This is a genomic window from Sphingobium sp. TKS (genome assembly GCF_001563265.1).
Taxonomy (GTDB): Bacteria; Pseudomonadota; Alphaproteobacteria; order Sphingomonadales; family Sphingomonadaceae; genus Sphingobium.
The window spans coordinates 3,789,084-3,844,259 of record NZ_CP005083.1; the positions used below are offsets into that span (position 1 = coordinate 3,789,084).

General features: G+C 63.6%; 67 protein-coding genes (2 of these 67 running past the window's edge). 59 read left to right on the top strand and 8 right to left on the bottom strand.

From position 1 onward, the window contains the following. Nucleotides 1–1,081: the start of a Ti-type conjugative transfer relaxase TraA gene (gene traA, locus K426_RS18740; protein WP_066560408.1), read on the bottom strand. 1,916 nt of this gene lie to the left of the window's left edge; only the first 1,081 of its 2,997 coding nucleotides appear in the window; the start codon lies at nt 1,079–1,081; its stop codon lies beyond the left edge, outside the window. A 171-nt stretch (nt 1,082–1,252) separates the two neighbouring features. On the opposite strand from traA, the gene traD reads away from it, so the two are divergent. Next, nucleotides 1,253–1,558 carry a conjugal transfer protein TraD gene (traD, locus tag K426_RS18745; protein ID WP_066562018.1) on the top strand — a complete coding sequence of 102 codons (306 nt, stop codon included), beginning with the start codon at nt 1,253–1,255 and terminating at the stop codon, nt 1,556–1,558. 37 nt (nt 1,559–1,595) lie between these two features. After that, complete coding sequence (locus tag K426_RS18750; RefSeq protein ID WP_066560417.1) at nt 1,596–1,841, top strand: conjugal transfer protein TraD; 246 nt, start codon at nt 1,596–1,598, stop codon at nt 1,839–1,841. Here the strand turns inward: K426_RS18750 and K426_RS18755 are convergent. Together K426_RS18755 and K426_RS18760 are read right to left on the bottom strand one after the other, a co-directional pair. Next, the gene (locus K426_RS18755) at nt 1,832–2,152 is read right to left on the bottom strand and encodes an XRE family transcriptional regulator (RefSeq protein WP_066560426.1); all 321 of its coding nucleotides are present in this window, start codon (nt 2,150–2,152) and stop codon (nt 1,832–1,834) included. The two genes, K426_RS18750 and K426_RS18755, sit on opposite strands and share 10 nt — an antisense overlap. Before the next feature lie 2 nt (nt 2,153–2,154). Further along, nucleotides 2,155–2,517, bottom strand: a complete 363-nt coding sequence (locus tag K426_RS18760; RefSeq protein WP_066560434.1) for a type II toxin-antitoxin system RelE/ParE family toxin — start codon at nt 2,515–2,517, stop codon at nt 2,155–2,157. A gap of 551 nt (nt 2,518–3,068) precedes the next feature. Here K426_RS18760 and K426_RS18765 point away from each other — a divergent pair. Next, nucleotides 3,069–3,272, top strand: coding sequence for a helix-turn-helix transcriptional regulator (locus K426_RS18765; RefSeq protein ID WP_066560436.1), 204 nt, complete (start codon nt 3,069–3,071; stop codon nt 3,270–3,272). A gap of 12 nt (nt 3,273–3,284) precedes the next feature. Here K426_RS18765 and K426_RS18770 read toward each other — a convergent pair whose 3' ends face one another. Then, complete coding sequence (locus K426_RS18770) at nt 3,285–4,517, bottom strand: tyrosine-type recombinase/integrase (protein WP_066560438.1); 1,233 nt, start codon at nt 4,515–4,517, stop codon at nt 3,285–3,287. 525 nt (nt 4,518–5,042) lie between these two features. On the opposite strand from K426_RS18770, the gene K426_RS31830 reads away from it, so the two are divergent. The 44 genes from K426_RS31830 (at nt 5,043) to K426_RS18980 (ending at nt 38,133) form a co-directional block, all read left to right on the top strand. After that, on the top strand, nt 5,043–5,633 hold the full coding sequence (locus K426_RS31830; protein ID WP_051585559.1) for a hypothetical protein: 591 nt from the start codon (nt 5,043–5,045) through the stop codon (nt 5,631–5,633). Nucleotides 5,634–5,817: 184 nt separating this feature from the next. After that, on the top strand, nt 5,818–6,798 hold the full coding sequence (locus tag K426_RS18780) for a DUF7146 domain-containing protein (protein ID WP_021688198.1): 981 nt from the start codon (nt 5,818–5,820) through the stop codon (nt 6,796–6,798). Between the two features lie 36 nt (nt 6,799–6,834). Next, the gene (locus K426_RS18785; RefSeq protein ID WP_021688197.1) at nt 6,835–8,472 is read left to right on the top strand and encodes a PRTRC system ParB family protein; all 1,638 of its coding nucleotides are present in this window, start codon (nt 6,835–6,837) and stop codon (nt 8,470–8,472) included. A 37-nt stretch (nt 8,473–8,509) separates the two neighbouring features. Then, entirely contained in the window at nt 8,510–8,947 is a 438-nt protein-coding gene (locus K426_RS18790) for a PRTRC system protein E (RefSeq protein WP_013846913.1), read from the top strand. A 49-nt stretch (nt 8,948–8,996) separates the two neighbouring features. Beyond that, a complete protein-coding gene (locus K426_RS18795; protein ID WP_013846912.1) occupies nt 8,997–9,203 on the top strand; it encodes a PRTRC system protein C in 207 nt (68 codons plus the stop codon). A 399-nt stretch (nt 9,204–9,602) separates the two neighbouring features. Next, entirely contained in the window at nt 9,603–10,370 is a 768-nt protein-coding gene (locus K426_RS18800; protein WP_235589404.1) for a hypothetical protein, read from the top strand. 8 nt (nt 10,371–10,378) lie between these two features. Next, nucleotides 10,379–11,209, top strand: coding sequence for a PRTRC system protein B (locus K426_RS18805; RefSeq protein ID WP_021688195.1), 831 nt, complete (start codon nt 10,379–10,381; stop codon nt 11,207–11,209). After that, a complete protein-coding gene (locus K426_RS18810) occupies nt 11,206–11,865 on the top strand; it encodes a PRTRC system protein A (RefSeq protein WP_021688194.1) in 660 nt (219 codons plus the stop codon). Before K426_RS18805 ends, K426_RS18810 begins: the two co-directional genes overlap by 4 nt. Further along, entirely contained in the window at nt 11,855–12,613 is a 759-nt protein-coding gene (locus tag K426_RS18815; RefSeq protein WP_021688193.1) for a PRTRC system ThiF family protein, read from the top strand. The genes K426_RS18810 and K426_RS18815 overlap by 11 nt, the downstream gene beginning before the upstream one ends. 112 nt (nt 12,614–12,725) lie before the next feature. Further along, the gene (locus K426_RS18820) at nt 12,726–13,001 is read left to right on the top strand and encodes a hypothetical protein (protein WP_013846907.1); all 276 of its coding nucleotides are present in this window, start codon (nt 12,726–12,728) and stop codon (nt 12,999–13,001) included. Continuing rightward, the gene (locus K426_RS18825; RefSeq protein WP_021688191.1) at nt 12,998–13,282 is read left to right on the top strand and encodes a hypothetical protein; all 285 of its coding nucleotides are present in this window, start codon (nt 12,998–13,000) and stop codon (nt 13,280–13,282) included. The genes K426_RS18820 and K426_RS18825 overlap by 4 nt, the downstream gene beginning before the upstream one ends. A gap of 60 nt (nt 13,283–13,342) precedes the next feature. Next, on the top strand, nt 13,343–13,834 hold the full coding sequence (locus K426_RS18830; RefSeq protein ID WP_021688190.1) for a hypothetical protein: 492 nt from the start codon (nt 13,343–13,345) through the stop codon (nt 13,832–13,834). Then, nucleotides 13,831–15,069: a hypothetical protein gene (locus K426_RS18835; RefSeq protein ID WP_021688189.1), complete on the top strand. Its 1,239-nt coding sequence runs from the start codon at nt 13,831–13,833 to the stop codon at nt 15,067–15,069. The genes K426_RS18830 and K426_RS18835 overlap by 4 nt, the downstream gene beginning before the upstream one ends. Before the next feature lie 120 nt (nt 15,070–15,189). Then, on the top strand, nt 15,190–20,361 hold the full coding sequence (locus K426_RS18840; protein ID WP_030090518.1) for a lactate dehydrogenase: 5,172 nt from the start codon (nt 15,190–15,192) through the stop codon (nt 20,359–20,361). Nucleotides 20,362–20,621: 260 nt separating this feature from the next. Continuing rightward, nucleotides 20,622–20,867: a type II toxin-antitoxin system TacA family antitoxin gene (locus K426_RS18845; RefSeq protein WP_021688187.1), complete on the top strand. Its 246-nt coding sequence runs from the start codon at nt 20,622–20,624 to the stop codon at nt 20,865–20,867. Next, complete coding sequence (locus tag K426_RS18850; RefSeq protein ID WP_030090520.1) at nt 20,864–21,391, top strand: hypothetical protein; 528 nt, start codon at nt 20,864–20,866, stop codon at nt 21,389–21,391. The genes K426_RS18845 and K426_RS18850 overlap by 4 nt, the downstream gene beginning before the upstream one ends. Nucleotides 21,392–21,726: 335 nt before the next feature. Continuing rightward, nucleotides 21,727–22,068, top strand: a complete 342-nt coding sequence (locus K426_RS18855; RefSeq protein ID WP_021688185.1) for a sigma factor-like helix-turn-helix DNA-binding protein — start codon at nt 21,727–21,729, stop codon at nt 22,066–22,068. 427 nt (nt 22,069–22,495) lie between these two features. Continuing rightward, complete coding sequence (locus K426_RS18860; protein ID WP_021688184.1) at nt 22,496–23,716, top strand: hypothetical protein; 1,221 nt, start codon at nt 22,496–22,498, stop codon at nt 23,714–23,716. A gap of 9 nt (nt 23,717–23,725) precedes the next feature. Then, on the top strand, nt 23,726–23,866 hold the full coding sequence (locus K426_RS31835; protein ID WP_157034366.1) for a DUF5983 family protein: 141 nt from the start codon (nt 23,726–23,728) through the stop codon (nt 23,864–23,866). Between the two features lie 73 nt (nt 23,867–23,939). Then, nucleotides 23,940–24,587, top strand: coding sequence for a hypothetical protein (locus K426_RS18865; protein ID WP_021688183.1), 648 nt, complete (start codon nt 23,940–23,942; stop codon nt 24,585–24,587). Nucleotides 24,588–24,598: 11 nt separating this feature from the next. Further along, on the top strand, nt 24,599–25,060 hold the full coding sequence (locus tag K426_RS18870) for a hypothetical protein (RefSeq protein ID WP_021688182.1): 462 nt from the start codon (nt 24,599–24,601) through the stop codon (nt 25,058–25,060). 43 nt (nt 25,061–25,103) lie between these two features. Beyond that, nucleotides 25,104–25,859, top strand: a complete 756-nt coding sequence (locus tag K426_RS18875) for a hypothetical protein (RefSeq protein ID WP_021688181.1) — start codon at nt 25,104–25,106, stop codon at nt 25,857–25,859. Between the two features lie 5 nt (nt 25,860–25,864). Continuing rightward, nucleotides 25,865–26,344: a hypothetical protein gene (locus K426_RS18880; RefSeq protein ID WP_021688180.1), complete on the top strand. Its 480-nt coding sequence runs from the start codon at nt 25,865–25,867 to the stop codon at nt 26,342–26,344. A 108-nt stretch (nt 26,345–26,452) separates the two neighbouring features. Beyond that, entirely contained in the window at nt 26,453–26,854 is a 402-nt protein-coding gene (locus K426_RS18885) for a hypothetical protein (protein WP_021688179.1), read from the top strand. A gap of 140 nt (nt 26,855–26,994) precedes the next feature. Beyond that, entirely contained in the window at nt 26,995–27,189 is a 195-nt protein-coding gene (locus K426_RS18890; protein ID WP_021688178.1) for a hypothetical protein, read from the top strand. A gap of 132 nt (nt 27,190–27,321) precedes the next feature. Further along, nucleotides 27,322–28,806, top strand: a complete 1,485-nt coding sequence (locus K426_RS18895) for a DUF3560 domain-containing protein (RefSeq protein ID WP_021688177.1) — start codon at nt 27,322–27,324, stop codon at nt 28,804–28,806. Then, nucleotides 28,803–29,309 (top strand): hypothetical protein, encoded by a 507-nt coding sequence (locus tag K426_RS32175; protein ID WP_021688176.1) that lies wholly within the window; start codon nt 28,803–28,805, stop codon nt 29,307–29,309. The genes K426_RS18895 and K426_RS32175 overlap by 4 nt, the downstream gene beginning before the upstream one ends. 2 nt (nt 29,310–29,311) lie before the next feature. After that, on the top strand, nt 29,312–29,752 hold the full coding sequence (locus K426_RS18905) for a hypothetical protein (protein ID WP_021688175.1): 441 nt from the start codon (nt 29,312–29,314) through the stop codon (nt 29,750–29,752). Nucleotides 29,753–29,899: 147 nt separating this feature from the next. Continuing rightward, nucleotides 29,900–31,600: an ATP-binding protein gene (locus K426_RS18910; RefSeq protein ID WP_021688174.1), complete on the top strand. Its 1,701-nt coding sequence runs from the start codon at nt 29,900–29,902 to the stop codon at nt 31,598–31,600. A 72-nt stretch (nt 31,601–31,672) separates the two neighbouring features. Beyond that, nucleotides 31,673–32,263 (top strand): DUF1419 domain-containing protein, encoded by a 591-nt coding sequence (locus K426_RS18915; protein WP_021688173.1) that lies wholly within the window; start codon nt 31,673–31,675, stop codon nt 32,261–32,263. Nucleotides 32,264–32,307: 44 nt separating this feature from the next. Then, entirely contained in the window at nt 32,308–32,667 is a 360-nt protein-coding gene (locus K426_RS18920) for a hypothetical protein (protein ID WP_040714537.1), read from the top strand. Further along, entirely contained in the window at nt 32,660–32,794 is a 135-nt protein-coding gene (locus K426_RS32865) for a hypothetical protein (protein ID WP_257721801.1), read from the top strand. The genes K426_RS18920 and K426_RS32865 overlap by 8 nt, the downstream gene beginning before the upstream one ends. 138 nt (nt 32,795–32,932) lie before the next feature. Continuing rightward, complete coding sequence (locus K426_RS18925; RefSeq protein ID WP_021688171.1) at nt 32,933–33,472, top strand: hypothetical protein; 540 nt, start codon at nt 32,933–32,935, stop codon at nt 33,470–33,472. Continuing rightward, nucleotides 33,469–33,834, top strand: a complete 366-nt coding sequence (locus tag K426_RS18930; RefSeq protein ID WP_021688170.1) for a DUF6283 family protein — start codon at nt 33,469–33,471, stop codon at nt 33,832–33,834. Before K426_RS18925 ends, K426_RS18930 begins: the two co-directional genes overlap by 4 nt. 83 nt (nt 33,835–33,917) lie before the next feature. Next, nucleotides 33,918–34,340: a hypothetical protein gene (locus tag K426_RS18935; protein WP_021688169.1), complete on the top strand. Its 423-nt coding sequence runs from the start codon at nt 33,918–33,920 to the stop codon at nt 34,338–34,340. Then, a complete protein-coding gene (locus K426_RS18940; protein ID WP_021688168.1) occupies nt 34,337–34,537 on the top strand; it encodes a hypothetical protein in 201 nt (66 codons plus the stop codon). Before K426_RS18935 ends, K426_RS18940 begins: the two co-directional genes overlap by 4 nt. Nucleotides 34,538–34,601: 64 nt before the next feature. After that, the gene (locus K426_RS18945) at nt 34,602–34,790 is read left to right on the top strand and encodes a hypothetical protein (RefSeq protein WP_021688167.1); all 189 of its coding nucleotides are present in this window, start codon (nt 34,602–34,604) and stop codon (nt 34,788–34,790) included. Between the two features lie 28 nt (nt 34,791–34,818). After that, nucleotides 34,819–35,013, top strand: a complete 195-nt coding sequence (locus K426_RS18950; RefSeq protein ID WP_021688166.1) for a hypothetical protein — start codon at nt 34,819–34,821, stop codon at nt 35,011–35,013. Then, a complete protein-coding gene (locus tag K426_RS18955; protein ID WP_021688165.1) occupies nt 35,010–35,558 on the top strand; it encodes a hypothetical protein in 549 nt (182 codons plus the stop codon). The genes K426_RS18950 and K426_RS18955 overlap by 4 nt, the downstream gene beginning before the upstream one ends. A gap of 75 nt (nt 35,559–35,633) precedes the next feature. Beyond that, nucleotides 35,634–36,149: a hypothetical protein gene (locus tag K426_RS18960; RefSeq protein ID WP_021688164.1), complete on the top strand. Its 516-nt coding sequence runs from the start codon at nt 35,634–35,636 to the stop codon at nt 36,147–36,149. Nucleotides 36,150–36,227: 78 nt separating this feature from the next. After that, nucleotides 36,228–36,629 carry a hypothetical protein gene (locus K426_RS18965; RefSeq protein ID WP_021688163.1) on the top strand — a complete coding sequence of 134 codons (402 nt, stop codon included), beginning with the start codon at nt 36,228–36,230 and terminating at the stop codon, nt 36,627–36,629. A gap of 270 nt (nt 36,630–36,899) precedes the next feature. Further along, nucleotides 36,900–37,352 carry a hypothetical protein gene (locus tag K426_RS32180; RefSeq protein ID WP_021688162.1) on the top strand — a complete coding sequence of 151 codons (453 nt, stop codon included), beginning with the start codon at nt 36,900–36,902 and terminating at the stop codon, nt 37,350–37,352. Between the two features lie 117 nt (nt 37,353–37,469). Further along, nucleotides 37,470–37,721 (top strand): type II toxin-antitoxin system prevent-host-death family antitoxin, encoded by a 252-nt coding sequence (locus K426_RS18975; protein ID WP_030090526.1) that lies wholly within the window; start codon nt 37,470–37,472, stop codon nt 37,719–37,721. Then, nucleotides 37,711–38,133, top strand: a complete 423-nt coding sequence (locus K426_RS18980) for a putative toxin-antitoxin system toxin component, PIN family (RefSeq protein ID WP_021688160.1) — start codon at nt 37,711–37,713, stop codon at nt 38,131–38,133. The genes K426_RS18975 and K426_RS18980 overlap by 11 nt, the downstream gene beginning before the upstream one ends. Before the next feature lie 26 nt (nt 38,134–38,159). On the opposite strand, the gene K426_RS32185 is transcribed toward K426_RS18980, so the two are convergent. Both K426_RS32185 and K426_RS18985 read right to left on the bottom strand, forming a co-directional pair. Then, nucleotides 38,160–38,309: a hypothetical protein gene (locus tag K426_RS32185; RefSeq protein ID WP_021688159.1), complete on the bottom strand. Its 150-nt coding sequence runs from the start codon at nt 38,307–38,309 to the stop codon at nt 38,160–38,162. A gap of 292 nt (nt 38,310–38,601) precedes the next feature. After that, complete coding sequence (locus K426_RS18985; protein ID WP_021688158.1) at nt 38,602–38,997, bottom strand: hypothetical protein; 396 nt, start codon at nt 38,995–38,997, stop codon at nt 38,602–38,604. Nucleotides 38,998–39,083: 86 nt separating this feature from the next. Here K426_RS18985 and K426_RS18990 point away from each other — a divergent pair, with 86 nt between their 5' ends. From K426_RS18990 to K426_RS19000, 3 genes are all read left to right on the top strand, one after another. Further along, nucleotides 39,084–39,338 carry a DUF5818 domain-containing protein gene (locus tag K426_RS18990; protein ID WP_030090527.1) on the top strand — a complete coding sequence of 85 codons (255 nt, stop codon included), beginning with the start codon at nt 39,084–39,086 and terminating at the stop codon, nt 39,336–39,338. 574 nt (nt 39,339–39,912) lie between these two features. After that, entirely contained in the window at nt 39,913–40,392 is a 480-nt protein-coding gene (locus K426_RS18995) for a DUF736 domain-containing protein (RefSeq protein WP_021688156.1), read from the top strand. 81 nt (nt 40,393–40,473) lie between these two features. Then, entirely contained in the window at nt 40,474–41,499 is a 1,026-nt protein-coding gene (locus K426_RS19000) for a DUF2493 domain-containing protein (protein ID WP_021688155.1), read from the top strand. A 164-nt stretch (nt 41,500–41,663) separates the two neighbouring features. Here the strand turns inward: K426_RS19000 and K426_RS19005 are convergent, their stop codons facing one another. Continuing rightward, a complete protein-coding gene (locus tag K426_RS19005; RefSeq protein WP_021688154.1) occupies nt 41,664–41,987 on the bottom strand; it encodes a hypothetical protein in 324 nt (107 codons plus the stop codon). 465 nt (nt 41,988–42,452) lie between these two features. Between K426_RS19005 and K426_RS19010 the strand changes: the two genes are divergently transcribed. From K426_RS19010 to K426_RS19030, 5 genes are all read left to right on the top strand, one after another. Then, the gene (locus K426_RS19010; RefSeq protein ID WP_013846862.1) at nt 42,453–42,752 is read left to right on the top strand and encodes a CopG family transcriptional regulator; all 300 of its coding nucleotides are present in this window, start codon (nt 42,453–42,455) and stop codon (nt 42,750–42,752) included. A gap of 172 nt (nt 42,753–42,924) precedes the next feature. Continuing rightward, nucleotides 42,925–45,075: a type IV secretion system DNA-binding domain-containing protein gene (locus K426_RS19015; protein WP_021243122.1), complete on the top strand. Its 2,151-nt coding sequence runs from the start codon at nt 42,925–42,927 to the stop codon at nt 45,073–45,075. Next, on the top strand, nt 45,072–48,065 hold the full coding sequence (gene mobF, locus K426_RS19020) for a MobF family relaxase (RefSeq protein ID WP_021243121.1): 2,994 nt from the start codon (nt 45,072–45,074) through the stop codon (nt 48,063–48,065). The genes K426_RS19015 and mobF overlap by 4 nt, the downstream gene beginning before the upstream one ends. A 9-nt stretch (nt 48,066–48,074) precedes the next feature. Continuing rightward, complete coding sequence (locus K426_RS19025) at nt 48,075–48,665, top strand: restriction endonuclease (RefSeq protein WP_021688151.1); 591 nt, start codon at nt 48,075–48,077, stop codon at nt 48,663–48,665. Continuing rightward, on the top strand, nt 48,662–49,219 hold the full coding sequence (locus tag K426_RS19030) for a lytic transglycosylase domain-containing protein (RefSeq protein ID WP_021688150.1): 558 nt from the start codon (nt 48,662–48,664) through the stop codon (nt 49,217–49,219). Before K426_RS19025 ends, K426_RS19030 begins: the two co-directional genes overlap by 4 nt. A gap of 244 nt (nt 49,220–49,463) precedes the next feature. Here K426_RS19030 and K426_RS33115 read toward each other — a convergent pair whose 3' ends face one another. Then, nucleotides 49,464–50,027: a GTP-binding protein gene (locus tag K426_RS33115; RefSeq protein WP_171905943.1), complete on the bottom strand. Its 564-nt coding sequence runs from the start codon at nt 50,025–50,027 to the stop codon at nt 49,464–49,466. Between K426_RS33115 and K426_RS33120 the strand changes: the two genes are divergently transcribed. The 4 genes from K426_RS33120 to K426_RS19050 form a co-directional block, all read left to right on the top strand. Further along, complete coding sequence (locus tag K426_RS33120; RefSeq protein WP_373280335.1) at nt 49,968–50,537, top strand: superoxide dismutase family protein; 570 nt, start codon at nt 49,968–49,970, stop codon at nt 50,535–50,537. The two genes, K426_RS33115 and K426_RS33120, sit on opposite strands and share 60 nt — an antisense overlap. 226 nt (nt 50,538–50,763) lie before the next feature. Beyond that, the gene (locus K426_RS19040; protein ID WP_021243116.1) at nt 50,764–51,492 is read left to right on the top strand and encodes a helix-turn-helix transcriptional regulator; all 729 of its coding nucleotides are present in this window, start codon (nt 50,764–50,766) and stop codon (nt 51,490–51,492) included. 684 nt (nt 51,493–52,176) lie between these two features. Further along, nucleotides 52,177–55,029: an AAA family ATPase gene (locus tag K426_RS19045; protein WP_021688147.1), complete on the top strand. Its 2,853-nt coding sequence runs from the start codon at nt 52,177–52,179 to the stop codon at nt 55,027–55,029. Beyond that, nucleotides 55,026–55,176 carry the start of an McrC family protein gene (locus K426_RS19050; RefSeq protein WP_082748709.1) on the top strand. Its footprint extends 1,157 nt past the window's final position, so 151 of the gene's 1,308 nt are visible here — the first part of the coding sequence; the start codon lies at nt 55,026–55,028; its stop codon lies off the right edge, out of view. The genes K426_RS19045 and K426_RS19050 overlap by 4 nt, the downstream gene beginning before the upstream one ends.

The following is a 55,176-nucleotide window of genomic DNA, read 5'->3' on the forward strand; positions in this document are numbered from 1 at the left end:
CGCCCGTCACATGCTCGAACGCTGCGCGCTGCTCGCCTGACAACTCCAACCCGCGCCTCTCCGCGCCGGTCAAAGCCGCCTCGCGGGCCTGCTCGTCGGTGCGGTGCCGCTCGCTTGTCGCAAGCAGTTCCGAAGCGCGCTGCAACCGCTGTTCGGTTTCGATCATCTCGCGGCTGGTGAATCTGTCATCGCCGCGCCCGTCCTTGCCGAGTGCGATCAAATCGGGCGAGCCGCGAACGGCGCTCATCGCCCGGTCGAACTGCTCCTTGCCGTCGCTGTGCCGGTGGACGAACATCGCAAGGTCGCGGGTGGTGAACGTCGCCTGATGATGGGTGATCGCGTCGAGCGCGATACGCGGTTCCGCGATGATACGTTCGCCGTTGCGCTGCGCGGTGGCGCGGTGATCCTCGATCCGCTCGGACTCAAGGCCGCGCTCATCCATGCGCGAAGCTGCGGGGCCGATCTTGTCTTGCGGTTCTAGGTCGATGCCCTGCGCTTCAAGGCTGCGGTGGTCGATGCGGGCGTCAATGTCGAGTTCGGCAAGGCGGGTGTTGACGTGATCCGCCCAACGCTCGCGCCATTGCTCGACAAGCTCGGTGCGGTTCCAGTCGCGTTCCTTCGCGCCGAACCCCTGTTCGTTCGCCGCGCGCATGGTGAGCATGACATGGGCATGGGGTTTGGGCCGGCCGTCCGCGCCGATATCCCAATGCACATTGAGGTCGGCAATCATGCCGCGCGCGACAAACTCCGCTTGCACAAAGTCGCGGGCAAGCTCGATGCCCTGCGCCTTATCCATCTCGCGCGGAATGGAAAACTCGACCTCGCGCGCTAGCTGTGCGTCCTTGCGCTTCTCGCCTGCCTCGACCTCGTTCCAGAGGGTTTCCCGATCCGACAAGCGTTCGGGCGCACCTTCGGGCAGCATGATCTCGCTATGCTCGACGCCCGACTTGGCGCGGAAATCATGGTCGCGGTCGAGGCGCTCGTCATGCAGGCGTTCCGCCGCGCGATAGGCCGCCGCCGCAACGGCGCTGCGACCTTGGCCGCGCCCGATGACCTGAACAGAGAAATGGTAGATCGCCATAGCGACATACCATCTACTGCCTCAAGCGCACGTCGGCACGACGTATAAGCGCGCCCTCCTCGAATAAAATCCGAGCAGGGACTAGGCGGTTCCAGAACGTCCCGGCGACTCTACAGCAATACGCAAAGCAATACTCTAGAATCACTCCATCCGCAAAGAATGGAGACTGTGATGCGTAAACCGCGTGACTTTGATTCGGAACTCAAGGCGCTGGCCGACAAGGCGAAGGCGCTCAAGGAACGCCGCGTGCGCCAGCTTGGCGAACTGGTCGCGGCAACCGGGGCCGATGCGCTCGATGCCGATCTGCTGGCGGGTGCGCTACTCGATGCCGTCGCCAGCAAGGACAGCGCGACAAGGGAGGGCTGGCGCAAGGCGGGCGCGGCCTTTTTTCGCAGCAAACAACGCAAGCCTGCGCCGCGATCTGAACAACAGCCGGAAGGCGCTCTACCGCTCCAAGACGGCGCGGCATCACATTGAGGCAGCAAAGGCGCGAACGGACACGCGGGAATGGGTGATGAGGCGACGGGAACGGACACGACACTTGATCGAATTGGGCGGGTTGGTCGTCAAGGCGGGGCTGGTCGATTTGACCGACGATGATCGCGCTACGCTGTTCGGTGCCTTCCTCACGGTCGCGGGCAAGCTGCAAGGCGAGGAACGAGCCAACGCGCTTGCCCTATGGCAGCGCAAGGGCAAGCGCGCGTTCGAGGCGGAAGCGGAAGCCAAGGCCGGGACGGAAAGTGCGACGGGTCAGGCGTGAAGATCGCCAACACCCGTCAGATGCAGGACGCCTTTGCCGGGCAATTCGACGCGAAGTTCCAGCTTGCCGCCCGCTGCCTCAACGAAGCGGCGAAGCGTCGAAAGGTAAAGGTCCGTCTGTCGCTCGATCTTGTGAACGGAAGGCTGCTTCACGCCCAAGGTTTCCGCGATCTGTTCTTGGCTGCGCTCGGCAAGCTGGCGTAACGCTTTTAGTCCCTCGACCTCCGCAACCAATTCCTGCGCGCGCGCCTCGATGCGGCGGCGGCGATCTTCGGGCAGGGCGGCCATGATCTCACTGCGCGAACGTCCCATCGTCATTTCTCCTTCGCGGCCAGCGCCGCCAGATGCTCGTCAAACCGCTTGTCGGCCTTGGCAATCAACGTCTTGTAAAACCGCTTCTGCGCCACGCCTGCCTTGTCGCCCGCAACCAGCAGGATCGCTTGCCGCTCCGGGTCGAACGCAAAAGCCACGCGCCATACACCGCCATCGGCATTGAAGCGCAATTCCTTCATGTTCGCGTGCCGCGATCCGCCAAGCGTATCGGCATGGGGGCGACCAAGCCGGGGACCGTAAAGTTCCAATAGGCCGGTTGCCGCCAAAAGTTCGTCCTGCACCGCATCGGGCATCGCGTCATATTCAGCGTCGAAGGCATCATGGTTGCGAACCGTCCACGGCATAAGGCTATATATCCTCTAAGCTATATTTTGTCCATAGCCTTGAAGCTATGATTGAAGGGGGCGGCCTGCATCTTCCGATTTGTCCGTCTCCCGACCAAATCGGACAAAATCGCCAGTTTTAGAACTAATTTTGCACCTGTCGGCAGTGAAGTGCCTACCCCCCTTGCGTCGCGGAATGAACTGATACAGCATGAGTTCGTGGCGATGGCGGGCCACCGAGAAAGGCTCCGCCATGTCGTGCGAATCAGAACTACGCCAAGTCCATCGGGTCGCATATCCTGCCAGCAAGTCGCGTGATCTCGTGGCTTATTTGTCACGGTTTGGAAAGAAACGTGCAAGCATAGGTCGTAAATCACCGCCTATTGCCGCCGTCCACCGCCATACGCCACCGTTTCCCGTAGTTCGCCGCCGTTTCCCGCCGTTCGATACACTTAGACCGCCGTGAGCCGCATCTTGGTCTTGTCTAGGCCGGGGCGCTCTTGCGCTGTGAATCCGTGCCGCCAATTCTGTTCGTAGGGGGATATGCCAACGTCAAAAACGGAAGTTATGCAATGCCTAACAAGGAAAAGATTATCCGCCTCAAGACGGTGCTGACCCGCACCGGCCTTTCGCGCTCCACTTTGTATAGAAAAATCGCGGAAGGCAGCTTCCCCCGGCAAATCACAATCAGCGTCCACGGCACCGGCTGGCACGAGTCCGCCGTGGATCGCTGGATCGCCAACCCCGCCGCCTACCGCGAGGATCGCGCCGAGTGACGCAAGGCCGGGCTATTGCCCGGCCTTGGCCTTGCGGAACGTGCCTTTGATGACCTTCGCGCCATCGCGGAGGAAATCGAGATGGTCGGACCAGTGCTGCATCATGCGAACGCGCTCATCCCAATACTCGCCGCGCGTATAGGCCCGGCGAACGGCGTTGTTGTCGCAATGGGCAAGCTGACGCTCGATGGCGTCGGGATGCCATAGCCCCATCTCGTTCAAGAGCGTTGCCGCCATCGCCCGGAAGCCGTGGCCGGTCATTTCGTCCTGGGCGAACCCCAAGCGCCGCAATGCCGCGTTGATGGTGTTTTCCGACATGGGCCGATCAACCGACCGCAGGGACGGGAACAGGTAGCTGCTATACTCCGCGTCATGCTCGATGGTTTCTAGGATCGCCAGCGCCTGCCGGGACAGGGGAATGCTGTGGATGCGCCGCATCTTGGTCTTGTGCTTCGGGATGACCCAAAGCGCCTTGTCGAAATCGAAGTCCGCCCACTCGGCATAGCGCAGTTCGCCCGGACGCACGAACACATGGGGGAGAAGTTGCAACGCGGCCTTGGTGTTAGGGTGTCCCTCGAACGTCTCGATGGCGCGGAGCAAACCGCCCGCCTCGTTGCCGCTGGTGATCGCCGCGCGGTGGACGGGCTGGGGCGCAATCAGTGCGCCGCGAAGGTCCGCCGCCACGTCGCGTTCTGCGCGGGCCGTGGCGATGGCGTAGCGGAATATTTGGCTGGCAGTGCTGCGAAGGCGCTTGGCCGTCTCATAGCGGCCTTTGCTCTCCATCTTGCGGAGCATTACCAAAAGCTCCTGTGCGGAAATGGAGGCGATAGGGCGCTTGCCGATGGACTCGTTGATGAAGTCCAGCAGCCAGCGCAATTTCTTCATGGTGACGGCGGAGCGGCCTTCAAGCTTGACCTTCACCAGCCATTCGTCGGCAACCGCCTTGAAGCTGTTGGACGCTGCCACGGCCGCCGCGATCTTTTCCAGCTTGATCTGCTCGGCCGGATCGTTGCCGCGCGCCAGAACCTTCCGCGCTGCGTCCCGCTGCTCGCGGGCTTCGGCAAGGCCGGTGTCGGGATAGACGCCAAAGGCAAGCGTCTTTTGCTTCCCCAAGTGGCGGTAGTTCATGCGCCAGTAGCGGCCACCGTTGGGGGTGACATACAGAAACAGCCCGTCGCCATCGGTGAGTTTGTAGGGCTTTGCGCGGCCTTTGGCCTTGTTAACTGCAACAGCGGTAAGCGCCATGATGGTATCTCCTTTTGGGGGAGGGCCGCGCTACCATCAGATATACCATCAACATGGTGGTATCCGGTGGCACGAAGCCGCTCCGTATGGGATACCTATACCACGAAAAACCCGCAGAAATCAGCCACTTGTGGCATCTTCTGGAACCCTCTGGGAGAGGATTTTGGTGACCCCTACGGGAATCGAACCGGGCCTTCGGGGTAATACAGGGTAACGCAGGGGAAGCAAGCCCTTGATTTGCGGTGCGCCAATTGCCCTCCACTCCCCTCCATTACCCTAAATGTGCCACGAAATGTGCCACGGTAATGCTGCTGGATGGGTTCCTCACGCTTCTTGCCTTTCAGGCGCAGACCGCACGCTAATGTGTCGACTTTGGCTTCGCGTTCGCTTCACGATCCGCCAGTTGCCCGCGCGTCGATGCTGGGCAGGCAATGTGGGAATATCCCGCAATGTTAACCAATTCGGTATCGAAATTCCCCTCCAAAAGGCACCTTGCCGGACAGGAGGATTCGAGCATCATGCCTGTTGGACTACTTTGTTCAGGATAGCGGGGGGCAACCAGACGTTGGGGCATCGGCACGGTTCGCCATGATGCTACCCAAATGGGATGGAGAGCAAATGCCCATGCGACACGATGCCCGAATTGACCCCATGCTGGACGACACAGGCCGTCCGGCTGTTTTCGCACCTCTATGCAGGTCGATCATTAGCGCAAGAGCGGCGTCGGCCACCATGTTCGGCTCTCTCTGCGCCGACCCAGGATGCGAAATGTTGCTCGATCTCTACTGGCGCGACAGCCAGGGATTGAAGACTTCTCTGACCAGCTTCTGCCTCGCGTCGAAAGCATCGGAGATGACCGGTCGGCGATGCCTTGGCGAGATGGAGGCGCAAGGCATAGTCGAGCGCTTCCCTGATCCCTTCGATAAACGCCGGATATATGTCCAGCTGACCGCCGCCGGGCGGGATAAGATGGATGCGTGTTTCCAGACCTTGCTGTCCGGATATGCGCAAACCTGTCACGACTGCGCCCGCAAATGCGGCGACGTTCCAGACGGGACCCGGCAGGAAGTCCCGTTCTGCATTGCGATAGACGGCGTCCGGCGGTTCCGACGGTAGAAGTTCAGCGTCGGTATCAGTGGTCAGCAAATAGGCCAGCGTAGCGTGCAGCACTGCGCCGGTGAAACGGGGACGCGCTGCCCGTTGATCCGACCTGAGATCACATTGGCAGCGAGCGTCGGCCGCGGCCTGAAGAGAAGGAGGAGTGGGGCGAGGGAGTTTTCCCTATGCTGGAGTTCCTCCCATGGCCCTGTCGCGCACGAGCGCCGATCCTCGTCTCCATGCCGCTGCCGCCAGCATCGTCAAATCACTCGGTGGAACATGGAAGCCATCGGGCGCGATGTGCCGTTGCCCGGCGCATGACGACCATCGCCCGAGCCTTTCGGTCCGGGTCGGCGAGCATAGCATATTGTTCAAATGCTTTGCCGGCTGTTCCACGATCGATGTCATTCGCGCGCTGCGCAGCGACAGGCGCCCTATACCGACGGCCGATGCTGAAACGGAATTCGCACGCGCGGATGGCAGCGAGCGACGGTTGGCCGGCCGGATCCGTTCGCTCTGGAAGGAAGCGCGTGCCGTTACCGATACGCCGGCGGGCGTCTATATGGCGACGCGTGGTTTCAACGAGCCGCATCCGGCGCTGCGCTACCATGATCATGTGCCGCTCGGCCGGGGCGCCGACGTCCGTTTCCGTCCGGCGCTGCTCGCCGCCGTTGAAGCCGACACCGGCGTCATAGCACTCGAACGGCTGTTCCTCGACCCCCGGACCGGATTGCCGGCCACTGATCTCGATCCGCCCAAACTGATGCTGGGTCGCCCGCACGGTGGCACCGTCCGTTTCGGGGCCGCCACCGATGTGCTGGGGCTGGCTGAGGGCTGGGAGACCGCCTGGTCCGCTCATTTGCTGCTCGGCATCCCTGTCTGGGCCGCGCTTGGTGCCGACCGCTTCCCCCTGGTCACTGTGCCTGAGCGGGTCGAACGCCTCTTCCTCCTTCACGACAACGACCTTTCCGGTCGGCGCGGCGCGGCGCGGGCGAAACAGGCGCATGCGCGAGACGGCCGGTCGATCGAGCCGCTGCCTCCACCGCCGGGCTTCAATGACTGGAACGACCTCTACCGGGCGAGGGGAAGGGGGAGGGAGATGGTTGCGGAATGCAGACTGATGATCAGCCGCGTCCCGCACATTCCGACACGCGCAGCGGCATGGGCGTCCAGCCAACCCTGAACGCGAGCCTGCTACAATCCACACAGGAGACGAGCCTTGACCTCGCTACAACCGAGCTATCCCTCCACGCTGCCGCTCGCCAGTATCGTGAAGGGCGACAATCCCCGCCGGTATTTCGACCGGAAGAAGCACGAGGAGATGGTGGCTTCCATCCGGCAGCGCGGCATACTCCAGCCCATATTGCTCCGGCCGAAGGACGACGTCTATGCCATCGTCGCCGGCGAGCGCCGGTACAGGGCAGGGCTGGAAGTCTATGGGCTCGACGGCGAAGTGCCGGTCATCATCCGCGTGATGACGGACCAGGAAGCGCTCGATGCCGCGATCGCCGAGAATGACGACCGTGACGATCCGTCGGAGACCGAGCAGGCCGATGCCGCCGTCCGCTACCTCGCGGCATGCAACGGCGACCGCGCCGAGGCCGCACGGCGACTGGCCTGGTCCCGCGCCAAGCTTGATCGCCGCCTGGCGCTCGCTGAACTCACCGACGCCGCTAAGACCGCCCTCGATGAGCGCCGGATCAAGGTTGGTCACGCCGAACTGCTCGCCGTCATCCCCAAGGACAAGCAGGACACGGCCCTCGACACGATCCTGCGCCTGAATCTTGACGTGAACGATACGCGCAAGGAACTGATGCGCATCACGCATAGCCTCGCGAGCGCCTGTTTCGACAAGACCGAGTGCGCCACCTGTCCGTTCAACTCGGCGGCGCAGCAAGTCCTTTTCGAAACCCATGTCGATGATGGCCATTGCACCAATCCGGGATGCTTCAAGCTCAAGACCGAAGCCGCCGAGGTGATCCGTTTCGAGGAAAAGGAGCGCGCCGCGAAGGCGGCCAGGAGAGCGATGCCTCCTGCTGCCGATGATGCCGACGCTGATGCGCAGGACGATGTCACCGTCGAACCCGCGCCATCGATGGATCTCCAGCCGCAGCCGGAACGCGGCGCCATATCATCCAGTGCTGTCGAAAACCGCGAGCCTCCCCCGCCACGCACTGCCGAGACCGTGCCGGCCGCGTCGACGGCGCATAAGCCGACCGTCACGGCCAGGTCGATCGCGACCCGAACCGCCGAGCTTCGCGAGGCGACATGGCGAACCGCGCTTGCCCGTGCGCTCGCGGGCAATGCTGTCCACGCCCGGACCACGATCCTTGTGGCGGCGATGTCGGGCACGCTTTCGCAGATCAAGCCCGACACGCTGACGTCCCGCGCTGGCATCCTCGTCGGCGCCTCGTTCCCGGACCTCGACTTCAAGGGCAAGATCGCGGAAATCCGGGCGCTTGCCGATGCGCGGGCCGCCAATGTGCTGGCCGTCATCGGCGGCGCTTACGCCAAGGATGTGCTCAGCTTCGATCATGTCGCGGACCTTGCGAGAGTGTTCGAGGTCGACTTGCGCGAGACGTGGCAGGTCGATCAGACCTTTCTCGAGCGCTACACAAAGGAAGAGCTCAAGTTCATCGCCCAGGAATGCGGCCTGATCGCGCATGTCGGCGAGAAACGGTTCGCCAAGCTGCTCGCATCGAAAAAGACCGAGCTTGTCACCAGCATGCTCAATCGCATCGGGTTCGATTGGGCGGGACGTCTGCCGGGCTGCATGACGCTCGATGGCGCCTATGGACCGCCCCCGGATCGTGCTGCCCAGCCGGCCGACGCTCCCATCTCGCAAATCGCCGCCTGACCGACACCCTCACCCTTCCAGACAAGGACCAACGCCCATGTTGATTGCCAACCTGCTGCCGCTTCTCGCCAACTATTCGCTCGGTTTCGATCTTGTCGCCGGCCCCGACGATACCGTCACGCTGACCGTCATTCCCCGCAAGGCGGAAGGCGCGAAGCACGGTCTCGAATCCGGCGAGACCCGCCCGATCTCGATCACCGCAACCGCCGTGGAGATCGATGCGGAACTTGGCCGTGGATCGGACGGCGCACTCGGCCAGCTCATCGCTACGCGCAAGACCCTTGCCGACCAGATCGCCGATCAGCGCCAGGCGGCCGAGGACGCAAGGATCGCCGCAGCGGAGGCCGCGAAGGCCAAGGCCGCCACGAAGGCCGCGACAGCAAAGACGACGGTGCCTGTGAGTCCTCCGAAGCTCCAGCACGCGGTCACCCCGCCGGTCGACGCCAAACCGGACCAACCCGCCACCTTGTTCTGACCGGACTCCGCTCAAATCTCGCCACGACCCAAGCCGGGAGTTTTACCTCATGCAGATCAACCATCTCACCCGCGCGTACCGCTATGACGGCATCGACCTTCCGGTTCCGCCGCATCTCGCCAACGATCCCGACGGTCTGCGTGCCTACCATGCCACGCTCTACCCCGCGGTTCTCAACGCCGAGATGGTCGACGCCGGCGTGTCGGGCGGCGCTCACGTCACCGAATACCGGCGCGCCGTCGGCACCAAGGGCTGACCGTGGCGCGCGGCAGCAGCGCGGCGATCCCGTCCGCAGTTCGTAAAACGCTCATCGAATGGATCGAGCCCGGCAATGGCGACACATCCGAATTCACCCAGCCAATCTGCAGCGAGCAAACCCAGGCGCTCCACGCGTGCATCCTTCTCGCGTCCGGGGACGGCGGGAGCAAGGCTCCCAGGCCGCTCCCGCCGCCACCGGGCCTGCGCCTTCCACCCCTTGGCTGACCTTGCGGGGCGGGCCGTTGCACTGTCCGGCGACATTCCCGCCCTCTTCGATGCTCCACTGGCGTCCCATCACAAGCTGATAGGCCGCTGGGCCACGTCTCGGGAAACGACGGCTAAACGCTATACTCGCGACCAGGCGCGCCAGCGCATCGAACGACTGTTCGACAAGGCGGTGCTCGACATTCTGGGCTCCGTCGAATTCGCGGACTTCAGGGTCGCGGTTCTTCACGGGAACGAAGGTTATCCGCCGGCTATCGCGGTGATCTGCGACAGCATGGGGCAACTCGACCTCGGATGGATCGAAGACAGCGATGCGCCCATTCCCTGGCGCGCCGCAGCCTACAAGGCCCTCGACGATATGCTGGGCCGCGCCCTTCCGATCTTCGGCTACCAGGACCTCTTCGATGAAATCTCTATGTACTATTGGGACGGCGCGACCGATGATGAAACCGCGCGGCAGTGGATCGTCGAATATCAGGGCATGGATCCTGACGATATCGAGGAACTCACTCTGCCATCCAACATGGAGTCTCGCCGGCCCGATTGGATGATCGCGGCAAACGCGGGGGCATCGGCGGAACTTCCGAACGGCTTACACCGGAAACTGGAGGAACTCCGCAAGGCGTACGCCGCTCTCGGGAAACTCCGACCGGAGCGCAGCGCCTGGCAATTCGATATCGAGATTGCCCAAGAGTATCTCCCCGGCATCGAGGAATGCTCGACATTGCCCCCGCTGACGCTCGTTCCGGTCGAGCAGTTCGCACGCGAGGTCGATGACGTCGGACGCCACGGGATGGAATACGGCTTCATGGACATCGCCGGCTTCTGCCCTTTGCCAGATTCAGTCCCGATCGACGACTGGTTCGCGTCCTTGCGTGTCGGCGCGCGGTTCCTGCTCGCCGCGCAGGACCTGATCCAGCTCGATCCAGCCAACCTTTGAGGTTCCTTATGTCCGACCACCGCACCCAGTTCGAAGCGACCGCCGGCGGCCTCGCGCTGACCAACGCCATTCTCCTTTACCGCAGCCAGCCGATCCGCAACGCCAGTCCCTATGCCACCGCTCGCGCGGGCGCCGCCGCATTCGCCAGCATCCATGCGATCGAGCATGACGATGAGGGAAAGCCGATCATCGGCGCGGGCACATCGCTGTCGCGCGCGCATCTGCGTCAATGGACCGAGGCCCTGGGCCGGACCGTTCTTCCCGAATTCCTGCCTGACAATGTGCTGGTCGCTCATCCCGACATGCTCGCATGGTGGATCCCGACCCAGGTTCGCCCGGCCTATTTCGCTCTCACGGATCCGCCCGCCGGCCTGCAGGTGCTCGCCGCGCGAACCACTATGCCGGTCCCGTATCCGCCGCATCTGTTCATCGCGACCCGATCGGGGTTCGGCGTTTACGCCTTGCCGGCAAACGAACGCCCCGGCATCGATACCCCGGTGCTGCACTCGCCGGTGCTCAATGTCTATCTCGACGGGCAACTTTGCTGGGGCAACATTCCGAAGCCAAAAACGCTGACGACAGCCTCCATCCCGGAATTCGAGCGCGGGGTGTTCGATAGCTGGTCCACCCACCCCAATCCCGGACAGGAACTGACCATCACCGGCAAAGGTGGTCTGGTTCGGCTCTGGGACGACCTCGCCGCGCGCAAGGCGAAGCGCTTTCCGGTCAGGCGTCTCAGGCCATTCGATCCCGGTCGGACACGACAGGCCTCCCGGCGAGCAACCCGGACCGATCAGATGACTCTCGGAAAGCTCCTTGCGAGAGGGGCGAACCAATGACCGTGCTTGCTGACGATCCCACTGCGGCCGCGGTCCTTGCCGCCGTGCCCTGTTATCCGGTCCCGCCACAGGGACGCTCGCCCGCCCTCGCTATGCTGCGCGCCGCCCGCGCCGGACGCGGCCTTGCGATCGGGATAGACGGCGTCATGCTCATCCTGCGCCGGCCCTGGCTGGAACTGGATTTCCCGATCACGCCGCCGCTTTCCCTCCATATGCCCTATGGCAGCACGGGCGCCTGTCGCGCCGAACTGCGCTGCGGGCTCATTCCACGCGAGCATCTCGATCATATTCTCGATCATTTTCGCGCAGCCTTGCCCAATGAAGCCGCGGCGTTCGTCCTCTGGAACGAAGCGACCCGGGAATTCGCGGTGGACCTTCCTGTCATCGACGAAGCCACACCCTCGCGCCTCGTCTATCGCACGCCGATTCCGCAGCCCGATTGGCATGTTGTCTGCGATTTTCACAGCCACGGGGTCGGTCCCGCCTTCTTCAGCACCACCGACGATGCCGATGACGCCCATGCGACGAAGATCGCGATCGTCGTCGGCCGGCTCGACGATCCCTGTGGTCCGGCGATGCTCGCGCGCCTTTGCGCCGACGGCATGTTCCTGCCGTTACCACGGAGCCCGTTTTCAGGAGACCGTCATGCCGACTGACCTCACGGATCGTCATTATCTGCCCGCCGGGTTCGATAATCGCACGATCAACATCCTGCTGGTCGGTTGCGGCGGAAACGGCGGGCAGATGCTGATGGGACTCGCCTCGCTCGACACCGCGCTGCGCGCGATCTCCTCGCGATCGCTGCATGTCGTCGTGATTGACGACGACATCGTGACCGAAGCCAATCTCGGCAGGCAGCCATATTACCGGGGCGACGTCGGCAGTTCCAAGGCCCGCACGCTCACCGAACGGATCAACCTCGCACACGGCCTGGCCTGGCAGGCAGTGCACGGCCGCGCCCCTGAAGCCATTAGTATGGATGGCGCCGACATCGTCATCACCTGTGTCGACACGGCATCGGCCCGCCGCGCGATCGGTGCCGCGCTCGCCGAATGCGGGACCGTTCCCGCCTATTGGATGGATCTCGGCAATCGCGCGAGCGACGGGCAATATCTCATAGGCTCCCCGGAGCACTGTTCCAACAAGCACCGCCATCGCCTGCCGACCGTGCTTGAATATTTCCCCGAACTCGCCGACGAAAACCTGCCCGACGACGATGCCCCTTCCTGCTCGGTCGCCGAAGCGCTCGAACGCCAGTCGCTGTTCGTCAACCGCGTCGTTGCGAGCCATGCCCTGGCGTTGTTGTTCGACCTTCTCGGACGCGGCTCCATCGGTCACGCCGGCGCATTCCTCAACCTCGCCAGCGGTCAGGCCGTCCCGATCCCGTTGCCGCGCGGCGACTGAACCTACCCGCATCACCCCGTGTCAGTCGGCCTGCACCGGCCGGAACCGCACGCCAGTCCGGCGGAGCGGCGGGAGAATCGCGCCTTCGCAAATTCACACAAGGAGACCAAACATGGCGTCACTTTCCCAGAGGGGCTGGACCCTTCATTATACCATTGGCCGGGTGCTGGCCGCCAAGGTCAGGCCGGGGGATATCGTCCCCATGCCGGGTGGGGCCAACGATTTGATGGTGCTCGGCGGACGCGCCCCGCAGCGTGCCAACGACCGCGGCAGCGTGTTCGTGCGCGATCCCCTCGCTGAGACCAGTGATTGCATGGAAATGCCGCTCCGGGCGCTCGGAATGGTTTGGATCAGCGACGCCGGTGGCTGGTCGGAGCTCCCGGCATGAGAGGGTTTCACGTCCATGTCTATACGACGATCAGGGTCAAGGTCGCGGTGACCGCCGAGGATCATGCGGGCGCGATGTTGCGGGCTGACGCGATCGTCGGACGCGGGATATTCCCCGTTCGTCTCCTTCCGAACGCCGCTGGTGTGCTGGAGGCGGAGCCGGCTGAAGAGGTCACCGGCTATCTGGTCGATGAAACCGACGATCCCGAATTCGAGAACAGCTGCTCTTACGATGCCGAATACCGGCCTTGCGGCGCGGGCGACAGTCCGGGCTGCGCCTAGAAAGGGGGAGAGGGAACAGGGGAGGGTGCTCCGCATGATGGAGCAGTCTGGAGAATCCCCATGCAAATCGAACTACGGCGTATCTCCTACAGCGCCGCGCTATCGCAGGAAACCGCGGCTTTCTCGGCGGAAGTCTGGATCGAAGGCGAACTCGCCTTTCATGCCCGAAACCAGGGAACGGGCGGAGCGGACTTCTATCACCAGGTTGGCCGGTGGACCGTGGCCGAGGTCGATGCCTGGCTCAAGGCCAACCGGCCGGTGCGCACCCTGGATGAAAATCTCGGCTGCGACCATGATCTCGAGATCGAGGTAGCCGACCTTCTCGCGCGCGAACTCGAGTCCCGGCGCCTAAAGCGCCTTTTACGCACTAACCTTCTCACAATCGAGAGTGGCCGGATATTGCAATATCCGCTCCGCAAGCGGTCGCCCGCGCCGTGCGCGCCACCAATCCCGCCGCGGTCATCGTCAACGACGCTGGCGACGAGGTGTTCGCGCGCGCGCTCGACCTGCTTCTCGCCAGCCGCTGACATTCCAGGCCGGAGATCGTCATGACCGACAGTTTCGATCCCGCCGATGCGGGATGCTGGATGGCGCGCGGCCGTCCGGCTCATCACGCCCATGCGTTGGCCGATGCCTGGCGCCGTTTCCCCGACCTGCCGAACGATGCGCCCCTCGACGCCCGCATGGCGCGTTCCCGCGAGCGGGTTCAGGCGCTTCGTCCCCTCAACGAAGCGATCGCCCAGGAAACCGAGCGCCAGCGCGTGGCCGCGAACTTTGCCTGCATCGAGCGCCAGATCGCCCAGGGCAGCACCGACAGCCGAAACCCCGCGATCCTCCATGGTCGTGACGTGCATGGCTATGGCTGGGATGCTGCCGTTGCCTACGCCGACGGACTCTACGCTGCCCGGGCGGGATGGGAATCCAGGCCGCCGTCACCGCCACGACTGGGTGATCCCGATGTCCGGCGACCTGCCTACCGCCAGGGATTTTTGGATGGCGGCGGCCAACCCGACGACATTTTCGACGTCGCCCGTCGAGCTTTCGCTGCCACACCCTCCGAGCCCAATCGCACCGAGAATGCGCAGCCGGGACGGCCGCTCCCCAGCGAGTGGTCGTACCCCACCGACGTCCCGGCACCGGCATCCTGGCATCGCCGCGTCCTTCTGCTCGGCGCGACTGAACTCGCGACGGGCACAATCGGCATCCTGGCCATGCTACGCGAACGATCCGGACACGAAGCTATCGCGCTTTATGCCGTCAGCGCCGAAACCGGGCTCCGCCCCTTTTCGCTCTCGTCCGGGCCCGCGCCGGCCGACGCGACGGTGACGCGCCAGGCTCTGCGCCAAGGCGACTATTCCGATATTCTCGTCGTCGTGGACCCCACTGAACTCGAACGGCTCGATGCGGACGCCGATATCCTCCCGCTCGCACGAACGATGGAGCGCACGCGCAATTCGGTGCTGCAACAGCGAGCCCAGTTCCGCCTCTGGCTCGCACGAGGCCGAGCGCCCGGCGATCAATTTGCCGCCGGACATATCCGATGGTCCAGGATGGCCGCCGGGCTGTCGGGCCGCCTCGGGGATTTCACCGCGCGCTATGCCGGCCCGGCGCTGCCCCGCGGCCATCGTATAGTCGTTGAGGACATAAGCGGCAGGTTGGCGCTCGGATACCGCACGCCGCTCGGCCGCGAACTCCAGCCCGAGATCGTGATCGGCAACAAGGCGCATGCCCGAACCGCGATGGCCGATCTGCTGCGCCAATATGCCGCTTCGCTTCGCCTCGGATGACCTGAGGCCTGAGACGAGGTCAGATCCAGGGCTCCCCGTCACACCCTGATCTTCGACCAGCCTGACAAGCTTGTGGGCCGCCGCGCTGCGCCCGCGAACCCATCAAAAAGGAAGCATTCCATGCGAAACAGTGCATCCGCGCTGGCTCTCCAGCTATGCCTCGACTTCGATCAGCCGGTCAGGCCGCCCGACCCGGCGCCCGCTGTCGCGCCCGATGCAGCGATCATCTCCCAGCATTGCGAGCCTACGCTCTTCTCGCTGGCGCCGGCGGAGGTGCTTGCCGGTCAGCCCCCGGTCGAACCCATCGATTTCTCCTTCGCCGCCGGGCGGATGCTGGCGTCCTCGTGGAAGGGCCGCGCGCAAGACAATGTCGAGGCGATCCGGCTGCTGAACCTGCTGGACCGCGAACAACGAGGAGCAACGCCGGCCGAGCAGGAGGCCATCGCGAAGTTCATCGGCTTCGGCGCCTCCGAGCTTGCGAACAACATCTTCGCCGATCGCGCGGGCACATTCCGCGATGGCTGGGAGGAACTGGGGCACGGCCTTGCCGCCGAAACGACCGATGCCGAACTTCAGTCGCTCAAGCGCGCGACGCAATATGCTCACTATACGCCCGAATATATCGTCCGCGCCATGTGGGACGCCGCCCGCATCCTCGGCTTCACCGGGGGCCAGGTTCTGGAACCCGGATGCGGCAGCGGTCTCTTCATGGGGCTGCGGCCCGACTGGCTGGCCAGTGACACGCTGTTCGTCGGTATCGAGAACGATCCCGTCACCGCCCGCGTCGCGAGCGCGCTCTATCCGGGTCAGATCATCCGCTGCATCGATTTCGACAAGGCGTCGCTGCCGCGCGACTTCGACCTCGCTATCGGCAATCCCCCATTCTCGAACCTCAGCATCCAGAACAAGACCAGCCTCGGCCGGCTCGGGCTGTCGCTCCACGATTTCTTCATCGCGAAATCGCTGGAGCACCTTCGGCCGGGCGGCGTCGCCCTGTTCGTGACCTCGCGCTATTCGCTCGACAAGAGCGATCCCAAGGCCCGCGGCCATATCGACGGCATCGCGGATTTCCTGGGTGCGGTGCGCCTTCCCGGCCGGGCCATGCGGCAGGAAGCGGGCACCGACGTCGTCGTCGATATCCTGCTCTTCCGCAAGCGCGAGCCTGATCTCCTCCGGCCCGGACACAATTGGATCGATCTGGCCGATGTTCCCGATAGCGACGAGGGTGAGGGACCGCTGCGGATCAACCGCTATTTCCTCGACAATCCCGCTCATGTGCTTGGGGCTCATGAATGGAAAAGCGGCCAGTTCGGCATGGACTATACCTGCGCCGCCGAGCCGGGTGTCGACATCGGGCAAGCTCTCACGACCACCCTGTCGGCAATCGCATCCCGATACGAAGGCGCCTGCCGCCCCGTCCATCGCACGACGTCGCTGCGTGACCGGGTCGACGTGTCGCTCGACATTGAGATCGGGACCGCTGCCGATGAAGCCGAGTTCAAGGAAGGCAGCTATCTCGTTTCCGGCGGTGTCCTGCACCAGATCGTCGACGGGATGCCGGCCATCGTCGACGTCAAATCGGGGCGTGGCACCACTGGCCTGTTTGTCAAGCACGCGAGCATCATCAAGGCGCTGATCCCGATCCGCGATGCGGTGCGCGCGATCCTGCGGGCGCAGCTGAACGACCAGCCCTATGCCGCGTCCCAGGAAAAGCTGCTCACGCACTACAGGCAGTTCACCAGGAAGTACGGCCCGATCAACCGGACGATCACCAGCATCCGCACGGATCCCGACACCGGCGCCGAGAAGGAATATCAGCGTCGCCCGAACCTCCAGCCCTTCCTCGACGATCCCGACGTCTGGCTGGTCGCGTCGATCGAGGCCTATGACGAGGCGAGCGATACCGGCACGCCGGGCGCGATCTTCACCGAACGTGTCGTCAAGCCGCCGGTCGCCCATGAAATCCGCTCGGCGCAGGATGCGCTGGCGGTGTCGCTCCACGAGCGCGGCCGCGTCGATCTCCCGTTGATCGCCGGCCTGCTCGGCGTCGCGCAAGCCGAGGCGCTCGCGGACCTTGCCGACGATATCTATCTGGACCCCGTCCGCACCACGCCCCACTTCGACCACTGGGTCACCGCGGACGAGGCCCTTTCAGGCCCCGTGCGGACCAAGCTCGCCCTTGCCCGCGAGAAGGCCGAAACCGATCCGCGCTTTCATGCCGTCGCCATCGCGCTCGAAGCGGTCCAGCCGGTCGACCTCAAACCCAGCGAGATCACTGCGCGTCTCGGCGCGCCCTGGATTCCTACCAGGGTCATCGAAACCTTCGTCGTGGAAATCATGGAGGTCGAGACCACCATCTTTCATACCGTCGATATTGCGAGCTGGACTGTCGACAAGGCCCCGTTCGCGGGACATGTCAGTTCCACCTCGACCTGGGGCACGGCGCGCCGAGGCGCGGCCGACCTGCTCGAAGATGCCCTCAATTCTCATATCCCCAAGATCTACGATGTTCACCGCGAAGCTGACGGTTCGGAGCGCCGCGAGCTCAATGTCACCGACACCGAAGCCGCGAAAGAGAAGCTTGCGAAGATCAAGTCGACCTTCGAGACCTGGGTCTGGCAGGACAGCGAACGCGCTGATCGCCTGGTCCGCATCTACAACGACGCCTATAACAACCTCGTTCCCCGGACCTTCAACGGCAAGCATCTGACGCTGCCCGGCGCGTCGACCGCCATCCAGATGCGCGATCACCAGAAGCGCGTCGTCTGGCGGATCGTCGCCGCAGGCTCGACCTATGTCGCCCATAGCGTCGGCGCGGGCAAAACCTTCAGCCTGTGCGCCGCCGTGATGGAGCAACGCCGTCTCGGCCTTGCCAACAAGCCGATGATGGCGGTGCCCAATCATTGCCTCGCGCAGATCGCGCGTGAGTTCCTGATGCTCTATCCCACCGCGCGCATCCTGGTCGCCGACGACACGAACTTCATCAAGGAGAAGCGGCGGCGGTTCCTGGCCCGCGCGGCGACCGGCAACTGGGATGCGATCATCATCACCCATGATGCGTTCAAGTTCATCCCCACCCCGGCAGCCTTCGAAAAGCAGCTGATCGAAGACCAACTCGCCAGCTACGAGGGGCTGATCGCGGGCATCGACAATGACGATCGCGTCTCGCGCAAGCGGGTCGAGCGCCTCAAGGAGGGGCTCCAGCGGCGGCTTGAGAATCTGCAGTCCCGCAAGGACGACCTTGTCCATATCGGCGAGATCGGCATCGACCAGATCCTGGTCGACGAGGCCCAGCAGTTTCGCAAGCTCACCTTTGCGACCAATCTTGGCGACCTCAAGGGCGTCGACCCGGCCGGCTCGCAGCGGGCATGGGATCTGTTCGTCAAGGGTCGATACCTTGCCGGCATCAATCCCGGCCGCGAACTGATCCTGTCGTCGGGCACGCCCATTACCAACACGCTGGGCGAAATGTATACGCTGCAGCGCTTCATGCAGCCCGATGAGCTACAGGCCAAGGGCTTGCATGAGTTCGACGCCTGGGCCGCGAACTTCGGCGACACACGCACCGAACTCGAACTCCAGCCGAGCGGCAGCTACAAGCCGGTCACGCGCTTCTGCGAATTCGTCAACGTCGCCGACTTGATGGCGATGTATCGTAGCGTCGCCGACGTCGTGCTCAAGGACGATTTGCGCCAATATGTCCGGCTGCCCACCATCAAGGGCGGCAAGCGCAAGATCATCGTCGCCCAGTCCGGGGCGCCCTTCAAGGCCTATCAGAAGGTGCTCGCCGGACGCATCAAGGCGATCGAGAACCGCAGCGGGCGCCCCCAGAAGGGCGATGATATCCTCCTTTCGGTGATTACCGACGGGCGGCATTCGGCGATCGATCTCCGCTTCGTCGATCCCATGATGGGGAACGAGGAGGGCAACAAGCTCAATCTCCTGATCGAGAATGTCTACAGTATCTGGCGCGATACGAGCGGCAATCGCTACACCGATCCGGAAACCGGGCGACCTTATCCGCTGCCCGGCGCCGTGCAGATGATCTTCTCCGATCTCGGCACCGAGAACGCCATCGAGACACGCGGCTTCTCCGCCTATGTCTGGATCCGCGAGCAGCTGATCGAGATGGGCATACCGGCCGATCAGATCGCCTTCATGCAGCATTACAAGAAGAACAGCGCGAAGCAGCGCCTGTTCAACGACCTCAATCAGGGGCGCAAGCGCATCCTCATCGGGTCCACGCCCACCATGGGAACGGGCGTCAACGCGCAGCAACGCCTCAAGGCCCTGCATCATCTCGATGTTCCCTGGATACCCTCCGATATCGAGCAGCGCGAAGGCCGGATCGAGCGCCAGGGCAACCAGAACGACGAAATCGAGCTATACGGCTACGCGACCAGTGGCTCGATGGACGCGACCAACTGGCAGATGCTCGAAAGAAAAGCCCGCTTCATCAACATGGCGATGTCGGGTGATCGCTCCATTCGCCGGATCGAGGATGTCGGCTCCAACGTCAATCAGTTCGCGCTCGCAAAGGCGCTGGCGTCCGGCGACGATCGCCTGATGCGCAAGGCTGGGCTCGATGCCGAGGTCGCAAGGCTCGAGCGCCTGCGCGACGCGCATATCGACGACCAGTATAATATCCGCAGGACCATCAAGCGAACCGCGGACGCCATCATCGACGGCTCCAGTCTGATCGCGAAGCTGGAAGCCGATATCGCGCGCCGGGTTCTTCCGCGTCACGACGAGGTTCTGTTCGATTGCGGCGGCACCATGGTCACCGACCGCAAGGCCGCCGGCGAACGCATCCTGCGGCAGGCCTTCGAGTTGCGGCTGCACGGCGGCCGGGCACGCCAGTTGCTCGGCACCGTCAACGGCATCGATGTGGAGCTCTCAGGCTACGAGGCTGTCGACGATGATGGCGAGCGCGGTATCCGCACGTCCGTCGCGGCACTGCACCACGGCGAGCGCAATGCGTTCGAAGTATCCGACAGGACGCGATGGACCACGGCGTTGGGCCGGCTCGAATCCTCCATTCTCAATCTCGACGCTGATCTTGCGGCCGTCCAGGCCGATCTCGAAGCGAACGAGCGGCGCCTTCCGGCTTTCGAGGCGCGTCTCGGCCAGGAATTTCCCGATGCAGCCTTGCTGGAAGACAAGCTGCGGGAACTCGCGGAACTGGAGGCCGATCTGGCGACGACGAAGGGCGAATTCGAGCCGGGGAATGACGAGGACGCAACCTTGGCACCGCCTTTCGGCAACGAAAGTGCGGTTCCGCAAGCGGCATGACGGTCTCGACCATTGGACGGGACGATTCCGCGCGCACTCCTGGCGACGTTGGCAATGCGACAATAGCGGTCGTGTCGGTCGGCACCAGCTGCTTGAGCCATGGAAAGGGATTGAGATGGGCTCACCCTGGGCTGGCCAATTTCCATTGTGCGCTTTCAAGGCGTACATTCTTGACGGGGCACTATTCGATCATGTACTAATTGAAACTGTACAAACGGAGGCGTGCAATGCCGCGAGCTGTGGTGGAAGACAATAGGCGCATGAGCCTGCGCATACGACCGGAGCAAAAGGCTTTGCTCGCCCGGGCGGCGGCGCTCAGACATACCGATCTGACGACCTTTGTCACCGGTTCGGCGCTGCGCGAGGCCGAGAGCGTAATCGAAGAGGCGGAGCGGACCAAGCTGAGCGAACGGGACAGCCTGCTCGTTCTCGATCTGCTCGAAAATCCCCCTCCGGCGAATGCAAAATTGCGCGCTGCCATCGCCGCGATGCCCAAGCTCGCATGAGACTTCCGTCCTGGCACGAGGACGCGATCGCAAAAGCGCATGACCGAGCTTCCTTCGACTGCGGTGACAATGATCTGAACATCTTCTTGCGGCGCTATGCCCGGCAAAGCCATGAGCTGGGCGGGGCCAAGACGTTCCTTGCCGTCGACGACACCGACAACAAGACGATTCTCGGTTTCTACAGCATCGCTCCTGGCAGCATGGACCATGCCGACACGCCCGAACTTGCGAGGCGGGGCCTCGCCAGGCATGAAGTGCCCGGTTTCCGGCTCGCGCGGCTTGCAACCGATATTCGGGTGCAGGGGAACGGGCTTGGGGGGCAACTTCTTGGCGCCATCGGCCGCAGATGCATTCGCGTCGCGGCAGAAGTCGGCGGGGTGATGCTGATCATCGACGCCAAGAACGAGCGGGCTGCCGCATGGTATGCCAGCTATGGCGCCATAACACTGCACGACAAACCGCTGACCCTCATATTGCCTTTTGCGACACTTGAACGTGAATTGAGATCAGCGGGTCAATTGTAGGCGCCTGGTGCGCGATACACCGGTCAATTGCATTCGCGTTCGACGTGAATGCCGCATCGGGGCCATTCGTATGATGACATCCGAGCCGAGGCCCCGGAAATTTGAGATACGCCCCACGTTCGTTCACGAACCGGGAATACATGGCGCGGGCTTGACAGATAGGCGGCAAGCGATCCGTTCAGATCATTCGCTTAAAATGTCCGATGAGGAGGCGCTGTCCGCACAAGCCTCTGGTAAGAAAATTCCCAAGATAGTTTGCGATTTGAAAACAGTTGCACGTGCGGACATGTTATAGGCGACCTATGCTGCTGGCCTCTGGCACCTGGAGGTGAATCATGCGGCATTCGAACATCATCGCAGCCGGCCCGGAGCGGGATCGCGCGTTGGAAATGATGGAGCAGGTGCTGGCCATCATGGTCGCGCACCATGACGACGAAGGCGCGATCGCACTGCAGGCAATCATGGAAAGGACGATGGGCACGCACGCCGATCCGGAGCAGGACGGCGAGATATGGGATATGATCGAGACGCTGCCCCATTTCACCGAGCGCGTGCTCTATCTCCATCGGCTGAACGGCCTCACCATCAGCCAGATTGCTCGCAGGCTCGGGCTGAACCGGAAGGAGGTAGCGGAGCGGCTGTCCCTGGATTTGCAACTCGTTCGAGGCGCGCCGTAAACGCTTGGGCTTTCCGTCCGTCCTCGGTTTGGCGATGCGGCGGCACAGTCTCCTGCCGGTTTCAGAAAACCGCCATCCGCGTTCCCACTATCCGAAATCTTTTCCTGAAATCCATGTGAGGAAAGGGGAGATTGCCATCGCGACACTGGCTTACCCGGCCATTGCTCGACCAGGTTTCCAGGGGATGGCGGTCGCAAGGTAAAACCGCACGGAGATGCCGACAGCCTTTCGCGCAAGGTGGCCGCTCAGGGCGATGGCGAACATCGCGACGGCGAACGCGGCCGAGCAATCTCCCCCGCCCCGTGCGGCCATAGGGAGTGAAGGGGGAAGTAGGGAAGGGAGCAGGCGCGTGTGTCCAAATGGGCCACGGACCACCACACCCCGGTTTTGCGCGGCGTGGGCTCTCCCTTCTTCGGAGACGTTCCCCATGACCACTCCCAGATCCGCGCCATGGACGGCGCAGGAAATCGCTACGCTGCGCGCCTGGTATCCGGCCGAAGGGCATAGCGTTGCGCAGCGGCTGCCGGGCCGAAGCATCCATGCCTTGCAGGTCAAGGCCCACAAGCTCGGCCTGAAGACAGCCCATAGAAATGCCGCGCCCAGACCGCGCCTTGGTGGCGGGGATCTCGACGAAGCCATCCGACTGCGCGAGGTCGAGAACTGGTCGTTCAGCGCCATCGGCAAACATTTCGGTATCTGCGAAGCCAGCGCCTGCAATGCGGTGACGATCGCCCTTTGTGTCCGGCGTGGATATCGTCCCGCAGAGCGCGATCAGCATGGCCGCCTGACGGCCGAGGGCATCGAGCGGCTGCGCTATGCCTTGAAGAAGGGTTACAAGGGCATCGACATCCAGTTGCGTCTTGGCGTGTCGGCGGCCTGCGTATCCGAGCAGCGCCGCCGGTATAACCGTGAACTGCTTGCCCGCGGCAAGGCACCGCTGCCGCCGCCGGGCGGCGGTCAGGCCTATAGTGGCGTGAAGCTGTCGCCGGCGAAGCGCAGAAAGGTCGAGGACCTCTTCCTGCAGGGGCTTGGCACTCAGAAGATCGCCGATCGCACCGGCGTGTCGCGGACGAGCTGCACGCGCATCAGGGCCCGGCTTTTGCGGCGCCTGCGCCGCAAGGGAGAAACGCTCCCCGGATGCGATGCCGCCGGGGTCCGGCATGTTCATGCCCAGAGCGCCCGTTTCGTCACCGATGAGCAGAAAGACCTTCTGCGCGCGATGCTGCTCGATCACGTGCCCGTCCAGCGCGCCGCGCGCGAACTCGTGATCGGCGCATCGAGCGCCTATCGTCTTCGGGATGCATTTGCCGCCGAACTGGCGGGCGAAGGACAAGTGTTGCCGCCCCCCAGACGCCCCGGCCGGGCTCGCCATGCGCCGGTGCGTAGCTCGTCATGGCCTCCAGCTTCGCCTCGGGAGATCTATGCGTTCCGGCGTCTGCTCGGCACGATGGCCTTCGACGAGGCGAAAGCGCACTGGGAGGAAACGCGGCGAGCAGAGGCAAGGGCGGCACGCGATGCCGCCGCGACCCGCAAGCTCACGTTCGAAGAGCAGCTTGCCAAGGTTGCGTCCGGCGAACTGGGCATCACACGCGGCTTCGTTCGCAACCATCTCGAACCGCGGCGTCCCCTGCAGGTGACCATCGCGTGATCGCGACCGGTGTCGGCGCGCCCGTGCCGCCGGCATCTCCCGGCCGATCTTGTCAGTGCGCTGGCGTTCGCGCGCGGACTGGGCTGCAATTATCTGATCCTGGACCGCGACGCGTCCACGACCGATCGGCTCGCCTGCTACGAATGGTGACGGCCTGATCGAGGGGAGGGGGAAGGAGTGAGGCGGGCGTGATGATGCGCTCAGGTCTCAGGAGCAGAACCCCATGTCCTATGACGCCGCGTTTCGCTTTCAGCAGGCGCTCGACCCTTCCGCGCTGACCACGCTTGCCGGAGGGCTGAATGTCCTGATCCAGGCAATCGACGAGTGCCATCGCAACCATATTGACGTGGAGCGTGATCCGGCCGTCCTGTTGCTGGTGCGCCATCTCGGCAACATAGCAACCGAGAACCGTCCGCCCCAGACCGAGTTGCGCCGTGCCTGCGTCGAAGCCGTCGGCGCCGCCGAACGCACGCCTATCCTGGTGACGCTTGCACGGCGCGGGGTCGACTATGACAGCGAGGCGAAGGCCATTTTTCACCAGGAGGGCCGCGCCGCACTGCGACGGCTCGCCGAGGCGCTCGGCCTCCAACGGAACGAATTTCAGATTCGTTCAAATATGGCTGGGGGCGCCTGCTCGGGTGAAATTATTCTTCACGCCGCCCATCTCTATATCCAGCTCGATCTGGGCTGCATGGGCCCCGGCCACGAGGTGATGTTTCGTAGCTGCAAAGGCCGCGAGGATTATGTCGGCGGCCGCAATCACTTCGCTTCCGTGGCGGAGCTGATCGAGCCCGCTAGGCTCGCCGAACGTATCCGCCGCGACCTCGATCTTCCCCAACCGGACGCCGCTGCAACCCGGCTCTTCGCCTGAGGACAATCATCATGGAAATCATCGTCACCCGTTCCCGCATCGCGGGGACGCTGCCGCACTATGTCTATCGCGCGCTGGTCCCTGCCGACAAGGTCGCGGCCGAACGCCGGGCATTGACCGGCACGGTTGTCGGGCCGAAACATGTCGGGCGTCTCCCGTGCGTTCGCATCTCTCCGTTGCTGGCGCCCGATCGCTATTACGCGATGCCGCATGCCGAGCGGGCCGCGCTTGCCTCCCGCATCGCCGCTCTGGGACGCCGGATCGAAACCTTGATCATCCAGGCCAGCTTCCCGGAGATGACCGCGGCCTTCACACCCATCGTCTTCCAGCTCGATGCCGATCCCGGTGACGCCTTCACCTGGATCGACATCGATGATCTGACGGCTGCTTTCGACCGCCTCGAGCCGCGGTTCGCCGACCTCACCGCCTTTGATCTCGGCCTTTCCCAGGACGCTGCCCGCTGCGCCGCCTGATGCCCGCACCGATCCCGCATCCTCACTATCCGGAGAATTCGACATGGATATTTTCGTCGCCAACGGAACGCATTTCTCGCAACCGTCCAAAATCACGAGCTATCACACCAGCGAACGCGAAGCCCGGATTGCCGCGACCCGGTTGGTGAACCAGCTTCGCGCCGACCTCGATTCCGAGGCCCTGCCGCCGATCGACGTCGGCAGCTGGGAGATGGGGCTGATCGCGGCGCAATGCCGTCACCTCGCCGCGCTCGGCATCGACATCAGCGACATGGACCATGACGACCTCGCGGATGCGGCCGGCTGCGATGTGTGGATCGAAAAGGCCGACCTCCAGGGGGTAACGGTTCTCGCACTCAACGATCGGGAACTCTCGACCGTGCTTGCGGCATTGCGTGACCACCAGCGATGCCACTGTGGGGCCGACCTTGACGATGTCGCCAGCAATCTCGGTCGGCATGAGCCGCTGACTTCGGATGAGATCGATGGCCTCTGCATGCGGATCAACGGCGGTGAACTGACTCCACAGGAAGCCAATGTCGTGATCGAACTCGATGGCGGTCTTGTCCAGGGCATCATCGCCGACAGGCCGATCACGGTGCGTGTCGTCGATTATGATGTCGAGGGCGCCGATCCCGATGATCTCCTGCTGGTCTCACGCGACAATGGCGATCCCGTCCCTGCCTCCATCAGCAGTTGGGCCGTGGAGGACGCCTGCATCGATCCGGATTGGATAGCCCGCCTCGATGCAGCCAGTGCCTCGGACGGCCGAGCCACGGCACAAATGGCAGCGGAGTGACCGCCATGGGCGTTATCGGACATAACTACATTCGCAAGGTCGAGAACTTCGACGGCTATGAGGTTCTCGCGCACCCGCTTGCCCATCGCGACGATCGCGTCTTCCATCGCGGTGAAGCCGAAACCTCCCGCGTCTCGATCACCTATGCATCGCATGATGTGCAGATAGCGCGACCGACAGGTATCGGAAGCAGGGGTCGCATTGCTATCCTGATGCACAGCGGTCTGGGTTGCCGCGTGCTCGAGTTCTACGAGAGCGCCTTGCCGATCGCCACAATATTGCTCTCCCTTCCGGAGCGCGAACAATATGCCCTTGCCTATGCGCTCTTCGAGCAGGCCGATGAATGCGCTGGCGGCGCTCGTGCGGCCGAAGCGCAACGATGGGCCGATGCGTTCGTGGACGGACGCATTCGCAAACGCCGCAGCGGCGGCAGGCGCTATGTCCATATCGAGACGCCAGACGAGAAAGCGCTTCGGCGTTCCTAGCCGCGGTTGGGGATACCGTCTGCACGACTGCCGGGTCCCGGCCGATTTCTGCGCTCATCATCCCGGCGGTGAGCCGGTGTATTCACCCGTTCCGAAAGGCCATATTCCATGGACAAACCATCTTCGTCGACGAGCATGTCGCAACTGCCGATCATGACCCGTGCCGATGCGGAAAGCATCGGCTTCGCGACCTTCAACCATGTTCCGACCTTGCCGGTCGATATTCCGGACGGCGGCTTCACCATCAGCGCGAAAACCAGCGAGGGGCTGCGCGTCACCTTCTATTTCGGGCCATACCACACAGGCGGGCCGCCGCGCTTCATCGACATCCAATATCGAGATTCGGCGATGACCGTACCCGGAGGCGACGGATCGCCGGTGCCGGTGTTCGATATGCTGACGATCGCGGAGAAGGGGATTCACCGCTACGACAGCCGCAAGGCCGATACTTCCGAAAAGCCGTCGATCGCTGTCGTGCTGCTCGAAACGCCGGAAACCCGCGGTGAATGAGGTCGTCGTCGAATTCGCCTGAAAAGGCGCCTGAAGCTGCCCATCCCGAAATCCTGGCGCGAATGGTTGGGCGCGCCGGTCGTGCCGCCCGCGCCGCGGGCCATCCCTTGCCACCCACCATTTCCACAAGGAGCATCTGCATGACGACTACCGACATCGATACCGCGACCGCCGAGCAACTCGCGCCCATCCTCTACGCAGCCATTCAGCGCCTCGGCCAGCTCGGCCGCACCGGGGCGGTCGCGCTCGCCGCGTTGGTCGAAGACGACGACGCTGATTTTGAGGAAGCCTCGAGCTGGATTGGCGACATAGCCGCAGGAGACCTGCGCGAATAGCCCATCCGACACCAACATTCCCCGTTTTCCACGAAGCCCGGCCATCGCGCCGGGCTTCGTGATTCCGGGGAGCGCAGATGCACCGCCTTGCCCCGAAACCTGATGATCGCGGACCGCTCGAAAAAACGATCGATGACCAGCTTTACCGCAACCTACAGCCCCGAGGACAACAAGATCCGCATTTACGCATCATCGCGCCTTGATGCCGAGACCTATGCACAGGTCAAGGAGGCCGGGTTCAAATGGGCTCCGAAACAGGAGCTGTTCGTCGCGCCCAGGTGGACGCCGCAACGCGAGGACCTGGCCATCGAACTGGCTGGCGAGATCGAGGCGGAAGAGATGACCCTGGCCGAGCGCGCCGCGATGAAGGCCGAACGGCTCGAGGGCCTTGCAGACAAGCGCCACGCCCAAGCCAACGCCTTTGCGCGCCGCGCGGACGAACTGTCGCAGGCCTTCTATATGGGCCAGCCGATCCTTGTCGGTCATCATAGCGAGCGCGGTGCGCGCAAGACCCAGGAACGCATGCACTCCGCCATGACAGCGGCCGTGAAGGCCGAGAAGGCCGCGGGCTACTGGCTCGGCCGCGCGAGCAGCGCCGAGCATTACGCCAGCAGGAAGAGTGATCCGCGCGTCCGCGCCAACCGGATCAAGATGCTGCTGGCGGAACTGCGCGACCTTCAGCGCGGCATCAACAGGGCCCATGCGGCGCTGGCGATCTGGGAGGAGATCACGACCGACGAACAGATCCGCCATGCGCTCGGCAACAGGGATTCCCGCGAACTCTGGTCAGGCTATGATCTCTACTACAAGGTCGACAAGGGCGAGATCACGCCTGCCGACGCACGGCAGCAATGCATCGACGGGGCAACGCTCGCCGTCAACGGCCCCAACCGCGGCCGCTGGATCGAGCACGTCCTGCACCGGCTCGCATTCGAGCGTTCCATGCTGGGCGACGTGCCGCGCTATGATGGCGAACTGACCCCGGTCATCATCCAGGCCTTCGCTCGTGAGCATGGCGCGGAAAGCCCCAAATGCACCGCGATCGCGGCGGCAGTCTTCCGGCTCGAAAGCCCGGTCCCGCTTCCGGCGCATATCGCGTCGGCATCCACCCTTGAATTGAGCGAGAGCGACTGGCGCGACCTGATGCAGGGGTGCGGCTACACGGTGCCCGAGAAAAAGACGCGGCGTGCTTCGCGTAAGCCGGATGCCGTGCCGCTGATCAATCCGTCCGCCGAACAGGCCCGGCAATTGCAGGCCGTCTGGAATCTGCGGATGGTCGCGGCCTGCAAGGGCAAGTATGGCGCAGCCAAACCCGCGGAAATCTATACGACGACGCAGGCGATCTATTCGGAAAACTCCAAAGGGGACTATGCCCTCTTCAAGACCGTCGAGATAGCCGCCGATGGCCGCCGCGTCCGGATGGATTGGCAAGGACATGAGCGCGTGCGGTCTGGCGAGCCGGTGGCCCGCATTCGTATCTCGACGATCGGCAGCGAGTTCTACAAGCCGGATTCAGTGGTGGTGATCACCGACAAGCCGGGCAAGCCGCTACCGATCGACCTCGATGCTCTGGAAGCCGACGCCCGCCATGCCGCGGCCGAGGAGACCGCAGCATGAAAACCGGCGTCTCTTCCCGGCCCGCGGAGCCATCACGGATCGCTGTCCGGCCGCGCAGCGTCTGCGCAAAGGCTGAGATCGCGCCCGCTGCGGAAAACCGAAGCCGCGCGATGCTGATGGATAGTCTCGAAACCGCTGCCTGCCTCTGGGAGGCCGTGCTGACATTGCGCGATCATCCCAGTTCCGATCCCGACGCTATCGCCCTGGCGCTGGCCATCCGCCAAACCTGCAATGCGGTCGGCACGGCTGACCTGCGCTTGACCGTCGTGGGCTGGGCCAGCGCGGTCGAGGCGGCCTGGAGCGTTGTCGCCAACAGCTACGACCTGTGTTTCGACTGGGACTTCGTGCCGGACTGGATCGTCGATCATATCGACTGGTCCGATCCTTTCCATCCCACAATAAAGCCGGAACCCGTGCCGCAAGATCCGGGTCGTGCTGCGGCCGATGAACCTGTCGCCGCCCAGCCGCCCGCCTGGCGGCCGTCTGCCGACGAAAGGAACTGACCATGGGACGCTCGGTATCCCATCCCGGCGGAGCGCATGTCGCGTTCTCGCAGTGGGACGCGGGCTGGATCGAGGATGACGACGATTCCGGCACCCGCCATTTCGATGAATTTGCCGCACAGGATGACTGGGACTTCATCGTCGCGGATTTTCGGGAACAGGTGCTCGCACTCTATCCTTCGGCATGGGCGCATGACGGCTGGATCGATCGTGAAGACCGGATTGTCGCCATGAACGGCTATGCCCGCTTCGGCCTCTCGGAATATTGCGGTTGCATAGCCTATTGGGTGGTCTTGCGGGACGATATCGATGTCGGCCAGGAAGGGCTGGCACAGCGATGGTTCGACCGGATCGGGCCAAAATTCGAGCAGCGTTTCGCGACCCTTGTCCGCCTGGGCAGCTTCTCGAACGGCGAGTCCGTCTATCGGCGCATCGCCGCCTGACCGCCCGACTCGCCGATCCATTTTTCGTCCATTCCGCGCTCGCGGTGCCCCATCGGGGTGCTGCATCCCAATCGCGCAATCGCGCCGCGAAGGGGAGGGGGCGGGATTTGGGGGCGATGATGAGGTCGCAGAAATCCGGAGGCTCCCATGACCTTTCCCACGACAATCAATACGATGGTCAGTCCGTCGCTGCTCACCAAAATCAGCCGCTTCAGTGATGGTGGGGTGCTGGCCGCCCTCCTCGAAATTATCCAGAACGCACGTCGAGCTGGCGCGAAGCGCATCGATATCACCCAGGTTAAGGCCGATCAGGGACTTGTGCTGCGCATCCGCGACGACGGGTGCGGTATCGCCGATCCGGTCAAGTTTCTGGCGCTCGGCGATTCCGGCTGGGATGAGAAGATCGCGCGATCGGAGGATCCCGCGGGCATGGGTGTGTTCAGTCTTGCCGGCCATCATGTGACCGTGCGCTCCCATCCCGCCGCGATCGGCGCGGCCTGGCAAGTGTCGATCCCTCCGCACGCATGGGAAAGCGGCCAGGCGCTCGACGTCATCCCTTCCTCGCTCGACCAGGGCACGGAAATCGAGATCGACCTGCCCGAGGCGTGGGCGCAGCAATTGGAACAGTCCGTCAAGAGCGCGGCTCGTTTCTGCCCGGTGTCGATCTGGTTCGATGGCAACCGGCAACCGTACGAGAATTTCCTTCATGGCGCCGTGCGGATCGAGGAATGGGAAGGCTGCCGCATCGGCGTCTTCACCGATAAATATGATCTCCATCGCGAACAGCCCAGGATCAACTTCCACGGGCTTACCGTGTGCTGCCGGCTGCCGTTCGTCAGCGACGCCGATGGCGGCCGGGGCTGGTATGCCAAGGTCGATATCGTCGACACCTGCCCAATTCGGTTTGTCCTGCCAGCGCGCAAGGAAATTTTGCAGGGGGCCGCGCTCGAGGCGCTGCGCGAAGCCTGTGAGGCGGCGATCTTCCGCACCATCGCCCGCAAAGGCCACCATCGGCTTTCCTTTGCCCATTGGCAGCGCGCCAGGGCACTCGGCATATCCCTGCCGGAAGCAGCCCCCTGGCTCCATGAATGGACGCCGCGCACGGCGGAAACCGATGGCGTTCCGATCGGCGAACGGGTGGCGGGCGAGCCGATGATCCTGATGCCGGCGGACCAGACCCACATCGAGCAAGCCGTGAACCGCGCGGTTGCTTCAGGACGGCCGCTCGGCGCGGCGCTGGTACGTCCGATCGACGATTTCGCGGGATATGTCTGGTATAATGCCATCCCGCGGGTGCTCGGCTGTTCCTTCCGTATCGAGCGGGGTGAAGGCGACATCTGCGACTACGGTGCGGACATGGAACCGCCATCCGATTTTCGCTCCGGGCGGGTCGAGGCAATCTCCCTCGAAATCGCCGTGCAGGGGCAGGACGTTCCCACCGAAAACGTCGATGTGATCGTGCTTCCCGCCGATGTCCTGATCATGCCACCCGATCGCTGGACCGATCTTGAGGAGGTCATCATCCTGCTCGGAGCCGACAGCGCGATCACGCCCTGCGAACTTGCCTCGCTGATCGAAGCTGCCTGTTTCTATCCCGATGAGGATTGCGATGCCGACAGCTATCATACCCAGCAGGCGGCGTTCGAGATGCAGGCGCGCTTCGTCGCGAACATGTTGCTGCTCGGTGAGGATGCCGCGGTCCTCGAACGCGTCCGCGAGGCGATGCGCGAGCATGTCGCCTGGCTGATCCCCAAGGACCGGGCGATCAGGATGCAGGCTGTCAACCATCGGGTCGAGGCCAGCTTCGCGGACAATGACGACATGTCCGTGCTCAGCGCCGTCGAATAGCCCCTTCCCATACCAGCCTGCCAGGCGTGCTGTCGCGCGCCGCGGCGGGCCATGTCCATGAGGAACCGCCCCATGACCCAAGCTCCGCCATTCAGGAAGATTTTCGACGGCGTCGCGACGCGCGAGCAGATGTTCGAGCTGTTCAACCGCGTCCCAGACTGCCCCTGTGAGGATCGTATTTCGGGAAAGGCCTTTGAGAATAGCTGGTTTGAAATCGAGAGCACCTCCTACGAATACATGCTCGAGATGCTGCCGCCATTGTTCATGCGCGCCGGGATGTTCGCGATGTCCGAACTCAAGGCCGGTTTCGTCGGCTCTGTCTTTTTCGAGATCGTGATCGGACGCACCCGCTGGTTCACCGGCTATTGCAACCTTGGTCACCGCCATAGCCCTGACGCGATGCGCGCGGCGATTGTCGAGCATGAGACAACGGGCACCGCCGGCCTGTCGCGCGACGCAAAGCTCGACCTGATATGGGCGCGCACGCCTGCCGACTATCGCGGTCTTGCCGGGGAGGCCGCTCCCGATTCCTGGCCTCCCGAACACCGCGGCAAGCGTGTCATCCTTGTCCATCAACCCGGCGTCGGCACGGTCCAGAAGCTTCTCGAAGATCTTACGGACGACGAGATCAGCGCCCGGCTGCCCATAGATCCGATGATCTAGCCGGTCGGCAACCATGCGGACCAACATCCCCAAAGGAATTTGCCATGACAATGCAACGCAAGGTGCTGGTCGTGATGCGATCCAGCCATCTCCACACCGAGCTGGTCGAGGTGACCGCGAAGGTGAACGTGATCGGCGACGCCATGAACCCCAAGGTCGAAGCAGACCTAGCGGTGATCGAAGGTCTCGCGCGCAAGGCTATGCGACAGCAAGAGCCGCTGTCCGGCCAGGAGCAACCCGGCTTCGGCCCTTTCGGCGACCCAGAGGCCGCCTTCGATCTCGATTTCGTCCTGTGCGCTCTGATCGACGCCGCGATGAACCGGGGCCGGATCGTGCCGGTCAAGCAGGTCGCGACGGAGACCGTCGAGCGGTGGGGCAGGGGATCGGAGACGAACGATGCCTAGATATTCCGTCGACGTGAAAGCGTTCATCTCCGTCATCGTCGATGCGGATGACGCCACCGAGGCGCGGGAACGGGCCGATCATTTTGTGGAATGGCTGTCCCCGACAATCGAGCAAATCGACGACTAAAGCGCCAACCATGATCCGATCGATACCGATACCGGCCCGTTCGATATCGATGGCGAAAGCTGCGTCGAGGCGATCGGCGACTGAGCCGGCTTCGTGCTCTCGACCTCCATTCTGTCCTTTTCATCGAGGAGCCCGAAAATGGCCAATCACTATCTGCAAACGGCGTTCGCCATTCCGGTGACGCCGGCGGAAGCGTTGCTGCTCAAGGAATGCTTCGCCGTGTCGGCGCAGCTGTCCAGCGACTTCGCAGAACTCTCGTCTGACAGCCTGCAAGCGGTGAAGACCTGTTACGCGTCGCTCAGCGAAGCCTTCAGGAACACCTTCCCGAAAAAGCCGGAAGAGGAAGATCCATTCGCGGACTTTCTCGATCTCTGGTCCGACCCGGGCTTCCCCGAGTTCGACGCCGACCTCATTATTCAAGGTGACCCGGAGGCCAGGACACAGTTCGCGTTCATCAGCGGCCATGAGGTCGACGTTCCGGCTCTCGCATCACTGATCCAGAAGGTCTGCAAATCCGCGCTGCCCTTCGGTTTTCAATGGGCGGAGGTGGCTGACAAGGACATCGCCGGCGCTTTCGGCGGCGGCTATTATGTCGTCACCGATACGGAAATATTCGGCGGCTCGACCCGGTGGCTCATGGCGGAGACGCTGCAAACCGCGCGGGCGGGCGCGACATGAAGCCGCTGCTCACGCGGCCGTGCAACGAATGCCCCTGGCGCCGCGATCATCCCGCCGGTTGGCTGGGCGGCTACCGGCCGGAGGATTTCACGCAGCAGATCCAGTTCGACGGGCCGCCGCTGCCTTGCCACAAGACCATTCCGGGCGACGGCAGCGATGCCCGCGCCATGTGCGCCGGCGCGCTCATCTTCATGCGCAACAGCTGCAAAGGCGCGCACCATCCCGATTATGGCGACGCGCTCGATACGGTCGAGCCGGATACCGAGACGGTATTCGCGTGGTCGCAGGAATTTCTAGAGCATCATAACAACCCGGCACAATGGATCGAGAGCGTCCGGGCCAGGATGATGCAGCGGCCCTGAGACCGCCAATAGCCTTCCATCCCCGATACAAGACCGGGCGCCTCGTGCGCCGCGTCCGGTCGAATCCGCCAGGGAGACATCCGATGAACGACGATCATTTCGACGGGCTGGTCAATGACGCGACCCATGCGGTCACCAACCTCATTCCCGACACCGTGCTGGACGGTCTTCGCGATAGGGAAAGGTCGGACCTGCTTTTCCAGATCAATGACGCGCTGACACCGATCCTGCGCGATGTGATCGACAGGACCGACACCGACAATCCGACCCGCGCCAGCACGGTTGCTGCCCTGATCTCCGAGTTGCTGGAGACCCATGCCCAAAAGTGCGACGAGGGCGGCGATTGCGAGGATGACCGTCCGCCGCACGTGATTTCGGAAATCCACGGCACCAGTGCCAATATCGACAGCATCGCGAGCTGCGACATGGAGACGGGGACGCAGATCTACCTCGTGCTGGACGATCGCACCTCGTTCCGCATCACCGTGGAAGCGATTGCCGCATGATCGAGATGCACATGGCGCTTCGCGCGCTCAGGCAGATCGCACTCGCTTCCACCCAGAGCGAACTCGATGTCGCCAGGATGGATGCCGCCGATATCCTCGACGAGGCCGGTTGGGAGAAGTCGGCGCGCACCGTCATCGACAGTATTGGCCTTCCGGTCGCCTCCGACGATGCGGAAGGCACACAGCAACAAGGCTGATCCCGCTGCCTATGCCCGCCTGCCGGGCACAAAGTTTCCTCACCGCAACATCATGGAGGATATCATGGCCCAACTGTCTCCCCTTCGTGGGGTCTTAGCAAGCGCGGAGCACGCATATGCCTGCGCGATTCAGCGCCGCAGCGCCACCGGCCGCAATCAGTATGTCATCCGCACCGGCAGTTCGATCCAGCCGTTCCGTGTGACGGAGACGCGTCCGGCGAAGGACGAGAATCTCGTCCTGCACGTCGCCTGACGGAATTCCCATCATCGAGGAGGCGCCAATGAACACTGCCGATCGATACCCGATTGCGCCTGGCATGTGGATCAGGACCGAGGAGAACGAGAAGCTCCTGTTCCTGCGATATTCCTCGACCGGCCACTGGGGCTTCTTTTCCGAGGACGGCCATCACACCGCGCGGGAATACAAGCTGCCGCTCGCGGGCCTCAAACCCTGGTACAAGGAACGCCGCCCATGAAAACGCACGCGCTGGCGAGCGGCCTTCGGGTCACTCTCAACAAGACCGAACTGCAGGCCTTGCTAGCGCTCGCGCGATATGGCGCCGAACAGATCGCGGCCGCACACCACTCCTATATCCTGCCCAGGCGGGGGGAAGCCGTGGCGGCGGACGTCATCCAGGGCCTCGAACAGGGGCTGTCGTCGGTCCGTTGGAAACAGGCAGAGGCCAAGGCACGACGCGATGCACCCAAGCGCGAAGCCGCGCGGCGCGCAGCACGCGAGCATTATGCCGTGATTGATGGATATAACGTGTGGGGCATGTTGGGAGACTGGACCGATCTCGCGGACGATCCCGACCGGCGCCAGTGGGCGGACCTGTTTAATCCTCTCACCGAAGCCCGTGAGCAGGCAGAAGTTCGCCGTAATGTCTGGCGGATATATATCAGCAAAGGCAGCGCGGCGGCGGACGATCTCATCGTCTATCCGGGCGATTGCACGCAGACCGCCGATCGGGGGGAAATCGGCGAACTCGCCCGACGTATCATCGCGCAACATCGGGAATGACGGCATCGGCCGTTCCGAAATGGCTCGCATGGAGAAAGGGGGAAGGGTGGCGGTGAACTTCCCTGGGAGCTTGCCATGACCGCCAGCGATTTTGCTACATACCATCGACCGGCTACGCCGCCTGTATTCATTTCCGGATCGCTTTCCATCCGGCAGCTTCCAGCCTGCGTGATGAAGCGGCTTGGCGTGATCATCGACCAGGAACTGCCTGTCGTGATCGGTGATGCCCCCGGCGCGGATGCTGCTATCCAGCACTTTCTTGCCGAGTGCGGCGTGCGTCACGTCACGATCTTCTGCGGTGGTTCCGTTCCCCGTCACAATATCGGCATATGGCCGGTCCGGCAGATCCGGGCCGATGCTCCTGCGGGCACACGCGCGTTCCATAGTGCGAAAGATCGGGAAATGGCCTGCCTCGCCGGCGCCGGGTTCGTCATATGGGACGGAGCAAGCCATGGCAGCCGCGCCAACATTCGGCGCCTGTGCGAGCGCGGGCGGTATGTCGTCGTCTATCTTCGCCCTGAAGACCGGTTCGTCACCCTCGCCAGCGATGCGGAACGGACGGCGTTCCTGGCGTCCGGCCGTCTCGGTTGACATTGCCGCGGCATAAGGGGCGCGGGGCTTCGCCATAAACCGCCTCACTCTTGAACTACCCTGACAGGAATAACGCCAATGACCGAAACCATCCGATTGTCCGCCGGAGATATCCGGCGACTACGAGAGATCGCCGAACGCATTGCTCGCCGTGACAGTTCGGCTGCCCGCTTTGCGATCGAGATTGCCGAGCGCGTCAGCCTCGTGACGGGCGATGCCGCCCTCAACATCCTCGCAATCAGCCAGGACCCGGATTGGGCGGACACCGATCTCAATCAGACATTCCCCTGGTCGCGCATCCGCGAGCGCCATATGCTTGTAAACGCCCGGGCGCTCTTCGACCTCTATATCTATGAACGGCCCGGCATCGGCGAGACCGGCGATCTTGTCTGCTGTGTCCAGGCCGAACTGGATGGACAGGGCCTCGTTGCCGTCCACGCCGACAGCGCCAGGGATGTCTGGCGCCGGTCGGATCTGTAGACTGTCCTCGGGCCCATTCGATACGATGAGTGCGATCGCGCACAGCAACCATGTCTTCGGGAACCCCGCCATGCGCCTATTCGGACTCTATGCCGGAAGCCGCGATGGCAGTTCGGTCTGGCTTGGGGCGGGGGCCTGCGACGCCGACGCCCGCGCGTTGGTGATCCGCTTGCAATGATGCGCCAATCCATCGGCCCAAGTGACTGATCGGCGATGATGAGATGCCGTCTCGCGGTCAGGAGTGGAGGGAGGGGGCGATAGTGATCCAAAATGGAGAACATCGCCATGTCCACCAGCGAAGAATCCTCGAAGGCTGTCGGAATCGTCGTGACCATCCGTGTGATCACGACCACTTCTGATATCGACATCGCAACACCGGAGCAGCTTGCACCCGTGCTCCATGCGGCAATTCAGCGCCTTGGGCAGCTCGGGCGGACGGGATCACTCGCGCTCGCCGCACTGGTCGATAGCGAAGACGACGATTACAATCATGGTTCCTTCTGGATCGACAGCATCGCCGAAGGCGTCAGCCACAGCTATTTCGAACGTCGAAAGGGACGTGCGATGTGGAAATTGCGATACTTCGCGAACGCAACCCGCCTGCTGTTCAAGGGCAATATCCGGTGGGTCATCTACCGCAAAGCTTTGCGCGAATGGCCTGTTGCCGTGGCCGGTAAGGACGGCGCCTATCAACTGGATCCCGATTTTTCGGCCCGCTGGTAGCGCCTGCATCCACGGCGCGCGCGCAAGCGCTGGCGCACAGACCGCTTGAAAGACAGGCTTCTCCTTCTTAGATAGTGAATCGAACGATTCGACCAATTCGGTCGAATGGAGGCAGCCATGCAGACCATCACCGCCAATGAAGCCAAGACCCGCTTCGGCGAACTGATCGACCGTGTACAGCGCGAGCCGGTGCGCGTGACCCGCCGCAATCGGGTTGTGGGTGTGATGGTTTCCCCGGAAGACTATGCAGCCATGCGGGCGTTCTACGCGGACAGGCTCGCCAGCACGCTACGCGAAACCGCCAACGAGGCCGCGCAGAAGGGCCTTACCGATAGCGAACTGGAGCGTCTGCTGTCCGATGAAGGGTGACAGGTTCGTTCTCGATACGAATGTCCTCATCAGCGCCGCGCTTTCAGCGGATTCGACCCCCGCAAGGGTGACGCTCTGGGTGATCGCCCATGCCCGGCTGATCTTCGCCGAGGCCACTTTCGAAGAATTCCGTTCCCGTCTTTGGCGTCCGAAATTCGACAGATATCTGACCATCGAGCGTCGAAATCAGATTCTACACGATTTCAGCGCAATCGCCGACTGGGTGGAGCTGAATGACGATGCTCTTCCGGTCAGCAGCCGAGATCCCGATGATGATATGTTCATCCGCGCCGCCATGGCCGGCTCGGCTCGCTGGCTGGTGAGTGGCCACAAGGATTTGCTGGACGTTCAGGGATTGCCGGCGATTACGATCCTGACGCCGGCGGACATGCTGAAGCGGATTTCCGCATAGCTCTGCCGACAAGGCGCTGGCGGCGGTCAGGCTCCTTCGAGCAGCCGCTCTCGTGCGAGATCAAGCGCGTGCGACAATCGCATCGCCACCACCTGATCCTTGGGGCCGGTCAGGCATTCGAGGGCCGCCTCCATCAGCTCGATGGCTTTTTTCAAACCTGGCTTTTCGTTTGTCATGTCTGCTTCTCCGTCCCGTCGCGCTCAGTCGGCGGGCACCCTCCCCGAAGGAGGATGCCGGCCCCTGAGCCGGACGGTAGAAAGACGCGAACAATAGAACGCGCGCCTGATCTTTAGCCGGAGCCTGGACATAATCAGGCAATCCGGCCGCAAGGCATGCGCCGACTCTATTGTTCGGAGTTTCTACTCTCCGGCCCACCACCGGCGGACACGCTCCTCTAAACCAATCGGGCAGCAACTGCCAATCGGTTCCGGGCGAAATTACCGGATGCCGCAGGTGGGGGCAGGATATTCAGCGTGTCGATAGACGCGCCGCTTCGACCGGCCGATACATATCCGCGCGATCACGCATCAGCTCCGTAAGCCAGACGAGATGGCTCGCCGCGTCCGCCAGCGGCAACGTGGCCACCGCATCGAACAAGCAGCGCTGATAAGGTGAACCGCGATCAAGAATATCGGCAAGGCGCTCGCGAGCGGGGCTATGGAGATCGCTGATCCCGGCATTGGCTTCGCGGGCCGCCTCCAGAAAGGCTTCGGCCAGCTCCTGCGTCTCGTAATATCCGGAATCCAGACCTTCCCCGAGGGCGAGGGCGGCGATCTCGCTGCGCACATCCGCGATGTCGGGATCGTTGACCGCATCGATCAGGGGCAGGCTGAAATCGAACCCGGTGAGATAGTCCGCAATCATGGGAAATCCTTTCTTCCAGGATTGGAACATAGGTCGAACATGTTTACAATCGGAATGATGCCCCGCAATAGGATCGTCGTGATCATATGCTTTTCCTCTTCCGCATGGGCCGCCTCGACCGGCGGATATCCCGCGCCGTGACCGCGGCGGCCGTTCCCCTGCGCCTTCAGGGACGTCTGCGCCGATCCGAGCGCGGTTTCCTCCTCGAGATGGAGGATGGCCACGTCTGGCGCCTCGAGGGCGCGCAGGATTTCCCGCCGCTGGTGGACGCGACCGTCATCGTCGAGGGACGCAAGGCGAGCCCCAGCCTCCTCGACGTTCTCTGGCTCGGGCCGGCGTAGCATCCCCAGAGGCACGCTCTGTTTCCTTCCTCAAGCGTCGCGCTCGCGGCACCGTTGCCGCGGACCTCGGCGAGGACGCCTCGGCCCGCAATCAGCGTCGCACGCGGTCTGTCATCCCACCCTGCGCCGCCTCGCAGGGTCTCGGCGTGCCAGGGCTGGTCCGGGCAAGCAAGGGCTGCCTCCGCCCAAGCTGCGGTAGAAGAAAATGGGCCTGCCGACGGGATTGCCTGATCCAAAGGTGTCGGCAGGCCCATTTTCTTCAACCTCCACTAGGGCGCAGCGCGACGTCCCTTGCTCACCCGGACCAGCCCTGACCCTTGAGCCCCGGCGAAGGCGGCTCCGGATGGGATGACAGACAGGCCCCGTCGCGTCCAACGCTGATCAGGAAGGAATGGCTTCGCCATGCTTTTCTTTGTTCGGGACGCTGCCGCGTCCGTTTTTCTTGGCTCAGGCTCACCAAATAGGATGAAAATCTGTCAAGAAAACAATGGCATATACTCGAAAAGGGGGAGGGGGTATAAGTATAGGTGCGGATGGGGATTGGCCCCGGAAGCATTTTTCAGGAGTATAGGTCATGAATATCGGTGAGTTCAATTTGAAGAAGGGCCGCCTGATTGGTTCGATTGCTACCCGTGCAATCGACCTGCCCAAGCTGGCCTTGCGTCCCGTCGAGAGCGACAACGAACTGGCCCCGGCTTATGAGATCGTCGCGCCCAATGTCGGGGGCCGCGTGGTGCAGATCGGCGCGCTTTGGGAAGCCACGGCCAAGCGGACCGGCGAAGTGTTCCTGCAAGGGAATATCGACGATCCGTCCATGTCCGAACCGCTCCCCATCGCGCTTTTCGGCACGGTCGAGGAAGGCTATCGCGTGGCATGGCGCAGGCAGGACCAGCGCGACGATTTCGGCCCTGCCGTCCGCTCCCCGCGCGACAATGCACCGTCCGGTTCCGGGCGCGGCGATGACTACGGGTTCGGGGACAGCACCGCCGATGCAAACGGCGGATTGTCGAGCCAAGGCGCCGCCGCCGATCTGGACGATGAAGTCGCGTTCTAGGCGCTGAACCAAGACGGGCCGGGGGAGTGGTGGAACACTTTCCCGGACCCTGACCGATCATCGAGCATCAGGAGCCATACCATGAGCAAGCAATCAGCTAAGGTAGCCGTTAGCACATTCGCCGACCTGCCGGAACTCTACGCCGAAGCCATCGCGACGAACCCGTTGGAAGCATCCTTTGGCGATCCGTTGCCGCTGTCGATCATCGAACCGGGCGACGAGCCGGGGGAATATGAGATGCCCGAACCCTTCGCGGCGCAGAAGGTTTGCGGCGAACTCATGACTTCGCTGCATGGCCTGCTGCACGACACGCGGCTTGACCCGCTCGCCCCGCAAATCGCTTGGGGTATCGTCAACAGCTTCCATTTCGTTGCGGGAACGCTGGAGCGTCAGGAGGATCGGCTTGCCGACAAGATCCGCGACATGACCCGGCGCATGGAACCGGGGGAGGTGTTCAACAAAGACCTTGAGGATACCCAGTTGCTTTGCCAGTCGCTCACCGAACAGCGCGCCGCTATCGAGGCGATGCGGGATTATGCCGCCGCGCTGTATCGCGCTTGCTGGCGCAAGGCATGGGCACCGACCAAGGGCAGCAAGGCTTCATCCGTCACCACCGCAAGCTATGTGAACGCGTTGGATTTCTTGCAGGAGCGCGCCCTTGCCAAGCGCGAGAAGCACCAGCCGCAAGGCCCTGTCGTCATCCTGTCCGGCCCCGCCATGTGGGAGGAATGGGAGCCGCTTTGGGCCAAGCTGGACGAGATCAAGGCGCGCGTGCCGCATATGACGCTTGTCACCACCGGGCAGCGCAAGGGCGTTGACGCCATCGCGGCGGCATGGGCGGCAAGGCAGGGCGTGCCCGTCGTCGCGTTCGGCCTCTACGGGGGAGGGAAGAAGCCCGCCTTCACCCGCAACAAGAAGCTGGCCGAGCTTGGCGCGGTGGAAGCCGTCCTTTGCGAGGGATCGGGCATTCAGGCCAATCTCTACCAGACCTTGCGCAAACAGGGCGTTCCCATTCACGCCTTCCGCAAGCCCAAGGATGCCCCTGCATCCCGCAAGCCGCAGGACGGCGAAGGCGATACATTCAGGCGCGCACGGCGCAGCGCCTGACAGCAGACAGCGCGGCGCTTCCCCCAAAGCGCCGCGCCGCTGACAGGACAACAGACCGGCCAAGGCTGGCGCGCATCCTTGCGCGCTGGCCTTTTGTCGTGCCGCCGGCCGCCGCCGCGCCTGACGGCGCGGCGGCGGGGAAGAAAAGGGAAGGGCCGACAGCTTCATGCCCCCGCCAAGGGCGTGGACGTGGCACCATCATTCCCCCTTGCGGGCGCCGGCGCGGCTGGCGCTTTCCCCGAACGGGAGACCTCGGGCGCGACCGACGCCCCCTTGAGCGCCGCCAGCGCACCCGCGCCGCCCAGCCGCAGCACATGGCCCAGCACGTCCCGGAACTCGCGTTCCGTCAGTTGCTCGATCGGCAGCGCTGTCACGATTGCCGCATAGCGATCGCGCAGCTTCTGGCGCGTGGCGGCAATCTCGCCCGCAATGCGTTTCTCGCGCGCTTCCAGATCAGCGAGCTTATCGCGTTCAGACATTTTCGGCATGACCAGTTTCCTTGTTCAGGCTGGCCCGCTCGTCACGCGATCCTTGTCGCACAGGCGCATCCGCGCCACAAGCGACCCCGCCGCATAGCGCGGCCTATCTCCCCTGATCGACCACCACCGCCATGGGTGCGCCCGGCAGCGGTAGGGATGACGCAGCGACGCTGTCGCTGCGGGCAAGCGACGCACGCGCTGCGCGGTTTGTAATGCACCGTACGCACGGGTGCTGTGGCCTGAAACTGCCCTATAATCAATGGTTTCCGTTGGCAGACGCGTCAGCCAGATTTCACGTTATTTGGCTGACGCGTCTGCCGCCTCAGTACTATTGCCCGAAAAAGCCCCGCAATTCCGTCGTTTCCGGCTGGCAGACACGTCCGCCACGCTGATTTTATTGTGATCGTCGCTTGTCTGCGCTATAGTTGCTGTGCGTCGTGACCTCCTTGTCGAAGCTCCAGTCGGAGCATCACCTTGGCAAGGGTCACAATCCGGATCGACGATGCCCTTTACGAGCGGCTGCAGCGCCGTGCCCGTAAAGTCGGCGTCAGCGTCGCCGAACTCCTCCGCCCCGCGATCGACCAGACCGCCGATCCCCGCGGCGGCTACGTCTACACGACGCAGGACGAAATCCTCTCCTGCGTCCTGCAGACGCTCTCTATCCTCGCGGCATCGGTGCGACGCCGGTCGCCCGAGACGCTCGAACAGGGCATGGCCGACGCCAGGGCGCTGCTCCTCGAAAAGGGGCTGCTCTCACCGGACGAACAGCCATGACCCGGCGCGCGGATCCCCACCTCACGGACACATGCCCGGCCTCGCGTTCCCCCTCGGCGGGCTTCCCGTCCGGCCGCGCGATTGCCTGCGATTATTCCCTGCCGGTCAGGGCCATCCCAAATCGGGGGGCATGCCGTAGCGCACCGCCAGCCGTTCGGGGGAGGGGCCGGCCATGAGCATCTTCCGCAACGACACGTTGGGGAGCTGGACGCGGGGCGGGCAGGCGATCGTCCACAATGTCCGCATGACCACCCAGGTCTTTTTCCAGACCGTGCTGGCCGGGCTGATCCTCTGGTTGATGGGGACCGGCTGGTATGCGTTCGAAAAGTCGACCGACTATCAGCGCTTCGTCCTCGCCAAGCTGGTGGAGGCGACCATCAAGGCGGATGCGGCGCCGGGGACCAATGACCCGGTGCTGTTCCGCACCCCCGACGGGCGCCAATACTGGACCTCGGCCGACACCCTCGCCGACTCCGGTGTCGCGAAGCAGGCGCTCCACAAGCTCGAAAAGGACCTCATCCACGGGGCGGCCATTGCCGGTGTGGTCGCCCTCTTCGGACTGGTCAGTGCCTGGTTCTATTTTACCCGAACCGGGAAGGGGCTCGGCTCCAACGAATATCTGCGCGGCGCCCGCTTCGGGACGGCCTCGGAAGTGCGGCGCGCGCTCCGAGGGCAGAAGAAGGGGGCGCTCACAATCGGCGGCGTCGCCGTGCCGGAAGCCTTCGAGCCCGAACATATCCTGCTGGTCGGCGCGCCCGGCACGGGCAAGACCAACCTCATCACCACCATGCTCGAAGGCATCCGCAAGCAGGGTAAGCGGGCGATCGTCTATGACACGGCCGGGAGCTTCGTCGAGAAATTCTATCGCCCCGGCAGGGACATCCTGCTCAACCCGCTCGACAAGCGCACCGACATCTGGAGTCCCTGGGTCGATGTTCCGCGGGAGTATCATTACGACCAGATCGCGGAATCCACGATCCCCGACAAACATGGCGATCCGTTCTGGAGCAAGGCCGCGCGCGGCACGCTGGTCGCGGTCCTGCGCAAGCTCGCGCGGCAGAAGCACACGCTCATCTCGGTCCTGCTTGATCGGGTGCTGCGTTCCCCGCTCGCCGATCTTGCCGCCTATGTGAAGGGCACCGATGCCGCCGCTTTCATCTCCGCCGAGGGGGAGCGCACCTCGGCCGGCGTCCAGGCCGAGCTTGCCTCGGTCATGCGCAGCTTCGCCTATCTCGACGATACCGAGGACGGCTTCTCGATCCGGCGTTGGGTCGAGGACGAGAAGGACGACAGCTGGCTGTTCGTCACCGTCAAGGCCGACCAGCTTCCTTCGCTGCGCCCCCTGATCACGGTCTGGCTCGACATCGCGATCAGCGCGATCATGAGCCTCACGCCCGACCGCGACCGGCGGCTCTATTGCGTCATTGACGAATTGCCGACGCTCCAGAAGCTCCCCAGCCTATCCGACTTCCTCGCCCGTGCGCGCAAATATGGCGGCTGCGGCATATTGGGGTTCCAGTCCTATCCCCAGCTGACCGCGACCTACGGCAAGGAGGATGCGGCGGCCATCACCGGCTACTGCTCGACCTGGGTCGCGCTCCGGGCGAACGATAGCGACACCTCGGAACTTATCTCCAAAAACCTTGGCCGGGTCGAGCAGGTCGAAGCCAACGAGGGGATGAGCTACGGCGTCAATGACATGCGCGACGGGGTGAACCTCAGTCGCATGCAGGTGACCCGCCCGCTGGTTCTGGACACCGAGGTCACCCATCTGCCGAACCTTTCGGGTTTCCTCCGTTTCGGGCGCAATCTCCCCGTCGTCCGTTTCACCGATCGCTTCAATCCGCTGCCTTCGATCGCGGCCGCGTTCGTTGAACGCACCGAGCCCCCCAAAAGGCTGCCGCTCGGCAAGGCCATCATCTCCCAGGCGTGGGCAGAGCGCCGCGCGCGCCAGGCGCGGGAGGAGGCCGCGAGGCGAGGGCAGGGTCCGGGACATCCGGACACGCCGCCGTCTCCCGGAACGGGGCAAGGCGATCTTTTTACCGGCGAGGCCAATCCCCCGCCGGCGCGGGAGCCGACCCAGGAGCCGCCCAGCCTGCCGGATCCCCAGGACGCCGTGCCGCAGGATGAGGTGTTCGGACCCACCGACCACAGCGATTCCGGCATGACGGACGAGGGAGCGCCGATCGACGATCATCCCGACGAGGAGAACAGGGTTGCCACCCCCATCCCCTTGTTGGGGGCGACGCGCGGCACGATCCGTGTGCGGCTCGACAGCCATGGCCGTTCCGAAGGCCCGCGTGAGAAGGCGAAGCCGGCATGATCCATCCTCGCCGCCTCAAGGGGACACCCGCCAATATCGGCCGCTACTATACAATCGGCGACTATTATACCAAGGGCGGCAACGAACCCTCCGAATGGGGCGGCAAGCTCGCCGCCAGCCTCGGCCTGTCCGGGCCTGTCGACCCCAAGCAGTTCGAGGAACTGCTCGCCGGCAAGGTCGGCGACCAGCAGCTCGGTCGCCGGCGCAAGGAAGGCATCCAGCATCATCCCGGCTGGGATTTCACGATCAGCGCGCCCAAGTCGATCTCGATCCTGGCGCTGGTCACGGGCGACGAGCGCATCCTTGCCGCGCACGAGCGGGCGGTCGGGGTTGCGCTTGCCTATGCCGAGGAACATGCCGAGCTGCGCCGCCGGGTGGACGGCGAGATCGTCCACGAGACGACGGGCCGGCTGCTGTTCGCGCGTTTCACCGAATATGCCAGCCGCGAGCACGACCCGCAGCTCCATACCCATGTCGTCATTCTCAACATGACCAACCATCTCAATGGCGACCGCATGTCGAGTCTCGAGACGCGCTCGATGTATGCCGAGCAGCTCGTCATGGGTCAGATCTATCGCAACGAGATTGCCCGCGACGTGCGCGCGCTGGGGCATGAGATCGTGTTCGATCCGCGTAAGGGGCTGTTCGAGGTCGAAGGCATGCCCGGCCAGCTTATCCGTGACTATTCGCAGCGCGCCGAGCAGATCAACGAGCATGCCGCGGAGCACGGGCTTGAGGGACAGGCCCAGCGCCGGATCTCCTTCTTCGCGACCCGAAAGGCCAAGGAGACGATCGGCCTCGATGACCTGCGCGAGCAATGGCGCGTGCGTGCTGAACCCTATCGTGAAGATCTCGACAGGCTCCAGGCCGCGGCGCAGGAGCGGGGTGAACGAACCATCGAGACCGATCCGCGCGTTGCCCGCCGCGCCGCTCTGTTCGGCATCCGCCAGAATGAAACGCGCGAGGCGGTCAACAATATAGGCCGTCTCTATCGCACCGCGCTCGCATCGCATGTCGGTGAGGTCCGCCTGGGCGACGTGCGGCCGCTCTACGATGCGCAGGAGAACAAGGGCAAGCTGCTGGTCACGGTGCGCCAGACCGGCGACCAGCCGCTTCCGCGCGGCCGGACATCGCGCCGGACCGCCAAACTCGAACTCGCACTGTCCGAGCATCTGTCTCTGGCCATGGGCGATGCGAAGCCGGTTGCCACCCGTGAACGGCTGGAAGAGGCTGCGACGGCCGCCAGGCTGAAGCCCGAACAGGCGGCCGCGCTGATCGCCATCGGCAGCGGCACAAACCGGGCGGTCGGCGTGCATGGTGTCGGCGGCGCAGGCAAATCCACCCTGGTCGCCGCGTTGGTCGATGCGACCCGCGACGACTATACCACCGTGGCGCTCGCACCGACCTCTTCGGCGGCGGCGGAACTCGGGCACAAGGCGGGCATCGAATCCCGCACGCTCGCCTCGCTGCTCGCGAGCGGCGGTTATGGCATTACCGACAGGCATATTCTCGCGCTCGACGAGGCGGGCCAGCTCGGCAACCGCCAGGCGCTGCGCGTGCTGGAGATCAGCCGCGCGACCGGCGCGCGTCTCATATTCCTCGGCGACAATAAGCAGACGGGCGCGATCGAGCAGGGCAAGGCCTATTGGCTGCTCCAGCAACTCGGGCTGCCGACTAGCCAGCTCAAGGAGTCGCGGCGCCACCTGACCGACGCGACGCAGGAGGCCGCGGACATGGCGCGCAAGGGCGACTATGCCGCGTCGCTCGCCGCGCTGGATCGCGTGACCACCGGCGACACCGCGGAGAACCTCGCCAAGGCGATGGTCGCCGATTGGACCCGGCTCAAACCGGAGACACGCGACGAAACCAATATCCTGGTCCTCGACAACGCGACCCGTCTGATCGTCAACAGCCATATCCGCGAAGTCCTGAAACGCGAGGGCACCGTCGCGGCCGAAGACCATCGGCTCGAAGTGCTGACCCCGTCCGGCCTGACCGACCAGGAAAAGCAGATGGCGCGCTTCTACAGCGCGGGCCAGGTGCTCAAGTTCACGCGCGACAATCCCGGGCTGGGGATCGCGCGCGACGCCGACTATCGCGTCGTCGGGGTCGGCCGGAACAATCATGGCCGCCAGGTCGTGCGCCTGGTTGACGAGCATGGCCGCCAGATCGAATGGCGTCCGGGCCTCGGCAAGGCGGCGCATGTCAATGTGTTCCTGCCTGAGAAGCGCGACCTTGCCCAGGGCGACCGCATCCAGTGGCGGCTGGTTAACAAGGAACTCGAGGTCAAGAATGCCGAACGCGGCACCGTTCTGGCGCTCGAGGGCAATATCGCGACGATCAGATGGGACCGCGGCGAGCGCGTCCAGCAGGTCGATCTCTCGGCCCACCGGACCTGGGATCATGGGTATTCGGAAACCGTCTATTCGTCGCAGTCCAAGACCTATGACCGCGTCTATGCGCTAGCGCCTGTGGAATCCGGCCTCGTCAACGGTCAGAACTATTACACCGCCATCACTCGCGCCGCCTATGGCGTGAAGCTCTGGACCGAGAGCCAGCAACGTCTCGCGGAAAAGCTCGCCTCGCGATCGGGCGAGAAGACCTCGTCGCTCGAAGGGCTCGGCCGGATCAGGGCCGACAGCCACAAGATGCGGGGACTTCGCCACAAGGACCGGCACGACCGCTCCCGCGAGGAGAATGCCCGCGAGCGCGACGCCCGCAAGGCCGAGCGGGAGCAGCGCGAGCGGAAACGGCAGGGCCGCTCCGAACCCCGCCCGAACAGTCTTGCCGAGATACTCGCCGGCCGCGCGCAGGAGGCTGCTTCGCTGGTCGACCGCTTCCTGCGCGGCACGATCGAACGAGACCGTCAGCACGCACCGGCGGAGCCCGATCGCGGCGGCGCTCGCGAACCTGCCCAACAGTCAGAGGCTAGGCCAGATCCCCAACCGCAGCATGATCATGGCGGTCATGGTGGTGGACATGACCGATAGGAGAGAATGATGGAACAGCTGCTAATCGCGATATTCGGTGCCGCTCTGCTTACCCTGATATACCGCAGCTATCGCATACCGATCACCCATCGCTGGCGACGGCGACAGGCGCGCACGATGTGCGAGCAGTTATGCGGACGCGATCGCGACCAGCCCGCCGCGCTGCATTATGCACGGCTTCGCGCGATGGACCCGCTGGCGTTCGAGGAATTGCTGCTGGAGGCCTTCGAGCGGCGCGGGCACCGCGTGATCCGCAATCGTCGCTATACCGGGGACGGCGGGGTCGATGGCGAAGTCATCATCGATGGCCAGCGCTGGCTGATCCAGGCGAAGCGCTATCGCGACGCCATCAAGCCCGAGCATGTGCGTGAGTTCGCTATGCTCTGCGCCACCCGGAAACGGCGCGGCATGTTTGTCCACACCGGCCGCACCGGCGGGATGAGCCGCACAGTCTGTTCCGGCGCGGACGGCATCGAGATCGTGTCGGGACAGCGATTGCTGGCGCTTCTAACTGGCGGGCCCTTCGAACCCGGCCGCTTCTCGCCGCGGGATCGCGTCGGACGCACACCGTCCAGCTATCGTGATCGGACGCCGCTATGAGCGGTCGTCGACGAGGCCCGAACCGCCAGTCGATGTTCGGCACGGTGCTCGCGGCGATTGCGTTCCTGCCCGCCGCGCTGACGCCCGCGCCTGCGCTGGCGAAACCGGGCGCGCCTGGCGAGGCGGCTGAGATCGCTCGCTGCATTCGCGTCGCCGCGCGCGGCTATGGCTGGCTCGAAAAGACGCTCTGGGGCCTGCGCGAGCAAGAGGCGGGCTGGATCGGCGCAGAGGTCGCCAATACCAACGGAACGCACGATCTCGGGCCACTCCAGATCAACACATGGTGGGTGCCGCGCCTAGCTCGAGTAATCGATAGGCCCGAGCATCAGGTCCGACACTGGCTGCGCTACGACGCCTGCTTCAACGCCGAAGCCGCACGCTGGATTTTCCTCTCCGGGCTGGAGGCGACTGGCAATTATTGGGCGGCGGTCGGCATCTACCACAGTCCCACTGCGTGGCGGCAGCGCAGTTATGCCTCCAAGGTCGCCACCCACATGCGCAAGTTATACGGCAGAGATGTGTTCGCGCCCCGTAGTTCGGAACGAAAGAGGTAGAGTGGATGAGGCCGTGAGCGCGGTCGGCAGTGGCGCCGGACCGGATCGTACACGGCTCCACTGTGCGGCTATGAATGCCCTCGATCCTCCAATGGGCTCGTCCGGCAATCGGGAGGCGTAGAAATAATCAGCATCAGGGCGGGCAGGCTCATGTCACTTTGGTCAGCAACGGGCGCGGACTAGCATATGTTCCTGCCATCCAGCACGGCACCCTGGCCTCCGGCCCGGCCCAAGGGCGCCTGTGTCAGGCGGCCTCGGCCTCGGCGGGCGTCCATGACGGGAATGGATCCCTCAGGCCCATCCAGAGTTCCGGGGTGAACGTGCGGACCGGCATCAGGCATTCATCGAGCCGGGGCCGGATGCGGGCTTCGTCCATGCCGATCCCGATGAACACCAGTTCTTGCCGCCGGTCGCCCCACACATTGTCCCAGTGGGCCGCGACAAACCGCTCGAAGCGATCATCATCGGGCCATTGGTTTTTGGGAATGCTCGCCCACCAGCACCCCATGCGCGAGGTCATCGTCTGCGAGCCAGCAACGGCCAGCTCGCCCACCCACTCGGGCCGCGTCGCCAGCCAGAAATGCCCCTTGGCGCGCACGACATTGTCGAGACCATCCGTAACCAGGAATGCATGGAGCTTCGCTGGGTCAAAGGGTGCGCGCGCACGGTAGACGAAGCTTTCGATGCCATATTCCTCGGTCTCCGGCTGATGGCTGGCGTAGCCGTAGAGCTCCTTGGCCCAGAGCGGATGCTGCGCGGCCTTCTCTTCATCGAACAGCCCGGTGTCGAGAATGGCGTCGAGCGGCACGCGGCCGTGATCGCAGGTCAGGATGCGCGCATCCGCATTGAGCGAGGCGATCAGTTTCTTGACGGTCGCAAGCTGATCCGCGGACACGGCGCTCGCCTTACCGATGCGTCCAAAGGCGCGTTGCTTCGGATCGAGGCGCGCGGCTTGCCGCCGGGTTGGCACGGCGTCCATTTCCACGAGAAGGCGGATTGCGGAGACGCGGCTTTCCAGGGCGCCGGTGGTCATGTCCATTCGGAAAAGCCGATCGTGCATGGATTCCGGGTCGAGGGTGCAAACGATGCCGGCGACCTGCCCAATATCCATGTGCAGGAAGACGGCAGTGTCACGGTCGAGCTCTACTCCACGCTGGTTTCGGCCAGTGGTGCCGATGGTCGACCTGCGCTCAAAGATGCGGACGGGTCGGCGCCGGTAATCCACGCCAATCCTGATGACTATAGGACGCAACCGATCGGGGGGCGCCGGCGAGCGAATCGCCTGTGCGGTCATTCCATAATCATCTTTGTTCAATGACCCGTACCCGCCAGTTCTATGCCGACGCCATGCTGACGATTATCGCCGCTCATTGCCTCGGGACGCTCGATGCGTTTCGCGCCCATCTGGCATCCTTGGCGCAGATTACAGTGCGTTTGCTTTCACCGCTCACATCCGACGCTACCGTCTCGGAGAACCCATTGCACGACTAGTTTCAGGAACGGGTGAGCGGACAAAGAGCCACGCGCCCGACGAGGAGGAAGCCATGTATGTCGGACCGCACCTGCGCAAAGCGCTCTCACGCCTCAACAGGGCATCCTCGATCGAGGCACTGCGCGACGGACTAGCCGATGCCGCGCGGCAGATGGGCTTCCCCTTTGTTGCGCTCGTTCAGCATGGCGGTCTTCCACGGCTGGTCGAGCGTTCTATGGTTGTCACTAACTATCCTGCGGAATTCGTCCAATCCTACATCGAGAACCACTATTTCATCATCGATCCGGTATATGAGGTAAGCTATCAACTCGACCGACCGTTCGGCTGGGACGAGATCACCAACTACGTCGAGCTTGCCGATCACCAGCATGCCCTTTTCGAGGAAGCGCAGGGCTACGGGATCATTCACGGCATCACTGTGCCGCTGCACATACCGAGCGAGACATACGCATCCTGTACCTTTTCCCGCCCGACGCCGATCGCGATCACACCGTCTTTGATGACCACGCTCCAGATCGTCGCAGGCTTCGCGTTCAAGACTGGCCTTTATCTTCATCACGCCATGCAAGGCCGCAATGTTCCTCGGCTTACGCGCCGCGAGGCCGAATGCACTGCGCTGATCGCGCTCGGCAAGACCGACTGGGAGATCGGCGAGATCCTCGGAATTGCTCAGACCTCGGTGCGGTATTTCATATCCAGAGCCAAGCAACGCTACGGTGTTTTCCGGCGCTCCGAGCTCGTCGCTCGCGCTATTGTTGACGCCCAGATACCGATGAACTGACTTATTATCGTTGACCCTATGCGAAGAAGGTCGCAAACCACATGCGTCGGCGGTTTGGTCCGGACGTGTTTGCGGCAAGCTGCGGGAACTTGGTGAAGTAGTTTTGGGCGATGAATACAAGCGGTTGAATAGCTTTCAATGCTGGCCTCCAAGGCTGGGCAGGCAGCCCGTTCGCTGCATCTGCCCTCCGAGGTCAACCCTTTTCAGCGAACACTGGGATCGTACCTAAGGTTGTGCGCTGGCCACCTGCGCTTTGCAGCTTCCACCCCAATTCAGCGATGCATCGTTCGCCGTCCTCCAGCGCCTGCGCGGAAGTGTGGACGGAGTAGTAGCCTGGATGCAGCTTGTGCGGAGACGCAGGCTGCCAGGGTGGCGCCTGAGGCTTGAAACGCGGCTGCCGCGGCGTGAATGATCCGTGAGATACTGACAATGGGCGACCCAAGTGATCGCGGCGCATCCGCGGACGACAAACGCCCTGCTGCTCGCTGGCGCGAGAAATCGTTAGTATCCATCTGCGAGGGGCGCGGTGCCCGCAAAAGAGGTCGGGCGTTTGGTGAACCCTGGGTCAGCGGACTGGTTTCGGCCGCCATTGCGGCACCACATTCGTGGGCGCTTTACGGAATGTGAACAGACGATGCTTAATGGATCGTTGCGGCGTGACAGTCGGGTCTGGCCGGAGGAACAGTGAGAGAGAACGAATTTCGAGCGTGGCTGATGGCCAAGGGCTATGCCGAGCATTCGGTAACCAGCGACATCAGCCGGATGCGCCGGGTCGAGGCGGCGATGCCCGACTATGGCTTGGTCGACCGGGATCTGGACCAGGCCTATGAACGCGACGCGATGGAGGCGCTGCTCGCGGCGCTGCGGCAATCGATCGACGATCTGCCGCACAATACGCCGCCTGCCGTGCTGGTTCCGCGTTCGAACAATTATGATGAGCGGTTGCGAACGGCCTTGCGGGGTGCGGAGGCCTATCGGGAATTTTGCCGGGGCGAGGCGGGGGAAGAGCAGGGAGACGCCGACCGGGTTCGCCGGCATGCGATGGAGCATTATTTTGCGCCGGCGCGCGGGGCGGGCGAGGCCATTGTGGAGATCCCCGTCCGCGAGATCAACGCCGCGCTCGAGCTCAAGAACCACTACAAGAATATCTGCCAGGCCCTTGCCGGTCCCAAGATGCAGGCGCTCGCCGATGTTCCGCCGCCGGTGCGGACGGGCAAGAACGACAGCCCGTTCACGATTTTCCGCTACACGCTGACCCGCTTCGACCGAAGCATGCTTGAGCGCCTGCGGAAGCTGTTCGTCGAGAAGCATCCCGACTTTCGGGATTTCGGCGACAGTGCAAGCTATGCATCGGCCGAGGATAACTACAAGCGCGCGCTTCTCATTCGCGCCGAAGAAATGATGGAGGAACATCGCTCGTCCGACGATGCGGTGCTTGGCGCTGCTCTGCTCGATCTCGCGTCGGGCAAGGCCGGGCTTGAGAGCAACCTGCTCGACTGGCGCGTGGCCAGGATGGTCGCCGATATCCGCGCGAGCGACCCGGGCGTGATGGAAGAGTCCGCTGGCAAGCTGGCGCGCGCGCCCGATGCGATCGCTGCGGTGACCGAATGCGCCGAGCGCATCTGGCCTCATCTCTGCGAGAAATGGACGACAAGCCGGCCTCTGGCGGAAAGCCGCACGATCCCCACGATGATCCGGGCCCTGGTCGATCCACGGGCGATGCTCGGCATTCGCTCGAGACCCACCGACAATGCCGCGCGGATGCTGATGGGCTCCCCCGCTTTTGGCGCCCAGCCTCTCGGTGCGGCGGAACTGGCGGCGGTGCTGGATCTGGCGAGGCGCATCTTCGCGATCATGGAGGAGGAATGGGGCTGGAGGCCGCGCGACCTGTGGGACGTGCAGGGCTTCATCTGGGAAACCTGCCAGGAGCGTTTGCCGCCCGTCGAGGAGAAACCGGCCGATCGGGCTGGAACGAGAAAGAGAATGACCATGCCGACCAACCTCATCCTCTACGGCCCTCCGGGGACGGGCAAGACCTATGAGACTGCGCGGGAGGCCGTGCGCCTGTGCGGTGAGGCGGTCCCGGAGGACCGTGACGAGCTGATGTCGCTTTATCGCGCACTGAGCCAGAAGGGCCGCATCGAGTTCGTCACCTTCCATCAGAATTTCAGCTACGAGGATTTCGTCGAAGGCCTGCGTCCCGTGTCGGGCGAGGGCGAGGATGGCGCCGATGCGCCCGCCGGCTTCAGCCTTCAGCCCCAGGACGGGATCTTCAAGCGGATCGCCGATGTTGCCGGGAGCAACCGCGGCAAGGTGGGGCAGGGCGACCGGGCCGTAATCGATCGCAGCCGCAAGGTGTTCAAGATGTCGCTCGGCCGGAGCTGGTCGTCACGTGACGACCTCATCTACCAGGAAGCCATTCGCGAGGGCTATGTGGTCCTCGGCTGGGGCGGCGACGTCGACTGGTCCGATCCGCGCTACGATCAATGGGACGCGATCAAGGAGCGGTGGCGGCAGGATCATCCCGACGCCAGCGGCAACGACCCGAACATGTCGCAGATGTTCACCTTCCGCATCAACATGGAGATCGGATCGCTGGTCGTCGTCTCCGACGGCAACCGCAAGTTCCGTGCGATCGGCGAAGTCACCGGACCCTATCGGTTCGTGCCCGGCGTGAACGGCGAATACAACCATCGCCGGGCGGTTCGCTGGCTCTGGCACAGCGACGAAAGCCTGCCCCGCGAGCAGGTCTACAATAAGGAGCTGAGCCAGGTCTCGGTCTACCAGATGGACAGCCGTCATGTGAATTGGGACGGTCTTGAACAGACGGTGGCGACCGGCGACGACGGGAGCGGGACGGGGACGCCCGAAGGCCATGTCCTGATCATCGACGAGATCAACCGCGCCAACATCTCCAAGGTGTTCGGAGAGCTGATCACGCTGATCGAACCCGACAAGCGGCTCGGCATGGGCAATGGCCTGACCGTCCGCCTGCCTTACTCCAAGGCCCCGTTCGGGGTGCCGGCCAACCTGCACATCCTTGGCACGATGAACACGGCGGACCGGTCCATCGCCTTGCTCGACACCGCGCTGCGTCGGCGCTTCACCTTCCGGGAGGTCGCGCCAGACCCCGAACTGCTCGTGGACGCGGAGGGGCGTTCCGCCGTGCCGCTTCGGGAGGCTCTCGAAACCATCAACGAGCGGATCGAATATCTGGTCGATCGCGAGCATCGCATCGGCCACGCCTTCTTCATGCATTGCGCGTCGCGCACCGATGTCGACGCGGTCATGCGCGACAAGATCATTCCATTGCTCCAGGAGTATTTCTTCGAGGACTGGGGACGGATCCATGCGGTGCTCGGGAGTGGCTTCATCGGTCAGCGCGTGCTGAAGGCGCCGCCGGGAATCGACGGGCTGGAGCGCAAGAGCTGGTTCGTGCGCGTGCCCTTCGCAGACGATGCCTATGAGGCGCTGGTCGGGAAGGTTGCCGCGGCACAGGACGGCGTGGCCGATAATCCGGCACCGCAAACGGCGTGACGCATCTTGCGGTTCCCGAATGGGGCCGGGCGCCGGTTGGCCCGCAAGGTTTCTCCGTCGCGCAGGCCGAGGCGCTTGTCGCCGCGGCGAGGGGGCATCCGCTTGGCGGCGCGGATGGATCGGGGATCGTCTCCGACCATCGTCATT

Coding starts and splice junctions, on each gene's coding strand:
- traD (WP_066562018.1), top strand. CDS start 1,253: ATGCGTAAACCGCGTGACTTTGATTCGGAACTCAAGGCGCTGGCCGAC.
- K426_RS18750 (WP_066560417.1), top strand. CDS start 1,596: ATGAGGCGACGGGAACGGACACGACACTTGATCGAATTGGGCGGGTTG.
- K426_RS18755 (WP_066560426.1), bottom strand. CDS start 2,152: ATGGGACGTTCGCGCAGTGAGATCATGGCCGCCCTGCCCGAAGATCGC.
- K426_RS18760 (WP_066560434.1), bottom strand. CDS start 2,517: ATGCCGTGGACGGTTCGCAACCATGATGCCTTCGACGCTGAATATGAC.
- K426_RS18765 (WP_066560436.1), top strand. CDS start 3,069: ATGCCTAACAAGGAAAAGATTATCCGCCTCAAGACGGTGCTGACCCGC.
- K426_RS18770 (WP_066560438.1), bottom strand. CDS start 4,517: ATGGCGCTTACCGCTGTTGCAGTTAACAAGGCCAAAGGCCGCGCAAAG.
- K426_RS18780 (WP_021688198.1), top strand. CDS start 5,818: ATGGCCCTGTCGCGCACGAGCGCCGATCCTCGTCTCCATGCCGCTGCC.
- K426_RS18790 (WP_013846913.1), top strand. CDS start 8,510: ATGTTGATTGCCAACCTGCTGCCGCTTCTCGCCAACTATTCGCTCGGT.
- K426_RS18795 (WP_013846912.1), top strand. CDS start 8,997: ATGCAGATCAACCATCTCACCCGCGCGTACCGCTATGACGGCATCGAC.
- K426_RS18805 (WP_021688195.1), top strand. CDS start 10,379: ATGTCCGACCACCGCACCCAGTTCGAAGCGACCGCCGGCGGCCTCGCG.
- K426_RS18810 (WP_021688194.1), top strand. CDS start 11,206: ATGACCGTGCTTGCTGACGATCCCACTGCGGCCGCGGTCCTTGCCGCC.
- K426_RS18815 (WP_021688193.1), top strand. CDS start 11,855: ATGCCGACTGACCTCACGGATCGTCATTATCTGCCCGCCGGGTTCGAT.
- K426_RS18820 (WP_013846907.1), top strand. CDS start 12,726: ATGGCGTCACTTTCCCAGAGGGGCTGGACCCTTCATTATACCATTGGC.
- K426_RS18825 (WP_021688191.1), top strand. CDS start 12,998: ATGAGAGGGTTTCACGTCCATGTCTATACGACGATCAGGGTCAAGGTC.
- K426_RS18830 (WP_021688190.1), top strand. CDS start 13,343: ATGCAAATCGAACTACGGCGTATCTCCTACAGCGCCGCGCTATCGCAG.
- K426_RS18835 (WP_021688189.1), top strand. CDS start 13,831: ATGACCGACAGTTTCGATCCCGCCGATGCGGGATGCTGGATGGCGCGC.
- K426_RS18840 (WP_030090518.1), top strand. CDS start 15,190: ATGCGAAACAGTGCATCCGCGCTGGCTCTCCAGCTATGCCTCGACTTC.
- K426_RS18845 (WP_021688187.1), top strand. CDS start 20,622: ATGAGCCTGCGCATACGACCGGAGCAAAAGGCTTTGCTCGCCCGGGCG.
- K426_RS18850 (WP_030090520.1), top strand. CDS start 20,864: ATGAGACTTCCGTCCTGGCACGAGGACGCGATCGCAAAAGCGCATGAC.
- K426_RS18855 (WP_021688185.1), top strand. CDS start 21,727: ATGCGGCATTCGAACATCATCGCAGCCGGCCCGGAGCGGGATCGCGCG.
- K426_RS18860 (WP_021688184.1), top strand. CDS start 22,496: ATGACCACTCCCAGATCCGCGCCATGGACGGCGCAGGAAATCGCTACG.
- K426_RS18865 (WP_021688183.1), top strand. CDS start 23,940: ATGTCCTATGACGCCGCGTTTCGCTTTCAGCAGGCGCTCGACCCTTCC.
- K426_RS18870 (WP_021688182.1), top strand. CDS start 24,599: ATGGAAATCATCGTCACCCGTTCCCGCATCGCGGGGACGCTGCCGCAC.
- K426_RS18875 (WP_021688181.1), top strand. CDS start 25,104: ATGGATATTTTCGTCGCCAACGGAACGCATTTCTCGCAACCGTCCAAA.
- K426_RS18880 (WP_021688180.1), top strand. CDS start 25,865: ATGGGCGTTATCGGACATAACTACATTCGCAAGGTCGAGAACTTCGAC.
- K426_RS18885 (WP_021688179.1), top strand. CDS start 26,453: ATGGACAAACCATCTTCGTCGACGAGCATGTCGCAACTGCCGATCATG.
- K426_RS18890 (WP_021688178.1), top strand. CDS start 26,995: ATGACGACTACCGACATCGATACCGCGACCGCCGAGCAACTCGCGCCC.
- K426_RS18895 (WP_021688177.1), top strand. CDS start 27,322: ATGACCAGCTTTACCGCAACCTACAGCCCCGAGGACAACAAGATCCGC.
- K426_RS32175 (WP_021688176.1), top strand. CDS start 28,803: ATGAAAACCGGCGTCTCTTCCCGGCCCGCGGAGCCATCACGGATCGCT.
- K426_RS18905 (WP_021688175.1), top strand. CDS start 29,312: ATGGGACGCTCGGTATCCCATCCCGGCGGAGCGCATGTCGCGTTCTCG.
- K426_RS18910 (WP_021688174.1), top strand. CDS start 29,900: ATGACCTTTCCCACGACAATCAATACGATGGTCAGTCCGTCGCTGCTC.
- K426_RS18915 (WP_021688173.1), top strand. CDS start 31,673: ATGACCCAAGCTCCGCCATTCAGGAAGATTTTCGACGGCGTCGCGACG.
- K426_RS18920 (WP_040714537.1), top strand. CDS start 32,308: ATGACAATGCAACGCAAGGTGCTGGTCGTGATGCGATCCAGCCATCTC.
- K426_RS32865 (WP_257721801.1), top strand. CDS start 32,660: ATGCCTAGATATTCCGTCGACGTGAAAGCGTTCATCTCCGTCATCGTC.
- K426_RS18925 (WP_021688171.1), top strand. CDS start 32,933: ATGGCCAATCACTATCTGCAAACGGCGTTCGCCATTCCGGTGACGCCG.
- K426_RS18930 (WP_021688170.1), top strand. CDS start 33,469: ATGAAGCCGCTGCTCACGCGGCCGTGCAACGAATGCCCCTGGCGCCGC.
- K426_RS18935 (WP_021688169.1), top strand. CDS start 33,918: ATGAACGACGATCATTTCGACGGGCTGGTCAATGACGCGACCCATGCG.
- K426_RS18940 (WP_021688168.1), top strand. CDS start 34,337: ATGATCGAGATGCACATGGCGCTTCGCGCGCTCAGGCAGATCGCACTC.
- K426_RS18945 (WP_021688167.1), top strand. CDS start 34,602: ATGGCCCAACTGTCTCCCCTTCGTGGGGTCTTAGCAAGCGCGGAGCAC.
- K426_RS18950 (WP_021688166.1), top strand. CDS start 34,819: ATGAACACTGCCGATCGATACCCGATTGCGCCTGGCATGTGGATCAGG.
- K426_RS18955 (WP_021688165.1), top strand. CDS start 35,010: ATGAAAACGCACGCGCTGGCGAGCGGCCTTCGGGTCACTCTCAACAAG.
- K426_RS18960 (WP_021688164.1), top strand. CDS start 35,634: ATGACCGCCAGCGATTTTGCTACATACCATCGACCGGCTACGCCGCCT.
- K426_RS18965 (WP_021688163.1), top strand. CDS start 36,228: ATGACCGAAACCATCCGATTGTCCGCCGGAGATATCCGGCGACTACGA.
- K426_RS32180 (WP_021688162.1), top strand. CDS start 36,900: ATGGAGAACATCGCCATGTCCACCAGCGAAGAATCCTCGAAGGCTGTC.
- K426_RS18975 (WP_030090526.1), top strand. CDS start 37,470: ATGCAGACCATCACCGCCAATGAAGCCAAGACCCGCTTCGGCGAACTG.
- K426_RS18980 (WP_021688160.1), top strand. CDS start 37,711: ATGAAGGGTGACAGGTTCGTTCTCGATACGAATGTCCTCATCAGCGCC.
- K426_RS32185 (WP_021688159.1), bottom strand. CDS start 38,309: ATGACAAACGAAAAGCCAGGTTTGAAAAAAGCCATCGAGCTGATGGAG.
- K426_RS18985 (WP_021688158.1), bottom strand. CDS start 38,997: ATGATTGCGGACTATCTCACCGGGTTCGATTTCAGCCTGCCCCTGATC.
- K426_RS18990 (WP_030090527.1), top strand. CDS start 39,084: ATGCTTTTCCTCTTCCGCATGGGCCGCCTCGACCGGCGGATATCCCGC.
- K426_RS18995 (WP_021688156.1), top strand. CDS start 39,913: ATGAATATCGGTGAGTTCAATTTGAAGAAGGGCCGCCTGATTGGTTCG.
- K426_RS19000 (WP_021688155.1), top strand. CDS start 40,474: ATGAGCAAGCAATCAGCTAAGGTAGCCGTTAGCACATTCGCCGACCTG.
- K426_RS19005 (WP_021688154.1), bottom strand. CDS start 41,987: ATGCCGAAAATGTCTGAACGCGATAAGCTCGCTGATCTGGAAGCGCGC.
- K426_RS19015 (WP_021243122.1), top strand. CDS start 42,925: ATGAGCATCTTCCGCAACGACACGTTGGGGAGCTGGACGCGGGGCGGG.
- mobF (WP_021243121.1), top strand. CDS start 45,072: ATGATCCATCCTCGCCGCCTCAAGGGGACACCCGCCAATATCGGCCGC.
- K426_RS19025 (WP_021688151.1), top strand. CDS start 48,075: ATGGAACAGCTGCTAATCGCGATATTCGGTGCCGCTCTGCTTACCCTG.
- K426_RS19030 (WP_021688150.1), top strand. CDS start 48,662: ATGAGCGGTCGTCGACGAGGCCCGAACCGCCAGTCGATGTTCGGCACG.
- K426_RS33120 (WP_373280335.1), top strand. CDS start 49,968: ATGCTGCGCGGCCTTCTCTTCATCGAACAGCCCGGTGTCGAGAATGGC.
- K426_RS19040 (WP_021243116.1), top strand. CDS start 50,764: ATGTATGTCGGACCGCACCTGCGCAAAGCGCTCTCACGCCTCAACAGG.